A 52,756-nucleotide genomic window follows, 5' to 3' on the forward strand; every position below is an offset into this window, starting at 1 on the left:
CCTTTTATTAGCAATAGCAGTCTAAATACAATAAATAAAAATTATATAAACCAGTCTCTTATTATTTGTAAATTAAAAGTGGTTTTCTACAGTAACAAATACATAGTACGAAAGATGAAATTCACCTCTTAAAATTCTTCTATAACATTTAAATACTTTTGCAAATAATAAAAATATTATTTAAAAAGTTTTTCGTCCATAAGTTTAAGATCTGGTGATATTATTGGTTTGAAGTCCATTTGATCTAGTATATCCTTTTGAAGGTCTACTCCTGGTGCTATTTCTATTAATACTAATCCTTCTTTTTGAAGTTTAAATACAGCTCTTTCTGTTATATACAATACGTATTGATCAGTGTCTAAAGCATACTCTGCACTAAACGTAATTTGCTCAACTTTGTTTACAAACTTTTTAACAGATCCTTCATTTAGAATAGTTAACTTTCCATCTTCTACTTTTTCCTTTAATCCTCTAGTAGTGAAGGTTCCACAATATATAACCTTTTTAGAATTTTGAGTTATGTTTATAAATCCTCCACATCCTGCAATTTTTGTGTGGAACTTACTAACATTTATATCACCCTTTTCATCACATTGAGCAAGTCCTAAAAATGCTGCGTCTAATCCACCACCATCATAGAAATCAAATTGTGAAGGTTGATCTACTATACAGTCTGCATTAGTTGAGGCTCCAAAGCTAAGTCCTGCTGCAGGTATTCCTCCTATAGGACCTGCTTCTACGGTTAAATTAAGCCCTCCTATGCCTTCTTCATTAGCTACCATAGCAATCCCCTCTGGCATTCCTATACCAAGGTTTATGGCAGTGCCTGACTCTAATTCCTTGGCTGCCCTTCTACATATAACCTTTCTTTCATCTAAGTCCATTTTTGGCAATGCTTCCATTGGAACTTTAACTTCTCCTGAATAGGCTGGATTGTATTGTTCACCAAAGGTTTGCATGTGATTTTCTGGTGAAGAAATTACTATAGCATCTACTAGCATACCTGGTATCTTAACAAATCTAGGATCTAGTGTACCATTTTTAACTACTTTTTCTACCTGTAAAATTACCAATCCCCCACTATTCTTAGCCGCTTGAGCCATGGCAAGGCTTTCTAATGGAGCTACCTCTTTCTCTAAGGTTGCATTTCCATTTTCATCAGCATAGGTTGCCCTTATTAAAGCTACATCTATAGGGAAAGATTTATATAATAAATATTCTTTTCCGTTAATGTCTAGAAGTTGTACTAAATCTTCTTTTGATAATTCATTTAATTTACCACCTTGTATTCTTGGATCTATAAAAGTTTTTAATCCTACATGTGTTATAGTTCCAACTTTTCCAGCTGCTATATCCCTAAACAAATGACTTAGAACCCCTTGAGGAAGATTATAGCCTTCTGCTTTATTTTCTAAAACTAATTTTTGTAGTTTTGGTGCCAATCCCCAATGTCCCCCAATTATTCTCTTTAATAATCCCTCATGGCCTAAGTGATTAAGCCCTTTTTCTTTTCCATCTCCTTGTCCAGCTGAATAAACAAGTGTTAAATTTTTAGGATTCCCCTCTGCTAAAAATTTTTTCTCCAACTCTAATGTAATTTCTTCTGGATGTCCACTACCTACAAAGCCTTCTACAGCAATGGTATCCCCATCTTTAATCATATTTAATGCTTCTTCTATATTTTTTATCTTCCCCATATCATAACCCCCTTAGTCTATTAAACTTATTATGTATAACTAAATTTTAGAGCAATATCCATGCCACTTATACAATATTTAAAATTTTCTATAAATTTTTCCTTTATATAAATATTGATTCTAGGGCTATCTATCTTCATTAATTATTCATCAATAAACAGAACTCTAACCTTCAGATGGAATCTTTACTCCAACTGAAGGTTAGAGTTCGTTATCCAGGGACGTAGCTGCCGTTATCTCCCACTTTGTTAGAAGTGGGAGTTACGGCAGGTAGTCATCGGATAAATACAATTTTATATTTTTAACCTTATACTTTTACAAAATTTCAATTATATAACCAAATATCGACTATAAAGTGTATGATTTTTCATACACTTTATTATTTTTTTAATAAAATTGTATTTTAATTCGTACAGTTTTATTTTAGCAATGTTTTTAATGTATTATTTATACTACATATATAAACAAATCTCTAACCTTCAGATGGAGTTTTTACTCCAACTGAAGGTTAGAGATCGTTATCCAGGGACGTAGCTGCCGTTATCTCCCGCTTTGTTAGAAGTGGGAGTGTTACGGCAGGTAGTCATCGGATAAAAATTAGTATACAATTTTATTAGTTACAATTTTCAATTTAAAAGTAATTAATTCAACTTTCACAGTTATAAAATAATATATACTACAAAATTTTATATTTATCCATTTTTTCATATAAGGTAGATCTACTTATACCTAGAGCTTTGGCCGTAAGACTCTTATTTCCTTTATAAACCTTTAAAGCATTTATAATGGCTTTTCTTTCCGAATCCCATACACACTGTTCTAAAGTAATTATTTTTTCCTCTATATGGCCAGTTATTTCTTTAGGCAAATGTTTTGATTCTATTATTTGATTTTCTTCTAGAATATTAATAGCCCTTTCTATGGCATTTTCTAGCTCTCTCACATTCCCAGGCCAATAATAGCTTTTTAAGCTTTCCAGTGCTTCATTTGAAATGCCATTTATGCTCTTATTTAAATCATTGCATATTTTTTTAATTAGAAAATCGGTTAATTGTACTATATCTCCATCTCTTTCTCTTAGAGAAGGAATCTTTATGTTTACTACATTAAGTCTATAATATAAATCTGCTCTGAACTTACCTTCTTTAACATACTTTTCTAAATCTTGATTGGTGGCACATATTATCCTTATATCCACCTTTTTAGGACCCAATGCTCCTATTCTTTCCACTTCTTTTTCCTGTATCACTCTTAAAAGCTTCACCTGCATATGAAAGGGCATATCACCTATTTCATCTAAAAATATGCTTCCCCCATGAGCCATCTCAAATTTTCCTATTTTCCCCCCTCTGGCTGCCCCTGTAAATGCACCTTTTTCATAACCAAACAACTCCGATTCTAAAAGATCCATAGGAATAGCTGCACAATTAACCTTCACAAAAGGACCATATTTTCTATTACTTTCATTATGTATAGCATGCGCAAATAGTTCTTTTCCTGTACCACTTTCCCCTGATAGCAAAACGTTTGAATTAGTTTTGGCCACCCTGCTGCAAAGTAATTTTGTTTCATTTATTACTCCACTAGATCCTATTATGTCATGAAAATAATATACTGCATTGTTTAAAGAATTTAGTTTGCCTTTGTAGCTGCTTATCTCTTTTTCCATTTTATTTATTCTATTGTATATATCATTAAGTTCCTTTACATTTCTAAACAATACTTTACCTATGGCACCTTGAATTTCTCCATCTTTTATTATGGGAAATCTAGTTGCTACAATGTATCTGCCTTTTATTTCTTGCAGCTCACCAATTTCCTCTTTTCCAGATTTGGCCACCAAATGCAGTCTAGTATTTTCTATTACCTGAGTCACATGTCTGCCTACAACTTTTTTTAATCCTAAAAATTCTCTGTAGGCTTTGTTCATCATGGTAATATATCCTTCCTTGTCCACAACTACAATACCATCATAAGCTGCATCTAAAACTGTTTGTAATAACTGCTTATCATTTTTATCCATATGAATCACCTTCAATAGACTACTTTCTCTCTAAATAATATATTCTGTGAACCTATGTTTTCTCCTCTTTTATATATTCTATTATTATATATTCCATTATTATATTTTACAGGTTTATTTATTTAGTCTATAGATTAATGATTTTCTATCATCTTTTTGAATAATGAAATATACTAATTATTGTTGCAATATAGAACATTAAAAATTATAATAAAACTATGGATATAGTCCTTTCTGTTTAATCTGTTAATTGAAACTTAAGCCGTACATTTTGTACGGCTTATTTATTTGTATAATTTAACTAAAAAAATAAGCCCTAAGGCTTATTTCATAAGTTCAATCATAGTAAGTTCATCATTTTTATGAGCTTGATTAAGTATTGAGTTATAGATGCTTGTCCATTCCTCTGGTGAAGTTACCCCTTCCCTTTTGTCCTCTTCATTATGTTCATCATAATATTCTTTGGCTGCTGCCTTTTCACTTCTTATAACCTTTAAAATGCTTAACACTTCTTCTTTTTTTAAATTTAATTCCATAATACCCCTCTCCATTTCTCCCTATTTTTTTATATAAACAGAACTCTTAGCTTCAGATGGAGTTTTTACTCCAACTGAAGGTTAGAGATCGTTATCCAGGGACGTAGCTACCGTTATCTCCCACTTTGTTAGAAGTGGGAGTATTACGGCAGGTAGTCATCGGATAAAAGTTTTTTATAAAAGTTTTTTAACGTATATAACGTTATTATACGTATATAATAACAATAATTTACTTTTAATGCAAGATTTTTATTTATTTTTGTTGTCATTTTGCAGACGTTTTGAAAAATCATTAAAAAATCATTAAAAAATAAGGCTTTAAGAAATCTACTAAATCTCTTAAAGCCTTGATACAGGTGCCCTACGTTTTGCCTATGTATGGTGCGCTCAGGGGGAGTCGAACCCTCGACCGCCAGATTCGAAGTCTGTCACTCTATCCAACTGAGCTATGAGCGCAACAAATATCATATTCATTAATAATGCGCCTTTATAATTTAATAATAAATTAAAGGCGCATTTGGAGCGGGTGAAGGGAATCGAACCCTCGTGTCTAGCTTGGAAGGCTAGCGCTCTACCATTGAGCAACACCCGCATATTTAGTTGGAGCGGAAGACGGGACTCGAACCCGCGACATCCACCTTGGCAAGGTGGCGCTCTACCAACTGAGCCACTTCCGCTTATTGGTGCAGGTGAAGGGAGTCGAACCCCCACGCCGTTGGCGCTAGATCCTAAGTCTAGTGCGTCTGCCAATTCCGCCACACCTGCATCTTTTGGTGATCTACCGGGGAATCGAACCCCGGACACCATGATTAAAAGTCATGTGCTCTACCGACTGAGCTAGTAGATCATTTTTGGCTGGGATAGCAGGATTTGAACCTACGAATGCCAGAGTCAAAGTCTGGTGCCTTACCGCTTGGCGATATCCCAATATATGGGGTGAATGATGGGACTCGAACCCACGACACCCAGAGCCACAATCTGGTGCTCTACCAGCTGAACTACATTCACCATATTAAATAATTGGTGCGTCTTAAGGGAGTCGAACCCCTGGCACACGGCTTAGAAGGCCGTTGCTCTATCCAACTGAGCTAAAGACGCACATTTTGGAGCGGGTGAAGGGAATCGAACCCTCGTGTCTAGCTTGGAAGGCTAGCGCTCTACCATTGAGCAACACCCGCAAGTTTTGTGGTCGGGGTGACAGGGATTGAACCTGCGACCTCATGGTCCCAAACCACGCGCGCTCCCATCTGCGCCACACCCCGAAATTTAGTTTTTAAAAAAAGCTGGTGCGCCATCAGGGATTCGAACCCTGGGCACCCTGATTAAGAGTCAGGTGCTCTACCAACTGAGCTAATGGCACACTTTTGGTGCGTCTTAAGGGAGTCGAACCCCTGGCACACGGCTTAGAAGGCCGTTGCTCTATCCAACTGAGCTAAAGACGCATATTTTGGAGCGGGTGAAGGGAATCGAACCCTCGTGTCTAGCTTGGAAGGCTAGCGCTCTACCATTGAGCAACACCCGCATATTTAGTTGGAGCGGAAGACGGGACTCGAACCCGCGACATCCACCTTGGCAAGGTGGCGCTCTACCAACTGAGCCACTTCCGCTTATTGGTGCAGGTGAAGGGAGTCGAACCCCCACGCCGTTGGCGCTAGATCCTAAGTCTAGTGCGTCTGCCAATTCCGCCACACCTGCATCTTTTGGTGATCTACCGGGGAATCGAACCCCGGACACCATGATTAAAAGTCATGTGCTCTACCGACTGAGCTAGTAGATCATTTTTGGCTGGGATAGCAGGATTTGAACCTACGAATGCCAGAGTCAAAGTCTGGTGCCTTACCGCTTGGCGATATCCCAATATGGGGTGAATGATGGGACTCGAACCCACGACACCCAGAGCCACAATCTGGTGCTCTACCAGCTGAACTACATTCACCATATTAAAATAAATTGGTGCGCCATCAGGGATTCGAACCCTGGGCACCCTGATTAAGAGTCAGGTGCTCTACCAACTGAGCTAATGGCACACTTTTGGTGCGTCTTAAGGGAGTCGAACCCCTGGCACACGGCTTAGAAGGCCGTTGCTCTATCCTGCTGAGCTAAAGACGCACATCTGGAGCGGGTGAAGGGAATCGAACCCTCGTGTCTAGCTTGGAAGGCTAGCGCTCTACCATTGAGCAACACCCGCAAGTTTTGTGGTCGGGGTGACAGGGATTGAACCTGCGACCTCATGGTCCCAAACCACGCGCGCTCCCATCTGCGCCACACCCCGGAATCACTGTCCCGCGAACTTCATCTTGTTCTTTTCAGATGTTTTGTTCCCGACGACAATGATTATTCTACACTATACTGTCTATTTCGTCAATACCTTTTTATAATTTTTTTTGCGTTTTTTAGTTTATTCCCATTATGGATACATCTACCTGTTCTCCCTCAATCCTTATAATACCTACAGTTTTACTGGAATCCCTAGGCAAAGATGGGCTTCCTGGATTTACGTACCAAGTATTATCTATGTATTGATTCATGGAACAATGAGTATGTCCAAATAGAACTATGTCTGCTTGTAATTCCAATGCTCTATATCTTAATCTATCTATTCCCCATTTAACATCATATTTATGTCCGTGGGTTATGAGAAACCTTTTGCCACCTATTTCTTCTACTATTTCATCAGGCACTTTATTCGTAAAATCACAATTTCCTTTTACATTTATGAAAGGACATTTAAAATGACTAGACAATTCTTCCACATCTCTGACATTGTCACCTAAATGTATTATCATATCAATTTCTTTAAATACATCCTCTAATTTACTTATACAAGTTAAATCTCTATGAGTATCACTTATAATGCCTATTCTCACCTTTACTCCTCCATTATACTTCTTACGCTATCTTCAAGTGCTCTTAGAGCATTAGCTCTATGACTTATTTTATTCTTTATCCCTCCGTCCATTTGAGCAAAAGTCATATTATACTCTGGAACATAAAATAATGGGTCATAGCCAAATCCATTTTCTCCTGACTCTTTATCTATTATAACGCCCTTTACCTCGCCTTGAACTTTTATAGTTCTTTCCTCATCTAATATTAAAACCATTGCACACACAAATTTTGCTTTTCTATCTTCATAACTTATACCCTTTAACATCTCTAAAAGTTTTTCATTGTTTTTCTTGTAGTTTCCATGTTCCCCAGCAAAACGTGCTGAATACACCCCTGGAGCTCCACCTAATGCATCTACCATTAATCCTGAATCATCAGCTAAAACCATAGCATCTTCTACTATTTTATATATTTCACTTGCTTTAATATAAGCATTCTCCATAAATGTAGTGCCTGTTTCTTCTATATCTATATTTATTCCCACTTCTTTTAAGGATAAAACCTCTAAATCAAATTTAGAAAGTATGTTTTTTATTTCTTCTATTTTATGTTCATTATTACTAGCTACTACCAATTTTTTCACTTCGTACCTCACTCCTTAAATTTATTTAATCTTTTTTCTATAGACAAGCAATATTTAACCCCAACTCACATATATTCTTATAAGGATTAATTTTAGGTGGTGTATATATTTTGAAATATATTGGTCCTTTTTTAAGGATAAGCAGTATTAATAAAGATAGTATATTAAGTGAACTATTTCACCTTTCTAAGGAATCATTAAAACATATAGTTTTAAATTCAAAATGTGGAATTGCAATTCCTTTAGAAGATTTAAAGGACAACTCTTTTTCTAATAACGATATTAACATAATTAAAGAATTTTCTCCACTATTATGCTTATATAAAAAAGCAGATTCTAAGTTAATAGATGAATATGGCAACTTAGTTTGGAATGGAGAAAAATTTAAAAAAGAAGTAAATTCAACTTCTAACGCATTTATGACTCTAGCTCTTCTTGAATTACTAGATTACTACAATTCTTTTGAAACTATATGTAAAGACAAATACATGTATTATAAATTGTATATGTCTATGTGTAAAAACCAACTTTTATTTTATGCCTCCTATCTTAGAAATGCAGAAGGAGTTTTTGTAGATAAACTGGATACTACAGAAACCTTTTCTGAAAATATAGTTTTTGAGGATAAAAATAAAAAATTCAAGTTTTCAGACCAGGCCTTGTTCATGGCTGCATATTATAAATACTCCTGTTATGGCGATAAGTACAGTGAGGATTTTAAGAAATTTTCACTGGACATACTAAACATGTTTCTAGATTTTAAGGAGGATTTATATACTCTATCCCTAGAAGAATTAAATAAGATTTGTTTTGGCTTAAATGCATTTTATAACTATTCTAAGGATGAAAATGCTAAGCTACTGCTTTTAGACGTATGTGATCTACTAGTAAACAAATATCAAAATACAACTTTTGAAGAACTGAAAAAACCTATAGAAGATAAATCCCTTTTGTTTATAAATTTAACTTTTATAAATGGTTTTATGCCTGTTATAAAATTCCAAGAGTTAAGTGACAGGATATTTAGTGATTTAATAAAATTATATGATGAAAATTTAGGTATATTTTATTATTCATCAGATGATAAAAAGATTTCCTTCTCATCCTTTGACATCGTCTTATATTTAATGTGTCTATTAATACAGTGTACACTAAAAGATTCTAAAGATTATCAAGCTATGCTTTATAATATATTTAAGTATCAATTAGTGAACTCTGGTGTGATTTTGAGCTGGCCTGAAGCTCCAAATTTAGATGATGTGGAGAGATATAAAAATTTCTCACTTAAATCTGAAGATTTATTAGAAGAACAATATTTTATAATGCCAAATATATCAACGCCAGAAAATACTCAATATGCTCCTATTTTTGTTAAAAACATAGATTTTAATAAAAAGAAAGAATGTTTTAAGCAAAAGAAAGTTTCTTTTTATAGTGAAACAAATATGTGTATATTCTTTATGCTCCTTTACATCCACAAATTTGTAAAAGATAATGAAGATTAGATTTTTATTTTATAAGGATAATTTTTCTTCATTGCATTAGGAAAATTTTAGAATGTAAAAAAGATAGCTAACGTAATTTCACGTTGTGAAATTGTGTTAGCTATCTTTTGGGCTTAAATTAAATCTTTTATTGACCATATCCAGGCTAAATATATAAATAATAAATATCAAATATCAAATATCAATTAATGTGGATTTTCTTCATTTTATTCAGAAAATCTTAATTTGTAGGAGAGAAAAGGTAAGAAGTAGGTAAGAGGTAAAACTCAAGGAGTTTTTTATAATTAATTTGTGAATAAGTAAAAGATAATAGTTGTGGTAAAAATAGCTATGCTTTCACTTACCCCATAAAACATTAATAACCTTAATAGATAATTTCAAATTGCATTTTTATTTTAAGCTTTAACTAAAAGTAGATTATCCAACCACTTTATATAATAAGTATTTTATTATAAATCAGCGGGCTACGCCAAAAGAACTTTTTAAGTGCTCAACTTCTTACTTTTTACCTTATAGCTTGTTTTAATATTACATTTTATTTAATAAAGATTTTCCGTAACGCAGTGGAGGAAAATCTCCCTTAACTCTTACTTCTTACTTTCTACCTCTTACTTAATTCTTACTTCCCCCACAAATTCTAATTTAAGAAATTCCATAGGAATTTCAACATTAATTGATATTTGATATTTGATATTTGATATTTGATATTTAATATTTGATATTTAATATTTGATATTTAATATTTCTATATTCTCGCTGGCTACCGCCAATAAAAGATTTTTTAGGCCCTTAAAAGAAAAAGTATAACCACTTCATTTAATGAATCAGTTATACCTTTTGACACTATATCATTTCTTAATTTCTTCCTTCACTAATTTATTAACCATTTCAGGGTTTGCCTTTCCTCTTGAGGCTTTCATAACTTGACCAACTAAGAATCCAGTAACCTTAGTTTTACCCTTCTTGTAATCTTCTATGGACTTAGGATTGTCTTTTAAAACCTGTTTAACTATTTCTAAAATAGCTCCCTGGTCACTATTTTGAACTAATCCCTTTTCTTCTACTATTTCTTTAGGATTTTTTCCTGTTTTGTACATTTCCTCTAATACTGTTTTTCCTATGGCTTTAGATATAGTTTTAGCGTTTATAAGTTTTATAAGTTCCCCTAATTGTTTTGGATTAAACTTCAGATCAGTGGTCTGTAAAAAATCTTCATTAATAAGTCTTGATATATCACCCATTATCCAGTTGGATGCAGCTTTAGCATCGCCGCTCTCCTTTGCCGCTTCCTCAAAGAAATCACCCATATTCATGGATAAAACTATTACATCTACATCATATTTAGGTATTTCATATTGTTCTAAAAATCTCTCCACTTTTTCATGAGGAAGTTCTGGTATTTCAGATTTAACTTTTTCTATCCAACTATCATCTATATTTATCGTAACTAAATCTCCTTCTGGGAAATATCTATAGTCGTTAGCATTTTCTTTACTTCTCATAACCTCTGTTATGCCTTTAGTTTCATTCCATCTTCTTGTTTCTACTTCAAGCTTTTCTCCCTTTTCAATTGCATTTGTTTGTCTTTCAAATTCATAATTTAAGGCTTTTTCTAAAGCCTTAAAAGAGTTCATGTTCTTTATCTCTGTTCTTACCCCGAGCTTTTCTGTGCCTTTTTCCCTTACAGATATGTTGGCATCACATCTTAAAGAACCCTGCTCCATTTTACAATCAGATACACCTATAGCTTGTAAAATACTCTTTAATTTTTCAAGATATAATACAGCTTCCCTAGGACTTCTTAAATCTGGCTTTGAAACTATTTCAGCCAGTGGCACTCCAGCTCTATTGTAGTCCACAAGTGTTCCCGCATCTGTATGTATAAGCTTTCCTGCGTCTTCTTCTATATGAATTCTGTCTAATTCTATTCTTTTTTTATCTCCATTGTCTAATTCTATGTCTATATATCCATGGTAGCATAGAGGAATTTCATCTTGTGTTATTTGATAATTTTTAGGGCAGTCTGGATAAAAGTAGTTTTTTCTATCCATTCTATTTATTTTATTTATAGAACAGTTTAATGCAATTCCCGCCTTCATGGCGTATTCTACTACTTTTTTATTAAGCTGAGGAAGTGAACCTGGAAGCCCCATACATATAGGGCAAACATGCGTATTAGGTTTTCCTCCGAATTCTGTAGTACAACCACAGTATATTTTCGTATTTGTTGCAAGTTCCACATGAACTTCTAGTCCAATAACCGCTTCAAACTCCATGTTTTTCACCTTCCTTTATAACCTTGGCATTTCCTTATGATAGTTTGTTGACTGTTCATAGCTATATGCTAAATTGAATAATTTACCTTCTTGAAAGTAATTTCCCATAATCTGCATTCCCACTGGCATACCATCCACCATTCCACAAGGTACAGATATTGATGGTATTCCTGCCACATTAGCAGGCACTGTGTATATATCCGATAAGTACATTGAAAGTACATCCTTTGTTTTTTCACCTATTTTAAATGCTGTAGTAGGTGATGTTGGTGTTATTATTACATGGTAGTTTTTAAATACTTTATCAAATTCTTCTTTTATAAGCTTTCTTACTTTTAATGCCCTTTTGTAGTATGCATCGTAGTATCCTGCTGAAAGCACATATGTTCCAAGCATTATTCTTCTCTTTACTTCTTCTCCAAAACCTTCTGTTCTAGATTTAAAGTATATATCCACAGAATCTTTAAAGTCCTTAGCCCTGTGTCCATATCTAATGCCATCAAATCTAGCTAGATTTGATGAAGCTTCTGCACAGGCTATAATATAATAATCTGCTAAGGAATATTTAGCTAATGGAAGTGAAATTTCCTCAACTATAGCTCCATTTTCTTTTAATACTTCTATAGCTTCTTCTATTTTTGCTCTTATTTTATTATCTAGTCCTTGAAGAAACTCTGTAGGCACTCCTATTCTAGTTCCTTTTACATCCTTTGTAAGGAATTTTGTGTAGTCTGGTACCACTTCATCTACAGTAGTAAAATCACCTTTATCAATTCCTGCTATAGTTCCTGTTAAAAGTGCACAGTCCTTAACGTCTCTTCCAAAGGTTCCTACTTGATCAAGAGTAGAGGCAAAGGCTACTACTCCATTTCTTGAAATTCTTCCATAGGTTGGTTTTAAGCCAACTATTCCACAAAATGAAGCTGGTTGTCTTACTGATCCTCCTGTTTCTGTTCCAAGAGAAAGAGCTGCTTCACAGGCTGCTACTGAGGCTGCTGAACCACCAGAGGATCCCCCTGGAACTTTAGTTAAGTCCCATGGATTTCTAACAATTTTAAATGCACTATTTTCATTAGAAGATCCCATAGCAAATTCATCCATATTTGTTTTTCCTAATATTATAGCGTTATTTTTCTTTAATTTTTCTGTTACAAAAGCATCATAAGGCGACACATATCCTTCTAGCATTTTAGAAGCACACGTGTTTTGCATCCCCCTTACACTTATATTATCTTTTACCGCTATAGGTATACCTGCTAATTGTCCTAGGTCTTCTCCCATAGCTATCTTTTCATCTACTTCCTTGGCACTTTTTAAAGCTTCTTCTCTAGCTACATAAAGATACGCTCCTATTTTTTCATCTACTTTATCTATTCTATTTAAAAAAGCAGTTGTAACCTCTTCAGCCTTCACTTCTTTATCTTCAATTAATTTTTTTATTTCATGGGCTTTTAACCTATACAGTTCCATTTTTCCCCTCCTTTGTTTAAAATTATTCTTCCATTATCTTTGGAACCACTACATATTCCCCTAGCTTTTCTGGCGCATTTTCCAAAACCTTCTCAAGCTCCATAGATTCCACAACCTGATCCTCCCTAAATTTATTTTCCATATAGTAAGGATTTACCACTATATCTACAGCATCTGTATTTAATTCATTTAACTGTTTCATATAATTTAAAATATTATTTAAATCATTTATAAGAGACTCTTTTTCCTCTTCATTGAAACTTAATCTTGAGAGCTTAGCTATATATTCAACATCTTCTTTTGAAACTGACACATTATCCCTCATTTCTTTTTTGTATTAATTATAATTAATCTACTTATTATTTAAATTTTATCTGCTAAATTTAATCTACATGACATTTCTATTTTACTACAAAAATTCTATGATAATTATAGTTTGTAAAATAAACAAAATCCCCAGCCTTTAAGTATACATCACTAGTTTAATCTTAGATAAAACTAGCAATTTATACACAACGAGACTAGGGATAAAATTGCATATAAGTAAGAAGTAAAAAGTAAGAGTTAATGATAAAACTCAAAGAGTTTTTTTATAATTAATTTGTGAATAATTAATATCAGTTAATATTAGTTGTGCTAAGAATTCAGCCTTGCTGAATTCTTCCAAAAGTTCTTACTTGTTACCTATTAATTATTACTTATTACTTATTAACTACTAATACACTCCAACATATATAAAAAATATAGTTCCCATTGCCAAAAGCATGTACAATAAAGGATAAATTATATTGGAATGATCTGGCTTTTGAATGAACATCTTAATAGACCACGTAATTGCCGTAAAAAATATACACAATTGAATTATCCTGTAAGTATTAAAATGTCTTAGGTAAATAAATTGGTATGTTGTCAACAATGTGATTACAAGAACTACCACTGTTACAAAAACACATATCCACCCTAAAATATCAATTACCTTCCTCATTTTCTTCCTCCGCTTACATCATTACTTTTAATTAAAGTAAATTATACTAAACCCACATTAAATATTTTACTCATTAATTAACTTAATATAGATTCTCCACCACTTAAGCTGAAGTTTTGGGTTATTAATTAGCTTTAAGATATATGAAACTATATATGAAACTATATTGTCCAATTTATAATAACCGTTTATTTTCATTTTGTAAATAAGGTAATTTATTCATATTACGCTTTTTTATACTTTTTTGAGTTTTTAAGTGACTTTATACTAATTTTTCAAAATCTTCTTCCGTAATAATCTTAATCCCTAGTTCTACTGCCTTTTCATATTTAGATCCCGGTGCTTCTCCAACTAAAACATAATCTGTTTTTTTACTAACACTTGAAGAAACCTTAGCTCCAAGACTCTCCAATTTATTTTTTATTTCAGTCCTGCTATATTTTTGAAGACTTCCTGTTACTACTACAGTTTTATTATTAAAATTATTTTCTTCTATTTTTACTTCTTCAAATTGCGGTGTTATTCCTACTGTAAACAGCTCATCCACACTTTTATTTATCATATTGTCCTTGAAGAAATCTACAATACATTTAGCTACTGTTTCGCCTATGTCTTGAATTTCTATTAATTCTTCAAAGGAAGCATTCTTAAAATTTTCAAAGCTTTTAAATCTGTTAGCCAAATCTGTTGCTGTCTTTTTACCTACATTAGGTATTCCTAGTGCGTATATGAATGAAGCTAAATCTGGTTCCTTACTTTTTTCCACTGCGTCAATTAAATTTTGAGCTTTTTTCTCACCAAATCTTTCTAAGGTCAACAGTTCCTCTTTTTTTACATTGTAAAGATCGCTTATAGATTTAATGTTTAGATTTTCAAAAAGTTGCTCTGCTGTTTTTTCACTAAATCCTTCTATATTCATAGCTTCTCTTGAAGCAAAATGAACTATACTTTTAACTAATTGTGGCTTACAAGAAAGGGTATTTTCACAAAAATAATGTGCTCCATCTCTTACAATTTCACTACCACAATAAGGACATTTTTCTGGCGGCTTTATGTCTTCTGCTCCTTCTAAGCTCTCCTCTATTACACCAGTTATTTCAGGTATAACATCATTAGAACGTCTTAAAAATACCCTACAGCCCTTTTTTACACCTTTTTTTTCTATGTCATCCATATTGTTTAATGTAGCTCTTTTAACAGTTACACCTGCTATATCCACTGGCTCCAATATTGCCGTAGGACTTACCCTTCCACTTCTACCTACATTCCATTCTACATCCAAAAGAGTAGTAGTAGCTTCCTCTGCTTCAAATTTAAATGCTATAGCCCACTTAGGGAATTTTACAGTATAACCTAGTATTTCTCTAGTTTTTATATGGTCAATAGCTATAACTACTCCATCTATATCGTAGTTTAATTCTCCCCTGATTTTATCTATATATTCTATTTCCTTTTGTATATCCTCTATGGTTTCACATTCTCTTATGTAGTCATCTACTGGAAGTCCCATTGTCTTTGTAAAATTCATCATTTCACTATAGGTTTCAAAGGCCTTTCCTTCATTGTATCCTACATCATAGAAAAAGGCTGAAAGATTTCTCTTAGAAGTTTCTTTCAAGTTTAAATTTCTAAGGGCACCAGCAGCTCCATTTCTTAAATTTTTAAGAGGAACCTGGGCATTTTTATTATATTCTTCGAAAGCCTCTTTTGTCATTATAGCTTCACCGTGTATTTCTACCACTGAGTCATTATCTATCTTAAGAGGTATGGATTTTATAGTTTTTACCTGAGCTGTTACATCTTCTCCTACAGCTCCTGTTCCTCTAGTGGCTGCCTTAACTAATACTCCATTGTCATCATAGGTTAAATTTACCGTAAGTCCATCGAATTTTTTTGTAACTATATATTTTAGTTGCGGCAATTTATCTTCATGAGTTCTATTATATTCTTCTACAGCCTTTTTATTTCTATTATGCCACTGAATTATGCCATTTATATTTTGTGATTTATCTAAACTCCAAAGTTTAGCCCTATGGGTATACTTTTCAAATCCTGATAGTATACCATCCCCTATTCTCTGAGTTGGAGAATAGGGCAATATAAAGCCTGTTTCTTTTTCAAGTTTTACCAGCTGGTCATAAATTTCGTCATATTCCTTATCGGATATGGTTGGATTATCCAATACATAATATTCATATGAATGTTTATTTAGTACATGCACTAACTCTTTTATTTTTTCAATATTTTTATCCAAAAACTCTCACCTCACACCACTTACAGTACTTCTAGTATGGATTTATTGTACATTAAATTTTTTATACCATAGTTATCAAATACCACAGTGATTTTAATTCCGCTATCAGTAACTTTTTTACTTACTACTGTGCCTACTCCAAAAGTAGAGTGTCTAACTTTTCTTCCTTCTACTATTTCACTTTCACTAGCTTCTTTACCTGCATTACTATTATTATATCCATTGCTTTCTTCTTTAAATGAGTTGTTAGAAAATGGATTAAAAGAATTTCTAAGACTATGAGGATTATTTCTAATGCAATCATCTACGCTTCTTCTTGCCATAACTCTAGGATCGCTATTTTGAAGATTTACTCTCTCTCTAAGCCTTAAAGGTATCTCTGCTATAAAGTCAGATTCTTCGTAACATACAGTTCTTCCAAATACCCTTCTGCTTTCTGCAGAGGTCATGTAAAGTTGTTCCTTTGCCCTTGTTATTCCAACATAGCAAAGTCTTCTAGACTCCTCCATTTCATTGAAATCATTTAATGAGGCCATACCTGGGAACATTCCATTTTCCATGCCCACCATAAATACCACTGGGAATTCAAGTCCCTTAGCACTGTGTACTGTCATAAGTACCACTGAATCTGCTTCCTCATTAAAATTATCAATGTCTGAAACTAAAGTTACTTGTTCTAAGAATGCAAATAAACTTTTATCTTCTGAAGAATTTTCAAACTCCACCGCAGCAGAAACCAATTCCTTTAAGTTTTCTATTCTAGCCTTGTCTTCTATAGTATTGGTTTTTAGAAGAGAATCTAAATACCCTGTTTTATCTATTATTTCCTCTATAAGCTCTGAAACCATCATTTCATCCTTATTAGCTATAAAGCTATTTATAAGGCTTGTAAATTTATTTATAGATGTGATGTTTCTTGCGCTTAATCCTGGTACATTTTCTACATCTAATATTACACTATAAAGGCAATCTTCTATGGTATTAGCAAAATGCTGTATCTTTTCTACTGTGGTATCTCCAATAGCTCTTTTAGGTACATTTATTATTCTCTTTAAGCTTATATCATCCACAGGGTTGTTTATAAGTTTTAAGTAAGCCAATATGTCTTTTATTTCTTTTCTATCATAGAACTTCAATCCGCCTATTATTCTATATGGTATTGCATTTTTTATAAATACATCCTCAAAGATACGGGATTGAGCATTGGTTCTGTATAATATGGCAAAATCCTTGAAATTCTTATTTTTTTCTTTCATTAAATTCTTTATGGTTTTGCACACAAACATACCTTCATCTATGTCAGAATATGCTCTATATATATTTATTTTATCCCCATCTTCCATTTCTGTTCTAAGTACTTTGTTCTTTCTTTGGGCATTATTTCTTATGACTTCATTAGCAGCATTTAATATATTAGCTTTTGATCTATAATTTTGCTCAAGTTTTACCACTTTAGCCTCAGCATAGTCTTTTTCAAAGTCTAATATATTCCTTATATCTGCTCCCCTCCACTGGTAAATACAATTGTGCACCACTATATCATTACATATATACTGTCTAAATTCCGGAATACTTAAATCATATACATATCCCTTAAATTCTTCAAATTCAACCTTTTCTACAGTATCCTCAATTAATTTATCTTCTTTCCTTATTACTATTTTCATTCCTTCTTTTAAACTTCCAAAAGGAACAAACAAATAACTTCCTTCTTCTGTAAGCCTTGCTTTTCTTACAATTTCCATATGCTCATCTATACACGCTATACTCTTTGCATATTTCTCAGCTTCATCGTATATTCTTCTTTCTGTCTCTATTCTCCAAGTATTTCTGCTTCCTTTTCTAGCATTAAATCCTGCCTTAACTGCCTTTTCTCTCTCTTCATCTCCAGATGTTATAAGTGCTATTCTGTGTGAGTGGTATCCCTTTTCTTCGGATTTTTTACCGGAAAAATAATTTAAGTTAACTATCTTTCTAACAGTGTTTCCTCTTATTACAGCAGAGGCAAAATGATGAGGATATTCTTCATATAAAAAGCTATCCCTCATTAAATTTGCTGCTCCTTCATAGGTATTTATCTCCTTATAAATTCTATCAATTTGCTCTTGAGTCATTGAAATTCTTCGTCCTCTAACGTTAAAAACCACCGTTGGTATAGAATATTTTGTGGAATAATATTGTTCATAATAACTTGCTTCTTTTTTATCTTTACATACCTTTATAATCCACATTTTATCCCCTTGTTCACCATTTAACCTAAGGGCTAATCCAGTGGATTTGTATCCTTCTTTTCTGCTTCTTGAAGCTTTTGTTATACCTATTCTATATCCATATGCCTTTTTATACATTAAATAAACATAATAAATTCCCTCTTCAGGGTCTAATTTGAAAAAGGTTATATGATTTGGAGTTGCTTTAATTTCTCTGCCACTTTTAGTTGTAACTTTTACTAAAATATCATTATATTCCTTCTTCATTATTTTTTCTATTTGTCCTTTATGAATCTGTCCATTACCAGCTGCACATAATACTTCACTGCCTTCTTTTAAATTTTCTATAGCCACTTTTCCCCTAGGAGTGGATACCATACTGCCCTTTGGTAAACACTGGTCATCATCCCCCACCACACATATATTTCTATGGCCTGCTGCTAGTAATTTCACCAATTCGTATTGTGCTCTGTTGGTGTCTTGATATTCATCTACCATTATATATTTAAATTTTCTTTGGTAAAATTCCAAAACATCCTTATGTTTTTTTAGCAATTCTACAGTTTTAAAAATCAAATCATCAAAATCTAAGGCATTGTTGCTTTTTAACTTCTTTTGATATAAAAGATATACATCTGCTATTTTATTTAATTTATAGTTTCTTTCATTTTCCATTTTAAACTGTTCAGCGGAAATTAAATTATTCTTTTGATCAGATATTTTGCCCAAAATTTCTCTATCCGTTATATCCTTATCATTTATATTCAATTCCTTCATGCATTCTTTCATAAGTACCTTTTGATCTGATGTATCATATATGGCGAAATTTTTATTATAGCCTATTTTATCTATCTCTCTTCTCAAAATTCTAACGCAACTAGAGTGAAATGTGGAAACCCACATACTATCAACCACATCTCCTACTAAAGCCTTTATTCTTTCTTTCATTTCTCCTGCAGCTTTGTTGGTAAAGGTTATGGCTAATATGCTAGAAGGATATATGCCTAAATCCTCAATCATATGAGCTATTCTATAAGTTAATACTCTAGTTTTTCCAGAACCAGCCCCTGCAAGTATTAAAAGAGGACCCTCTATAGTACTAGCTGCTTCATACTGTTCTCTATTTAAAAGTTTTTTTAAATCCATCTGTTACCAAGCCTCCTAATTAAAAGAACTTTGTTTATTCCATGGCTACTTACAGTAATACTCCATCTAAAACTAAGAACTTTGTTTATATTATTATAATAGACATATTTATATTATATCAAACATTATTAATTTAAAATTTATAATGTAAAATAAGAATTTGTAAAGTAGGTAAGAACTATTACTTAACTGCAAATTTTATATTTTCATTTTATAGCTGCGAAAGTCCAGTTAATAACTAATAAAGGCACGATTTAATCCTAAAAAATCTTGGATATCCTCGTGCCTAACATACAGGTATTCCTATTTAGATCTTTTTAATTTTAAGGTTTCCAATTAAGCTTATCAAAGGCTAATTTGTAACCATTACTTCCATAGTTCAAAGATCTATTTACCCTGCTTATAGTAGCAGTACTTGCCCCTGTAGTTGCTGCAATATCTAAATAGGTCCTTCTCTCCATTAACATTTTTGCTACCTGCATTCTTTGTGCTAGGGCTTTTATTTCATTAATTGTACATACATCTTCAAAAAACCTATAGCACTCTTCTCTGTTTTTCAGCTCTAATATAGCGTCGAATAAAAAATCCATTTCTTCATTTTGTAATTTAGATATATATTCCCCATTCATATTGCTTACTCACTCCCTGTAATAATTCATATATATATTTTACCATTTTGCACAACTTTAATCTATTAAATTAATAAAAAATTCAAATCCTCTTAGAGAATTTGAATTTTTTGTCATTTTATATATTTTTATAAATTAATTACTATATTTATATATATGTTTCACAAAATTTGCACATTTAAAGGTTGTATTGCAAAACAAAAACAGCCCTTGGGGCCGGGCTGTTTTGATGATAAATAAAAAGGGGGCTATTTATCTTTTCATTTATCCTTGCAATATTATTATATTAAAATAAAAACAAAAAATCAATAGTGTTTGCAGATTTAATTGTAAACAATTTTAAAATTAAATTAAATCCTTCATTTTTTTACACAATCTATATAATGTTTTTACAACTTTTTAATAACTCTATCTCTTCTTCTGACAATTCCCTGTAGTCACCTTCTGACAAATTTTTATCTAAAGTTAAACTTCCAAAGGAAATTCTCTTTAAAAATACAACTTTTTTATCTCTAGCTTCAAACATTCTTTTTACTTGATGAAATTTTCCCTCTTGTATGGTTACATGACATTCCGCACCATCCTCACTGGAATTTATTATTTCCAGTTTAGCTGGCATGCACTTGTATCCATCATCTATTACTATACCCTTTTTAAAAGCCTCCACATCCTTTTCATCTAAAGGCTTATTTATCTCTGCATAATATTTTTTGTCCACATGGTATTTTGGAGATATAAGCTTATGATTTAATTCACCATCGTTAGTTAAAATAAGTAGTCCCACCGTGTCCTTATCCAATCTTCCTACAGGAAAAGGATTAAAAATTTGATATTCTGGATGAAGTAAATCTATAACAGTTTCATCATATTTATCGAAGGTTGCAGACACCACCCCATCTGGTTTATTCATCATAAGGTATATGTATTTTCTATAAAGTATCTCTTCACCATTGACAGAAATCTTACTTTTTTCAGGGTCTATTTTCATAGCATTATCCTTTGCAGCAATTCCATCTATTACAACAAAACCATTTTTTATAAGAGATTTTATTTCTTTTCTAGTTCCATATCCTAAGTTAGATAGGATCTTATCTAATCTTTCCAAATTCATCTCTCCTTTACTTTTTAGAAAAAAATAAAAGTCATAATTGTATTATGGCTTCTATTTTAACCTATATTCATATTAAGAAATTTTAGCATTAATTCCTTTATAATTCAACCCTATAGCAATAGTGTTCTAAAGATTTCCTCTGTAGTATTTCATGACCTTTGTAACATAATTTCTAGTTTCACTAGGCAATTTATGTATTTCTCCTGGAGATGTAACTCCTCTTCGCCTAACTCCATTAGGTCCTGCATTATATGCAGCTAAAGCCATTTCCTTGCAATTTCCAAAGGACTCCAACAGTCCTTTTAAATATTTTGTGCCTCCATCTACATTTTGATCTATATCATAAGCATTTGTAACACCTAAAGATGCCGCAGTGCCTGGCATAAGCTGCATAAGTCCCATAGCACCTGCAGAGGATTTAGACAAAGGGTTAAATGAGGATTCTTGTTTTATAACTGCTCTTATTAAGCTTTCTTCAACTCCATATTTAGCAGCAGCCTTTTTTATAGCACTTTCAATTTTAGAAGGTATTTCTTCCTTACTTATTCCGCTACTTATCTCATTGCTTATTTCCCTATTTATATTGCTACATATATTTTGTATATCTTTACTTAATATACTATTTCCTTCTGAACTATAAAGATTTTTAATTTCCCCACTGCTCTCCTGAGAAATAAAACTTTCTTTTTTAGTTAAGGCCTCAGTAATGCTTTCCAACATAACTGAAAATGCAGGGGAATTCTGTCCAACCTTGCTGCCTAAACCATCCATGAACATTTTTACAAATAATAAGTTTTGTGTATCTTCAACTCTCATTAAATCCACCTCTTGTAACTTATATCGTATAAAACTATATATACCTTTATAGGAAATTAAGTGAACCCTCTTCTTCATTCATATCCTCTACATTTTTACATTCTACATTTATGCATTTTTTCTCTTTACACTCTTCAACTAAAAATTTAAAAATGTCATAATCCTCATAGGCCTTATTTTTATATCTGCTCTTTGCCAATACTAGTATTTTGTATATTCCACTGGAGAAAGGAATAAAGCTATAGTATTCTTTTTTATTATAGTGCTGAACTCTCTTCCATTCACCTTTTTCCATCAAATAGAATTCATAAACAACATCTTTTCCGCCTTCACTAGTAACAGAAAAAGTTGCACATTCATTTACTTTAAAACATAACTTATTACTTTTTAGCTTTGTATTGGTTACAGGTAAACAATCATTTACATACACTCTAACAGATTTTTTACAGTCGTACTCTTCAGTGCTTTTAATATTCCTAGCATATATGTCTATTTGATATAAACCACTACATCTTGGCAGTATTTTGTATATTTTACTATATATAAAATCTGTTTCTTCTACAAGATGACCATTTATTTTTAATTTATACTTAACTAAAGTATCTTTCGTTTCTTGAGATATTACTTGAAAAGGTATTTCATCTCCAACCATATAAAATTCTTTAGGAGTTTTAAGCACATAGTCTATGTTAGCTGGCAAGTAGTTTCTAACCTCCATATGAATAATTTCATGGGTGTCGTACTGTCTTTTGGAATATTTATCCTTTACCAATAATTCCAATTCATAATTTCCACATTCTTCTGGGGTAAAATTAACCCAATTACAATTACCATAGCCTATTTTTTCAACTTCACTGCCATTTTTCCTGACTACAAAACTATATTTAAGCTCTATTCCACCTGAAGCCTCTACTTGTACATTAATAGCTTGATCCTTTACATAGGCGGTTCTTTTTTCGTAAATTACCTCTTCTATTTTAACATCCTCTGCATTTATTTCATCTATATTAAACTCTAAAGTTCCCTTAGCTTCATATTCACCTTCAAAGGATTTATCCTTTACATACAGTGTAATGGTATATTCCCCATTTTCTTCCGGCTTCCATATATATTTATTGCTTTCAATATATCCTGAATCTTTATTTTCCGCTCCCTCTATATTAAACCTGTATAATAAGTTTTCTCCACCTTTTGCTATAGCCTTTAATTCTATATCCGTGCCGCATATTTGAGGAGAACTTAAATCCGTTGTAAAAGCTTGCAGTTTAATTTTTTCATATTGCTTAACCTTGTAAAATATAACAGCCCTATCGTCAAATTCCTTTGTAGAATACATATCCTTAGCAAGACATAAAAGCTTAAATTCTCCGCCCTCTCCTTCAGTGTAAACTACATTTCTCTTGGTAGAATAATCTTGAATGCAGTGAGCATCCCCATTAGAATCTATCTTTATGAATTTATAAAGAATCATTCTGCTATCCTCATAAGATGCATTTACTTGAAATAGTATTTCTCTTCCTTTTAATAAATTTTTAGTTAAACACTTAAAATCAGTTATTTCAAGTTTTCTTATATCCCTTACATTAAAAGATACTGTTTGAAAATCATCACAACTATTATCTGAATCTAAATTTTTGCACTCCACTAATATCTGTTGTATACCTGGTGCTACCACAGTCCAATTTAGTGTATTTTCTGGAGAGTACTCCTTTATAAGCTCCCATTTATCTTCTTCCCTTACCCAATATCTATACATTAAAGGAATTTTAGTTCCTTCAACAGTAACAGTTATTTTATCTCCTAAATTCACTTCTTCCTTATCTATATATAATCCACTTATAAGTCTTTCCCTATCTTCACCTATAATATATTCTATCTTGCTTATATAGTCAAAACCACTTTTGCTATCCTGTTTTTTTACTTGAACCATTATTATATATTTACCATCCTCTTCTGGGTACCATAAAAGCTTATTTTCACTTTTAAAATCTCTTAAAGTTTTCCATGCACCATCTTTGCCTATAAGAAATTTGTAAAGTAAATTTTCTTCCTCTGCACCTTCTACTGTAAAAATTATTTCCTTTTGTCTATCCTGAGGACTTTCTAAACTACACTTTATATTAATTTCGTTCATAATCAATCCCCCACAATAACATTAAATTATTAAACATACCATTTAGAATTTTATCCCATATTATGTACATAGATACATTATACTATATACTTATAATTCATAACAATAAATTTAATAGTTTATATTATAATATTCAATTTATTTGTCATAAACCCTTTAAAAATTAGGACTATCATTGTATATTTTTTTAACAAAATTACCTTTTGTCCAGTGTTTTCCCGTTGTCTTTTAGAATAATGTTTTTATAATTGATAATACTATAATTAAATAAACCATTAGTTTATACAAAATGTAACTAATTGAACTTTTGCAGTTATAAAATAAAAATGTAAAATTAAAAATTTATAATAAAAAAACTCCTTTGGAGTTTTTCAAAATATGACTTAAAAAATTTCACAAAAATTTCAACCTTGATTTTAAATTTTAACCATTTATTCCTCTAAAGTAAAACTTTAAATTTATATATAAAATTTCAGTAAATAAATTAATATGGAGAGTGATACTATGATTAAGGATTTTGAAAACTATAATCCTGACTATACCTATAAAAAGAAAAACATTGACATTCAAATTTCTAAACTGGGTTATAATATCATGGAAAGAACCAATAACGCTTTACTATATCCAGAAGGCATAAAAGATGAAATAGATATGCCTGAATTTAAATAATAAAATAATGTCTAACACTTTTGTGCGAAATTCTCTCATCTTCTATAAGTGATGGTAACTCAAAAGCTTTGAAAAGACTAAAAAATGCACTTTAAATTATAAGGATGCACCTTTATATTATGAGAAATAAATTTAATAGGACTGTTGCCTAAGTATAAATATTACTATATATCATATGTAGATTACTTAATGTAACAGCCCTTATTTTATAATTAGTAAAGCCTTTGCAGACTATATTAATAGTAACTTTTATATCCTATCAAGCATCGCTGCTCCAATAATTCCTGCACTATTTCCTAAATTGGCTTTTCTTATGGTGCAAAAGGGTATATCCTTAAACAACTTAATCCTATTTATCTCATTTATTAGTTTGTCCATAAACAGATCACACCCTGCAGAAACTCCACCACCAATTACAATTGAATCCACATCCAAAATGCTTATTGCATTATTTATACCAATAGCTAAATATTTTACAAATCTATCTAAAACCTCTAAAGCCACTACATCATCTTTTCTGGCAGCATTAAAAACTATTTTTGCATCTATATCATTCAAATTTCCATTCACAATATCTGTTATAATAGTTTTTCGGCCTTCTTCAATTAATTTTATGGCATATTTAATTATGGCTGTGGCAGAGGTAAAAGTTTCTAAACATCCATTATTTCCACAGGAGCAATTATAGAAGTTTTCTCCAACAATAGTGTGGCCTATTTCCATAGCTGCCCCATTTATTCCCCTGTATATCTTTCCATTTAATACAGCTCCACCTCCTACACCAGTTCCCAAAGTTACCAAAAGAGTGCTATTAGCCTTTTTCGTACTTCCGAACAAGTACTCGGCGCCAGCAGCTACATTTGCATCATTGTCAATAAGCACCTTTACCCCAAATTCCTTTTCTAATATATTACCTAAATGGACATTTTCCCAATGCAAATTTACACATCTACCTACTATGCCATTTTTGTAGTCTACATTTCCTGGAACCCCTATGCCTATCAAATTCACTTGATTAATGGAAATATTTTTTTCTTCTATCAATTCCCTTATAATTTTTATTATGCCATTGCAAATTCTGTCTCCATTTTCATCTTTTCCTTTTACGGTTTTAAGACTCTTTTCTAATATTATGTTACCATCTTCATCTACTATACCGCCTTTAATACTAGTTCCACCTAAATCAATACCTATACGCATGTACTCATCCCCTTTTTTATATATACAAAATCACCTCAGTATTACGCTTCCTGAGGTGATTACTTTTATTATTTAAAATTTTAAAATCAATGCACTAATTAAAAATCCAATTAATCCAGTCCCACCTGCTATCAATATGAATTTCATGTCTTTTTCAGTGGCATCTAAATCTTCCTTAACTCTTTTAAGCTGATCCTGTGTACCAATAGTTCTAGCCTTTTGATGCCCCATATTATTTCTACCACCTATACTACCAGTTAAAGAAAATCCCCCTAATGCCATAATTACTCCAGATGTCCAAAATAAAATAGTACTATAATCCCCCGCATTTCTTTTACCCCAAAACCAACATATTAAAGCAGCCGTCAATAAATTAATAACTGTCAATATGCTAGTCCATTATATATATTTTTTAATCACATATGACATTTATGCAAGCCCCCAATCAAGTAAAATATACTTATAATAAGTATACCACTTTATACTATGAAAGGTAAATTACATATATCCTGTGAATAACTCCCTATTTTAAACAAACATAAAAAAACCACATCATATATAACTAATCTCTACAACAATACTAACCTACCGTTAAGTCTTCATGCTTTTGCTTACATACGGGAAGGTTTAAATTATACTTTACAGAAATCATTCGTACCATAAATGTTACAGTAAAACCAATATAAATTGAAGTTTCTTTAGATATATACTTATAGCATATATAGAAAGCTAAAGCTCCTATCATAGATGCAACAGCATATATTTCCTTTCTAAAAACTACCGGTATATGCTGAACACTTACATCTCTAAGTATTCCCCCGCCAATACCAGTAAACATTCCTGTGGAAACTATTATAAATGCCCCAGTTATGCCATGAGAAAATGCTGCACTAGCACCTACCACAGTAAATATACCAAGCCCAATAGCATCTGATATTAACACTACATTTTTAAGCTTGTTCATATCTTTATGCATCTGAAAAGTTATTACCGCAGTTGCTATGCTTATTAAGCAGTATTTTGGATTTTGAAAGGCTGCTGGAGGTATTGTGCCTATAATTATGTCCCTAAATATTCCTCCACCCACAGCTGTTACTACTGCTAAAAAAGATACTCCAAAAATATCAAGTTTTTTCTGAACCCCTAATAACGCTCCCGAAATAGCAAAAGCAATAGTACCTAATATTTCGAAAAAATTCATCAATATCATAATACTACTCCTTTAACGTATTAGTTTGTCAAAATGATTTTATCATATAATCCTAATGGTATCTAGAGTTTTTATAAATAAATTAGATGTAATCTATTGCAGATAGTGATTTCTCTATTAAAAACTTTAAATTTTCATAAAGCCTTTTGTCATCTTCGGCACTTCTCTTTTTAGCATTGCTAGTTTTTCCTCCAGCTCTTCTGACCTTAGATGAAATATGTCTCTCAAATAAAAGCTTATCTATGTTATCATCATTATATATGTAACCTTTAGGTCCAATGGCATAAGCCCTCTTAGATAATGCCATTGTTGCCACTCCAAAGTCCTGAGTCACAACTATATCTCCCTTTTGGGCTTCATTAGCTAATTTCATGTCAACACTTTGAAAACCACTATCCGCATATACAACCTTACTATAGCTACTCTTAATAACATGATTTAAATCACAAAACATTATTACTTCCACTTGGCTTTCTTTAGATGCCCTTTCTATAATATCTCTTCCTGGGCAAGCATCTGCATCTACTAATATCCTCATATTTATTACCTCGTTTTTTAAACTTATTATACACCCAATAGTAAAAAATTGCGACGCAATTTTATAATTGACAGTGGATAATGGACAATGGACAATTATTAGGTACTAGGTACTGGGTGCTAGGTACTAGGTACTAGGTACTAGGTGCTAGGTACTAGGAAAGGGGGAAAGGATATAACTGATTCATTTAATGCAATAGTTATACCTTTTCTTTTAAACGCTTTAAAAATCTTTTATTGGCGATAGCCAGTCTAAATACGTAAGTAGGATTAGGATTTATATATAAGAATGTATAACCATTCTTGATAAATTGGATTTTATACCTCTGATATATCTTTTATAATTATATCTACGGTTTCATCTACACTTAAATCTTTAGTTAAAATCTTTTCTTTAATAATTTCAATAAAATCCTTCTCATTCCACCATCGTTTCATATCATTTTCTCCAAACTCATTACAATTTGGTTTTGTTTTATGACGTACTATAGTTTCTTCAAAAGGAATATCATAGTAATAAGCAAATATTTTATCTTTAAATTGAAACTTTGCAAGTTCAAATAATGTTTGATACCAACTAGAATTTAAAATTCCTTCTAGTATAACAATATCACAATTATCTTTCCCATATAAAATGAGTTCTTTAATAAGTGGTAATGCTTTTGTATCAATACCATCATGTACACGTAGAATATCTCGGCGAATAACATCCTGTGAAATAAGCATAATATTATGACCTAATTTTTGTTGTAACGTTTTTGCCACCGTAGTTTTACCACTACCTGAATTTCCTCTAATAATAATTAATTTACACATAACAACCACCTATAAATTAGTATTTATACATTAAATTTTTTAGTAAATTCATTTTTGATATATCTGTCATTAATCTGTTAATTTTTTCATCACGGGTATACATAACAGTAAAAGGTTTATCAGTATCGATGGTAGTTCTTCATTCTAATTCAAATCTCCCCTACAAATTACTATTATTGAATCACTAGCAATCTTTGAATCCCAATATAAGAATATTACTCTGAAATTATCTCAATATTAGATATGGAATCAATTCTTAGAATTCTTATTTTAGCACATCCCTTTTTATCTATATAAGAAATTTTTATCCATTCATCATCAGCATCTAGCACTGAACAATTTACTTCTACATTTCCACTAAAAAGTATTGCCTCCTCTGTTTTTATTTTACATTCTTTCCCTATAAGTGAAGTTATTATATTTGACATCACACAACCCCCTCTCTGATTTCTTTCAAGTTTTTTTACTTTACTTTCAAGCTTTTTTATTTTCCCTGGATATGAAGAATAAAGTATAATACAAATAAAACAAATCCAAATCATCCACTCCAAAACTTCACCCCCTATTATTAGTAGCTAACTCCACGATATACAACAATTATGAATTAACTTATTTTTCAATTATATCATACTTTTAGGAGCAATTATCATAAAAGTGTTTGCTGCTTTATTGTTTAATATACACTTAAAGTTGAATTCTATATTTTGTTTTTCATGAGTCTTTTATTTTAATAAATATCATATAACTTTTCGAACGGCTCCGCCTAAAAAAGATTATGAGCGCTTCCTTTTTATAAATTAAAGATTTTCTAAAGAAAATGAATAAAATCCATATTAATTGATATTTGATATTTGATATCTGATATTTATTATTTATATATTTAACCTGGCTACCGCTAATAAAAGATTTAAGTTAAGTCCCAAAAATAGCTAACACAATTTCACAACGTGAAATTATGTTAGCTATCTTTTTTACATTCTAAAATTTTTCGTAATGAAATGAAGAAAAATTATCCTTTAGTAGGCTGTTTTCTCCCTGTGACGATATACGCATGACCTGAAAAATCTGCTTTTAATGGAGTGATAAATGTGAAATTTAGGACTATTGAACTAGCCTTAGAACTTCTTTATTTGTCCATTTAAAGCACCGTTAAGAAGTTTTCATTGCCTGAGCGAGGCACGAGTGAGTTTGAAAACTTTAGGGGCTTTAAATGGACAAATATTAGAAGTTCTTGGCGTACTGTTCACAGTCCAAAATTTCACATTTATCACGGAATTAAAAGCAGATTTTTCCTATGCCACTTCCGTCACAATTTTCTTATTTAAAGTCTTTTCTCAAGTTCTTCTTTCATGTCTTCGTAGCCTGGTTTTCCAAGAAGAGCAAACATATTTTTCTTGTATGCTTCAACACCTGGTTGATTAAATGGATTTACTCCTAATAAATATCCACTTATACCGCAAGCTTTTTCAAAGAAATATACCATATATCCAAAATAGTATGGTGTTAATTCTGGTACATTTAAAACTATATTAGGAACTCCGCCATCATTATGGGCAAGTAATGTTCCTCTAAATGCTTGCTTATTTACATAATCCATATCTTTTTCTGCAAGGAAGTTTAGTCCGTCTAAATCTTCTTCAATAGCTTTTATTTGAATATTTTTTCTTGGACTTTCTACATTTATAACAGTTTCAAATAGGTTTCTTAATCCATCTTGAATGTATTGTCCCATAGAGTGAAGGTCTGTTGAAAAATCTGCCGCTGCTGGGAATATTCCTTTTCCATCTTTTCCTTCACTTTCGCCGTATAATTGTTTCCACCACTCACCAAAATAATGAACTGATGGCTCGTAATTTATCATCATTTCTACTGTTTTTCCTTTGTTATATAATGCATTTCTTGCTGCTGCATATTTATAGCAATCATTATTATTTATATCATCATCACTGTATTTTTCTTTTGCATCTCTTGCTCCATTAAGCATCTCTTCTATATCTATTCCAGCTACCGCTATTGGTAAAAGTCCCACTGCTGTTAAAACAGAGAATCTTCCTCCTACATCATCAGGAACTACAAAAGTTTCATAACCTTCATTATCTGCTAAAGTTTTAAGTGCTCCTTTTTTCTTATCTGTAGTTGCAAATATTCTTTCTTTAGCTCCGGCTTTTCCATATTTCTTTTCTAAAAGCTCTTTAAATATTCTAAAGGCTATGGCTGGTTCTGTAGTGGTACCTGATTTTGATATTACATTAACTGATATGTCCATGTCTTCTACTGTTTCTAATAAATCTGCCATGTATGTAGAGCTTATATTATTTCCTACATAAAATATTAGAGGATTTTTTCTTTTTTCTTTAGCTAATGAATTATTAAATGTATGACTTAACATTTCTATAGCTGCTCTTGCACCTAAATATGATCCACCTATACCTATAACTATTAAGGCTTCTGAATTACTTCTTATTTTATCTGCAGCCTTTTTTATCCTTTGAAATTCATCTTTGTCATAGTTAACTGGCAACTCTACCCAGCCTAAAAAATCATTTCCCTCTCCTGTGCCCTTATGAAGCATTTGGTGAGCAGCTGTTACCATTGGCTGAAGATTCATTATTTCCTGTTCCTTTAAATAAGAACTTGTTTTACTTAAGTCTAATTTTAATCCCTTTACCATATTTTACCTCCTATAAAACTCTGTATATACAAAAATTTTAGTTTATATATAAAAATAAATCAAGCTATGTAAACCTTTGTATAATGTATTTTTAAATTATTTTTCCCATAAGTCAAAATTCAATACACATAGAACAAAAGGCCATGCATGAATTGGGGAATAAATCCCCTTATATGCATAGCCTTTTATTTATAAACAGATCTATAACCTTCAGATGGAGTTTTTACTCCAACTGAAGCTAAGAGATCGTTATCCAGGGACGTAGCTGCCGTTATCTTCCACTTTGTTAGAAGTGGGAGTGTTACGGCAGGTAGTCATCGGATAACTCTACTTTTTATAGCAATCTTTTTCTGGTGCATTTATATGAATTTTTATTTCATATTGACATGATTATCCCACAAAAAGCATTACATTGCTTGAATTATGAAATTTCTCTGTAATGAGTTGTATAAGAAGCTACGGAACTATTTAAATTTATTGCTCCTAGCTCTTATGCAAGTCATGGATGAGAAATTTCATAATTCCACTGCATTGTACCTTTTTGTGGGATAATCATTAACATAGCTTTTATTTAATGTGGAACAAGTTCTTTATCCAAGCTATGAATCCACCTTCTTCTTTTTTGTCTTCCTTTTTAACCTCTTCTTTTTTATCTGGAAGTTTTATTTCATCTGTTTTCATTACAAACTTAACTTTTCCTTCCATGTCTTCTGTAACTCCTGTAAAGCTTTCATATTCATCAGATAGCTTCACTATATTGTCCTTTATATCTATTAACTTTTCTATATCTGTTGTCTTTCCTTTTAATTCAGAATATATTTTATTTATACCCTCATCATTAAATTTCTTCATACCTGATGATAGAGTATCTAATCCATCATATAATTGATTAGAGCCCTCTGCCAATTGTTGTACTCCATTAGATAGCTGTGGTAGTGCATTTATTAAGCTTCTAGCCTGCTCTACATTTTTTTGTTCCAATGCACTTTGCATTACTTCTAATATTTTTTCACTATCATTTAAATCTCTTTGCATGCTCTTTATTTTACCACTTAATTGTGATAAGTTTTTCACATTATTTTTAGCTAAACCTTTTTCTATATTATTGGTTATACGTTCAGCTTTATTTATATCCTCTTCTAAAGTGTTTATTTTATTTAAAGTTCCATCCATTCCACCATTAGCATTTATTAAAGATTTAATGTTTGCTATATTTTTCTTATTAGCTTCCATAGATAATACAACTGGTTTCAATTCTTCAATGTACTTTAAATTTTCAGGCTTTAATGCCTTTTGAGCTGCTTCTATACCTTCTTTGTTTTTGTCTAACTCACCTTTAAAGCCTTTTAGCTGTGGCATTATAGCATCAATGTACTGAACACTACCCTCTACTCCTTTTAAATATGGACTAATACCATTCATTCCCTTGAATAATTCGTTAGCTTTTGGCATTACAGTAGAAGTTACATAATCCATGCTAGCTGGAAGTGCTGCTAATAATGGTGCCACTTCTTTTAAATTTGCCTGTAATCCTGATAATTTTTCTAAATTCTTTTTAGCTTCGTCAAGTTTTGGAGCTGAAGCAATTAATCCATTACGCATTTGACTAGAAGCACCTATAATTGTAATTAATTGTGTCTTTTCATCATCAGTTAAGGATGGATTCTCCTTTACTTTTGCAATTAATATTTGTCCCTTATCTTTTTCTAAAAACTTAGTAGCGTTTATAAATTCCATTGCTCCTGTATTTTGTGCCTCTAAGAACTGCTTCATATTATCCAAGTTTACTTTAGACAATTCTGAACTAGCATTTATTAATCCATTTGCTTTATCTTTATTATTTGCAAGTCCCATAATAGGTTTTAGCTGTTCAGCTTTCAAGTAGGTTCCTAACTCATTAGCATCCTTTGCCATTTTTAAAATAACATCTTTATTTTGAGCTAAATTTATAAGTGGATCTATCTTTTTAAGCTCTATTCCATTATAAAGTGTAGCTGCTTTATTTGCTAAACCTACTAAACTATCTGAGTACTTTAAAACACCCATTAAAGGTTGAAGTTTTCCCATACCTATATTTGATAATTTATCTGCATCATTCATAAGCTTAGTCATATTATTTAAGTTTTCTTTTTTCTTCAATTCCTTAACACTTGGAAGCTGCATTATAGATTTAATACCTAATTTTTTATAATCTGCTAATGACGCTTCAATAAATTGCTCTACATTTTCATCCTGAAACACTTTTCCTAAATCTTTTGCGAAAAAAGCATCTTCTATAAGTTTTCTTTCTTTTTCTACATTTTCTTGTGATTTTATAAGGGCAATTTTATCCTGCTCCTTATTCATCATGCCTTTAACGCCGCTTACCTTATTATTAGCCTCATTAAGACCATCTTTTAACTTCTGACTTCCATCTTTTAATTTAAAGCTGCCATCTTCTAATTGTGTGCTGGCATCTTTTAATTTATCTAATCCTTCAAAAAGTTCATCGAAATTTTTAGCATCCTTAAATTCCTTAACCTCTGGGATTTTAGGTGTTGCTGTCATCATAATAGGTCCCATTTCAAAATTCTTTACTTCTGCTGTTATCTCTAAGCTATCTTTTAAATCTATTAAGTCTTCTACATCTTTATTTATACTTAAACTTTCCTTTAATCCTGGTAATGCTATAAAAGTTATTGCTTGATTGTTTCCATCAGAAACAACCTCTCCACTATTAACTTTTACATTTGAAAACTTATCCATAGGTAAATTAACTATAGTGGCAGTAGTAAATGGAGTATATATTTTTCTTTCCTCGCCTTTTATATTTACAGTTTTATAGGACTTGTTTTCATAATTTACTTTTATTTTTATTTGTCCTGATTTACCTACTATATCTTTAGGATTAACTTCCTGTCCATCTAATTCATATTTTATAGAAACTTTTATTGGAAGTTCTTTTTCTGTTTTTCCTTGATAAAATATATCCTTTTTATCCGTATTCCAAGTAAGTTTTTCTCCATCTATATCAGGTTTTTCTTCACCTTTTACATTCTTTATATCCTTTAAGACTGTCTTATCTTCTATACTTCCCTTTGCATCATCTCTGTGTAGCCAATCACTTACTATCTTTTCTTTAACTTCTCCGTCTACACCTAAAGTTACATATACAGATTCATCCTTTTGAATTAATTCCTTTGCATAAACAGCATTAGAACTTAGTATTGTTCCCACCATAACTAAACTTATAACTTTTTTTGACATACTCTTTTTCAATGTAATCCCCTCTTTTCCTTTCTAATTAAGCTGTTTTTTCATCTAACTTTTGTTGTTGACCACTTTTCCACTTTATGGTTGTAGCGTTTATAAATTTCTCACAAACTATAAGTATTGATGGAAGGATAAACAATATTACTCCCATACTTATAAGTGCTCCTCTTGCAATCATTCCACATAATGTTTTTATTAAATCCATATTAGATACTATTCCAACACTTGCTGTAGCTGCAAAGAAGGTAAGTCCACTGGTTACTATAGATTTTGCCGTACCCTTAACAGTTATTGTTGCAGCTTCAAATCTATCATATCCGTTCCTTATTTCTTCTCTAAATCTAGTAGTCATTAATATTGCATAATCTACTGTAGCTCCAAGCTGTATACATCCTATTACAATAGATGCTATGAATGGTATTGTAGTTCCTGTATAGAATGGTATTCCCATGTTTATAAATATAGCTAATTCTATAGCTGAAACTAATAAAATAGGGATTGATATAGACTTAAATAATATTAATATTATGGCAAATATAGCTGCTATAGAAACCACACTTACATGTTTAAAATCCTTATCTGCAATTTCTATTAGATCCTTAGTAAGTGGTCCTTCACCTGCTACCATTGCACCTTTATCGTAGCTCTTAACTATTTTATTAACTTCATCTATTTGAGCATTTTCTTCATCTCTTGCTGCCTTATATTTTGAATTTGCAAGTATTAAATTATATCCACCTTGTTTGAATATATCTCTTATATCCTTTGGTATAAAGCTCTCTGGTATTGATGAACCTATAAACTTATCATAGGAAAGAACTTTTTCTATACCATCCACTTTTTCAAGTTTATCTACCATCTCTTTAACCTTATAACCTTCTAATTTATCATTTACTAATATAAAGTGAGTGGTTGTCATATTATATTCTTTCTTAAGTTTATTTGTAGCAACTATTGATTCCATGTCCTTTGGAAGAGATTCGTCTAAGTTGTAATAAACTTTTGTGTGATTATTTCCATACACTGCTGGTATGAACAATAAAAGAAATAGTGCTATAAAAGCTTTATATTTCTTTGTAACTAAATTAGCCACCTTGTTAAATTCAGGCAAAACAGTCTTATGACTAAATTTATGAATAGGTTTATCAAATATCAATATAAGCGCTGGTAAAACAGTAACTGTAGATATTACACCTAATACAACGCCTTTAGCCATTACAATTCCTATATCTTTACCTAAAGCCAAGGTCATAACGCATAGTGCTAAAAATCCTGCTATGGTTGTAAGAGAACTTCCTGTTATAGAAACTATAGTATTTGCTATAGCATCTGCCATGGCTTCATTTTTATCTTCTAGTTTTTCTCTTTCTTCATCATATCTGTGAAGTAAGAATATGGAGTAGTCCATAGTAACTCCAAGCTGCAATACCGCTGCTAGTGCTTTGGTAACATAAGATATTTGTCCAAAGAATATATTAGTTCCAAAATTATAAAGTATAGCTAATCCTATAGCTGCTAAAAATATAAATGGTATAATTACTGATTTCATGGTAAGACTAAGTACTATTACCGAAAATACAACTGCAAGTAAAACATAAAATGGAGTTTCTTTGTCTGCTAAATCCTTTGTATCCTTAACTATAGCTGACATACCACTTAAAAAGCACTGTTTATTAGTTAATTTTCTTATGTCCCTTATAGCTTGTTGCGTATTTTCTGAAGATGGTGATTCATTAAACTTAATAATAAGCATTGTAGAATTACCACTATAAAAAGACTTTCTAGCATCATCTGGTAGTATTTCCTTTGGGATAGTAGTATCTAAAACATCATCTATCCATATTACTTTATTTACCCCTTCTACCTTGGATACTTTTTCTTTAATCTTTACTATATCCTTAGGCTCCATGTCTTCAATTATTAGCATTGAAGTTGCCGCATCTGAGTACTTCTTATCTAATATTTCTTGTCCTTTCATGGAATCTAAGTTTTGAGGCAAATAAGTTAATAAATCATAATTTATCCTTGTGGATATCATTCCATAAAGAGCAGGAAACATAAGTAATATAGATATAATTACTACTAAAATCCTGTTTTTGGCTATAAACCTCCCAAACTTTTTCATTATTTCATCTCCCTTTTAAAATTTATCCGATAGCTCTCTACCGTAATACTTCTATCTTTTATTAAAGTGTGTAATGGATGAGTCATCTCCTTATAATTGCTTTAATAAATTTCACATAAAATAACTTAAATACTGATGAATCATCTCCCAACAATTATTTTAAATGCTATATATGACTTATAGTCATTTATTACACTTACTATTATATTCCTTAATGACCATTAGTCAATATATATAGTAAAAATTTTTTGTGAATATTTTATTTACAATTCATAAATTTTTAAAGGTTTAGTGTTATTAGATTAACTCCTTCATTATCAAGGCAATATAAGAGTTAATACTAATGTCTTGCTGGTATCAACTCACGTCCGCTAACTTTTCATTATCAATGCAATATAAAAATTAGTACCTATGACTCAACAGGTAAAAACTATATCCTGCATAATTCTCAACAGGATATAAAAGTTAATAATTTAATTTTGTGCATTTAGACGCAAAAAAGGAATCAGTTCATATATAAATAAAAACTGATTCCCTTTATCTGAATTTTATTTAATCCTATTTCTGTCTGCCAGATGTATAGGCATATTTAAGTTCTACACCATTACCAAATAATGGACTCATTAATTTTTTAACATATTTATATCTATAGGTATTTCTTCTTGAATAGATTGTTGGAGCTATAGCTACATCTTCAGCTAGTAATATTCTTTCTGCTTCTTTGTATGCTTCGGTTCTTTCTTTTACATCTAATGTGCTCATAGCTTTCTTTACAAGTTCATCATATTTTTTGCTTGACCATCCTGTCCTTGACATACCTGAACCTGTCATCCACATATCAAAGAATGTATTAGGATCATTATAGTCCCCTTGCCATCCCATTATTGCCATTTGATATTCCATTTCATCCGTTTTCTTCTGGAATATTGGCCATTCAACATATTCTGCCTTTATATTTACTCCTAAAGTCTTTTTATACATTTGCTGTACATATTCTGCCAATGTTCTATAATATTGATCTGTTCCTGATAATAGTATAGTAATAGTTACCTTTGATGGATCTTCATCCATTCCAAGTTCTTTTAAACCCTTAACAAGTAATGCTTTTGCATCTGGATTTTCCTTAGACATAGTTTTAACTGGTTCTTCTCCTACTGTTTCTCTAAAGTCTTTACCATTGATTTGAACTGTAGGTGGGCACCATCCATAAGCTGCTGCATGCCTACCATGAGTTATAACATCAGCATAATCCTCTCTGGTAAATCCAATTGAAAATGCCTTTCTTACATTTACATTACTAAATAATTTTTCCTTTTGGTTAAAACCCATATACCAAGCTATTGGTAAAAATCCTTTTATATTTTCGAATTTCCCTGTATCATCAAACTTCTTAATCCACTCTGGTTTTGATACTCCCATAGTATCTATTGCTCCAGTATAAAGTGAATTATATGAAGCATTTTCATCTTTTATAATCTTAAAATTAACCTTTTGAAGTTTAACTTTATCCTTATCCCAATATTTATCATTCTTTTCAAGAATCATTTGATTATTGTGCGTCCACTCTTTCAATATAAATGGTCCGCAATATACTTCTAATGTATTGCCCTCAGTACCATATTTATCTCCATGTTTCGTCACTATATCCTCTCTTTGAGGTAAAAACAATTTAAAGTATGTTAAATCTAGGAAATATGGACATGGTTGTTTTAAGGTAAATTCCAAAGTCTTGTCATCAACTGCTTTTACCCCTACAGCATCTTTTGAACCTTTACCTGCATTGTATTCATCCGCACCTTTAATTGGTGATAATAGAAATGCATAATTGGAACCTGTATTAGGATCTAATGTTCTCTTTATGGAATATTCAAAATCCTTTGCAGTAACCTTTTTACCATCAGACCAATTATAATCTCTTAAATGGAAAGTCCACATTGTTCCCTCTTCATTGTGATCCCATTTTTCTGCCCCAGCTGCCACTATAACATCTTTTCCTTCATCATTTTGCTCAACTCTAGTTAAGCCCTCATATACTTCTGAAAATATCTGTGATGAAATAGTATCACTAGATCTAGCCACATCTAATGATTTTGGTTCTGCCCCTAAATTTAAGTTCATGTACTGATCCTTGTCCATCTTTTCTTCTTTAGAACCAGCATTTTTGTCCCCAACTTTATCTTTATTACCGCAACCTACAGCCCCTGTAGAAAATACGATTGCTGCTCCTAAAGTTAATGCTAATAATTTTTTGTTTTCAATTTAAAGCCCCCTTTTAATTGAATAAACGAAAATTCTTCTAACATATTTTATATATTATTACATATATGTTAAATTAATTTTTCTTTTAAAGTTTATCACTATTTTTCTGAAAATTCAATCTATATTTATTGTTTTTTTACATTTTATTTAAAATAAGTGCTCTATTTGTATAAAATTCATTTAAAATCCAATATTATTTTACAATATATTACATTCCATAAAAACATATATATGATATTATATATTATAATATTATTTACAATTATTGGAATTAACTTTCATTTTAGCGATACTTATTTATTTGAATTTGATGCCATACAATAGTTTATTTGTTTTTATACTATATTCATGTAATTTGTAACACAAAAAAAGCCTTGGAATTTTTCCAAGACTTTTTCTGTATCATTAAAAATATTTTTTTTAAATCAAAAACAGCCCAGGCATCTCTCTGATAAAAAATTAAAATTTTCGTTCTTGAAGGCAAGCAAATTCACTAAAAAATGATTAATCTAATAATATTCACTATCAATACTTAATTCATTTTCTACTTTCCTTATAAAACTTCTAGCTCTATTACTTAAATTTAAAGCTTCTTCAACCAAGCTATTTATATTTACTAAAACTTCAAATGCCATATCAATCATGTCCTCACTATAAAATCTATTTTCACCATGGATTAAAATATGGGATAACCCACTTTTCGTGAAAACTTAAAATAAACAGACCTCTAACCTTCAGATGGAGTTTTTACTCCAAAACTGAAGGTTAGAGATCCTTATCTAGGGACGTAGCTGCCGTTATCTCCCACTTTGTTAGAAGTGGGAGTGTTACGGCAGGTAGTCATCGGATAAAAATAAAATTGGAAATTATTTATTAAGGTTTCATTGGGTAGGGGAAAGTGTAGCCATTTTTGCGATCTATCGGTCTATGGGCTTACCATCCCTTTAAGTAAGTGTAAAAAAATACAATTCCAGTGAAAATAAAATTTGAGATGATTTAGGTATTTGAAAGTTAATAGAATCATTTTAGAATCGCATATATTCATAAAAAGATTCTACAAACTCATCTATTGCTTGTAATTGCCCTGATTGAATAATATCTATTCCCACTTGTTTGCATAGATCAAGTAGAATACTGAACATATAAGTATCTCTAACTATTATTTGTTTTGGCTTTTCTCTTTCGAGGATATAATTTATTATAGTTCCAAATACAATATTAACTTCATCATCTTCTGGTGTTACCATAACTTGTGATAGTAGCATCCCACTTCTTTTATCTACTAAAATACATAATCTTGGAATAAGTGGTTTATCATAACTCCTGTCATTTATAGTTGAGTTTAAGTATGCTATATCCAATTCTAATATAGAATTATTTGATGATTGCTTTTTTAATCTCTTTATTAGTAATTGATCTTCTAATGATGGTACTGGATATTGAACTTTTGGCATAAATACAGGCATTTCGTAGTTTATCCATAAGTTACTTTGTTCATCAAATCTACGCATTAAAGTTTTTCCATTCTCAAAATCAATCTTTAGACCTTTATGCAATGCTTCTATTGCCATATATAAGTGCTTTAGAATATCTGTAAGTTCTAATACCTGATTTCTGTCTGGCATATATGGAGCATAGCCTGTTTCAAATACTCTAAAGTATATCCAATTATTTTTTCCTCTAAATTTTAACCCTAATTCTTTTATTATGTTTAGCTCTTTTTTTGTTAATTCGTCTCTATTACCAAAATTACACATGATATTATTCTGATAACGTATTAATTGATGTGATGGAACATCATGGCTATTTGCCATTACAAAAAAATTATGTATCGCATTAACACCTATATAAGCCCCTATTCCATAGCATTCTCCACCTCTGCCCATACTACTACATATACAAGGTTCTTCTTTTCCATATGGTAATATAGTTATTAAATCCATATCCCATAACTCTTCCCAAGGCTTCATTTCCTTAAGCCTTATGGAAATGTCATATAAATCTTTCCATTCTTCTAAAGTTGCTTCAATTCTCATAATAAATATCTCCAGTCTAAAATTATGTACTAGCATTAAATTAATCACTAGTACCTTCATATTTTTTATTCTATAATTCTAAAAGTATTATATAACATTATGATTTTGTGAATTACAATCCATTCTTTTAACAACTTCATCAAAATTATAAGGAGGCAATCTTCTTTTCCTACGCTTCATATCATTCCATATCGCATTACCTTCGGTAATTGTTATCTTTCCTTCCTTATAGTAACTATACAAAATGGTATCAGTCATTATATATGGAGGTTGCCCACCTTTAACATAAGGTAAAATATCTGCTAAATTATTGCTTGCCAATGTACCACCCAAAGACTTCGCCAATACTATAGCTGCTGCTTCTCCCTTTCCAATAGCTTGAGGATTATCCATTCGGGTGAGTTCAGCATAATCAATAGCCTCTGTGCTTAAAGCACTAATGGGTTGTAATATATATTCTCCACTATCTATCTTATGTTTTAAGTCATTGTATACATAATTAAATCTTGCACTTGACTCTAACATTTTCAATTCGTCAAGTACAACCTCAGGTATAATAATTTCACTTTTAGGGAATATAAACTCAATGATATCTAATCTTTTGATCCATAAAAAAGAGGATATGCAATCATTATCGAATACTACTGGCAACTTAAATTGCATAATGCTCCTCTTTTTCTCCTTCATCTATATCTCCAAAAAGTATCTCTTCATATCCCCCACGTAAAAGCAATTCCTCATACTTACCTACAGTTATTAGCTTAGCTTCTAATAGTTCTTCTGCAAGTTCTGCATAATTTGAATATATAACAAGACCTCTATCAGCCGTGTTTTTATATAATTTCGCATCATATCCTAATTTAGTAGCTTTAGATATAATTGAATATTTAAATTCTTCCTCTTCTCCTCTAGTTATATATCCCATTGATTTTAATCTATATAACATCAATGAATGACTTACCATAAAATAATTTTCCAGATAAATTAAGTCTCTTATATTTAACCTTCTATTACCATTGTCGGTTCTCTCATTTATATATATTCTTAGAGTATCGTCTGGCATCAAAAAATATGATGCAAAAATATTTGCTTCAATTTCATTTTCATAGCCTTCATCATATTTATTAATAGGGCATAACTTTGAATTCATACCTTTATCATACTTTAAGTGATAATATTCATGAGCTGCGGTAAAAAGCTGATGCCCATAGCTTCGGTTACTGTTAATTATTATTATACCAATATCATTCTTCCTCATAAAAAGTCCTGATATTTCTCCATCAAGAGGCGTCATAATAATTGATATATTTTCTCTATCCTTTAAAATTTTCAAGATATCTACTGCATCCATGCTTCCAATACCTAATTCATTACGGCTTTTCATTGCTCTAGTGACAGCAATATTCTCTAAAGACGAACTCATATTACCAATCACTTCCTTCCTCTTATTTGATTCATAAAGCATAAGTTTTCTAGAAATGCTTTACTCCAAGCAATTACTTCTAGATCCTTATCATTTAATTCTTCTCCTCTAAATGCAATTTCAGTATCTGGTTCTTTAAACTCTGAATCTTCCAAAAAGTAATTCAAACTATATCCATATAGTACAGATAACTTCTCTAAAAGAGTAATATTAATCTCTCTCTTACCAGTTTCAAAATAAGACAATTGGGACTTATTCACTCCAATTAAATTCTCAACTTGTGCTTGTGTAAGACCAGACTTTGTTCTTGCATCCTTGAGCTTTTCTCCTATTCTTTCAAGAGTTACTCTAGACACAATAATCCCTCCATTCAATATTAACTTATATGTTAATTTATATAATATATATATTCAAATTATAACACATTTGTTATTAACATATACGCTTTTAATCTAAATTTAACAAATTATTTTAAATAAAAAAAAGGAAAAGCTAAATCCCTTCCTTATAAATTAACTTTAATATACAAGAATTTAATTCTTCTTGTGTATAAATTTCTTTTATAACTTCTTGTTCTTTTACTGATGGAATTAAAAATCCTTCTAGGATATAACCTTTTTTTCATTCCAAACTTTATTATTGGACTAATATTACTTAGATAACTATTAATCGTTATACCATTCGTTATTTTTTTTACCTCTTTGATGTAAACAATATAGTTCTCTAAGGTAGTCAATGTTATTTCATCACAATAAATATCTTCTCCTAAAAATTCTGTGAAATATTTACTATGATAATGATAACTTGTTAAAGTTTGTTCATCTCTGACTTTTATTTCCAACTGTTGCACAAATTCATTGTATAATTCACTATATTTTTTTCTTTGATTATTAAGTTTTTTCCCGAATTGTCGAGTGCCTACGACTTCTCCACGCTTCATTTCTAAAACACCTTCTTTTTTAGCACAAAAAACATAAAAAAGTGCTTACAATTTACTCATTTTAAAAGTAAATCATAAACACTTTTTATATCATCTAAGTATTGATTTTACTGGGTTTCCGTTATTCCCATTCTATCGTTGCAGGTGGTTTTGAAGTTACATCATAAACAATTCTGTTTACTCCTTTAACTTCGTTAACTATCCTACGGGAAACTAGGTCTAAAATTTCATATGGGATTCTAGCCCAGTCTGAAGTCATAGCATCAGAGGAAGTTACTGCTCTTAGGGCTATAGTGTGGCAATAAGTTCTTTCGTCTCCCATAACTCCAACGGATTGGATGTTTGGAAGGCATGCAAAGTATTGCCATATAGCCTCATCTAAACCAGCATTAGCTATTTCTTCTCTGAAAATTGCATCTGCCTCTCTAACTATTTCTAGTTTATCCTCTGTAATCTCTCCTAAAACTCTTATAGCAAGACCTGGGCCTGGGAATGGCTGTCTCCATACTAATTTATGTGGAATGCCTAACTCTTCTCCTACGGCTCTTACTTCGTCTTTAAATAGCTCTCTTAAAGGTTCTATTAATTCAAATTGCATATCTTCTGGAAGTCCACCTACATTGTGATGGCTTTTTATTGTAGCAGAAGTTTTTGTTCCACTTTCTACTACGTCTGGGTAAATAGTTCCCTGTACTAGGAAATCTATTTCTCCAAGCTTATTAGCCTCTTCTTCAAATACTCTTATGAATTCTTCTCCTATTATTTTTCTCTTCTTTTCAGGATCAGAAACTCCTTTTAGTTTTCCTAGGAATCTATCTTGAGCATTTACACGAATTAAATTCATGTCAAATTGCTTTTTAAATATTGATTCTACTTGATCTCCCTCGTCTTTTCTAAGAAGACCGTGGTCTACAAATATACAAGTTAATTGCTTTCCTATAGCTTTATGCACAAGTACTGCTGCCACTGATGAATCTACGCCACCAGAAAGAGCACATATAACTTTTTTATCTCCAACTACTTCTTTTATTTTGCTTATTTGTTCTTCTGCAAAAGAAGACATAGACCAATCGCCTTTTAAATTACAAACGTTAAATAAGAAATTATGAAGCATTTGTTTTCCAAATAAAGTGTGTTCTACTTCTGGGTGGAACTGTACTCCATATAATTTTTTTTCTTCATTAGCCATAGCTGCACAAGGACATTCTTTTGTAGTAGCTATAACTTTGAAGCCTTGAGGTGTTTTAGAAATATAATCTGTGTGACTCATCCAGCATTGATCTTTTTCCTTTACACCCTGAAATAATAAATTATCATTTTCTATATCTAATTCTGTTTTTCCATATTCTCTCTTGTCAGGGCTTGTAACTTCTCCGCCTAAGCTGTAAGCCATAAGCTGATCACCATAGCATATGCCAAGTATTGGAACTGCTAATTGGAATATTTCTTTATCCACTCTAGGAGCACCCTCTGCATATACACTGTTTGGTCCACCTGTGAATATTATTCCCTTAGGGTCTTTTTCTTTTATCTTTTCTATAGAGTAATCATAAGGAATTATTTCACAATAAACTCCATTTTCTCTTACTCTTCTAGCTATTAATTGATTATATTGTCCGCCAAAATCTACAACTAATACTAATTCTCTCTTCATAAGTGACCTCCAATTATCTATTTACACTATAGTTTGGTGCTTCTTTTGTCATATTAATATCATGTGGATGACTTTCTCTTAAACCTGAAGATGTTTGAACTACAAATCTTGCAGTTTTATATAAATCTTCTAGAGTCTTAGCTCCCAGATATCCCATACCTGAACGAATTCCTCCAAGCATTTGGAATATAGTTTCAGATACATATCCTTTATATGGAACTCTTCCTTCTATTCCTTCTGGAACTAGCTTCTTGCTATCCTCTTGGAAATATCTATCTTTACTTCCACATTGCATTGCTGCCATGGAACCCATTCCTCTATAAACCTTATAACTTCTTCCTTGGTATATTTCAGTTTCTCCTGGAGATTCTTCACAACCTGCAAACATAGATCCCATCATACATATTTTAGCTCCTGCTGCAAGGGCTTTAACCACGTCTCCAGAGTATTTTAATCCACCATCGGCGATTATAGGTACATTGTACTTATTAGCTTCTTCTACACAGTCCATTACTGCTGTAAGTTGAGGAACTCCTACTCCAGCTACTACTCTTGTAGTACATATAGATCCTGGTCCTATACCAACTTTTATACAATCTGCTCCAGCTTCTATTAAATCTTTAACTGCTTCTGCTGTAGCCACATTACCAGCTATTATTTGTAGTTCTGGATATTTAGCTTTTATAGTTTTTACTGCCTCTAAAACTCCCTTAGAATGTCCATGAGCTGTATCTAAAGTTATAACATCTACACTAGCTTTAACTAGGGCATCTACTCTAACCATCATGTCTTTAGTAACTCCTACTGCAGCACCACATAAAAGTCTTCCTCTAGAATCCTTAGCTGCGTTAGGGAATTTTTTAACTTTTTCTATATCTTTAATAGTGATAAGTCCCACTAAATTATTTTCTTCATCTACTAATGGAAGTTTTTCTATCTTATGTTTTTTTAGTATATCTTTAGCTTCCTCTACTGTAGTTCCTTCTGGAGCTGTTATAAGATTTTCTTTAGTCATAACTTGTGATATTTTTTTAGAATAATCATTTTCAAATAGTATGTCCCTATTAGTTATTATTCCTTGAAGTTTTCCGTCAACTGTAATAGGCACTCCTGATATTCTATATTGACTCATTAAAGATAGGGCATCTTCTATAGTATTATCTGGTGATAAAGAGAATGGATCAGATATTACGCCATTTTCCTGTCTTTTTACTCTGTCCACTTCATATGCTTGTCTTTCTATGCTCATATTCTTATGTATTATTCCTATGCCACCTTCTCTTGCCATAGCAATAGCCATTTTAGATTCTGTAACAGTATCCATACCTGCACTCATAAGAGGAATATTTAGTTTTATAGTTTTTGTTAAATTTGTGTTTAAACTAACTTCCTTCGGTAAAACCTCAGATTTGTTTGGCATCAATAAAACGTCATCAAAAGTATATCCTGTCTTTAATATAATTGCCACTTTGCACACACCCTTTCATAATTTATATTCACTCATAATATTTAACAATTCATAAACAGAGCTCTTAGCTTCAGATGGAGTTATTACTCCAACTGAAGGTTAGAGATCTTTATCCAGGGACGTAGCTGCCGTTATCTCCCACTTTATTAGAAGTGGGAGTGTTACGGCAGATAGTCATCGGATAAAATTACGCTTACATTTATAATAGCCAAAATGATATAGTTTTATATGCCTATAATAAAAAAAAGCATACTACATCACTTTAAAAGGTACGAGTGAAAATAGTATGCTTTCGCCTACCATAATCACTCATAGTCGGGAATTTACGGCTCCCGGTAGAAACTCCTTACCATATTCAAGGGATATATGAGCGAGTATTTATCTTTTTTACACGATTCTTAAAAACTTATTATTAACATTCTATTTAAAAATAATCTATTTGTCAACAACTAATTAAAATAAAATTGCATGTTTTTATTTTTTTGCATGTAAAATTGCAAATTTGCAATGTTTTATGAAATATTAATATCAATTACAATACTAAAAATAAAAACTAGAGCATCCCCCCTGATGGAATGACTCTAGTTTTTATATTCAATAACTATGTTCAACTATGCAAACAAGTTAATTTTTTACCACAATTCTATGAAAGCTTTTCCCGAGCAAAGCGAAGAAAATCTTTCTCACCTAGCCCACTAGCCAACTGACCCTCTAGCACACTGTTTTGGCCCTCTAGCACACTATAGACATAAATTACTTGTAATTTATGCTATTAGTACATTCCGTCCATGCCCATTCCTGCTCCTGGCATTGCTGGTGCTGGATTCTTTTCTGGTATATCTGCTACTGCTGCTTCTGTTGTTAAGAATGTAGATGCTACTGAAGCGGCATTTTGAAGTGCTGATCTAGTAACCTTAGTTGGGTCAACTATACCTTTTTTCATCATATCTACATACTCACCATTTAAAGCATCAAATCCTATGTTTGCTTGGCTCTCTTTAACTTTTTCTATTATTACTGAACCTTCAACTCCAGCGTTAGTAGCTATTTGTCTTACTGGTTCCTCAAGAGCTCTTCTTATAATGTTAATACCAATTTGAATATCTTGTACTTTGTCTTCTAATTTAGACACTTCTGGTATTACATCAACATAAGCTGTTCCACCACCTGGAACTATACCTTCTTCTACAGCTGCTTTTGTAGCTGCTAGAGCATCTTCTATTCTTAATTTTCTTTCTTTTAATTCTGTTTCAGTAGCTGCACCAACTTTAATTACAGCAACTCCGCCTGCAAGTTTTGCAAGTCTTTCTTGAAGTTTTTCTCTGTCAAAGTCAGAAGTAGTTTCTTCTATTTGTCTTCTTATTTGTGCTACTCTTTCATGAATTTCTTCTTTATTTCCTCTTCCATTAACTACTGTAGTGTTTTCTTTAGTTATCTTAACACTTTCAGCTGTTCCAAGCATATCTAAAGTAACATCTTTTAGATCTCTTCCTAATTCTTCTGAAATAACTGTACCACCTGTTAGTATAGCTATATCTTGAAGCATTTCTTTTCTTCTATCTCCAAAACCTGGTGCTTTTACAGCAACACAAGTAAATGTTCCTCTTAATTTATTTACAACTAATGTAGCTAAAGCTTCACCTTCTACATCTTCAGCTATTATTAATAATTTTTTACCTTGTTGTACTATTTGCTCAAGTACTGGAAGTATTTCTTGTATGTTTGATATCTTCTTATCTGTAATTAAGATATATACATCATCTAATGCTGCTTCCATTTTTTCTGTGTCAGTTACCATGTATGGGCTTAAATATCCTCTATCAAATTGCATACCTTCAACTACATCTAATTCAGTAAGCATTGATTTAGATTCCTCTATAGTAATAACACCTTCATTGCCTACTTTTTCCATAGCATCTGCTATTAATTTTCCTATTTCTTCATCAGCTGCTGATATAGCTGCAACTCTAGCTATGTCTTCTTTTCCATCTATAGGTTTAGATATTTTCTTTATTTCTTCTACAGCTTTGTCTACAGCTATTCTTATACCGTTTCTTATAAGAATTGGATTAGCTCCAGCTGTTACATTTTTCAATCCTTCTCTTATGATTGCTTGTGCAAGAAGTGTAGCTGTAGTAGTTCCGTCTCCTGCTACATCATTAGTTTTAGTAGCAACTTCTTTAACAAGTTGAGCTCCCATATTTTCGTATGGATCTTCTAATTCTATTTCTCTTGCAATAGTAACACCATCATTTGTTATAAGTGGTGAACCAAATTTTTTATCTAATACAACATTTCTCCCCTTAGGTCCTAATGTAACTTTTACAGTGTTAGCTAATTTATCAACACCAGCTTGCATAGCTCTTCTAGCTTCTTCACCAAATGTAATACTCTTTGCCATTGTAATTCCCTCCTAATACGTTGTTTTATTTTTCTACCACATTAATGTTTACTATTCAACTACTGCTAATATATCTTCTTGTTTTAATATAGTGTACTCTTCTCCCTCGAATTTAACTTCGTTTCCTGAGTATTTTGAGAAGATTACCTTGTCTCCTACTTTTACTTCCATTTCAATTTTTTGTCCATCTTTATACATTCCTGGACCTACTGCCACAACTTCCGCCATTTGTGGTTTTTCTTGTGCTGAGCCTGGTAGCACTATTCCGCTTTTTGTAGTTTCTTCTGCTTCTAATCTTTTAATAACAACTCTGTCACCAAGTGGTCTAATATTCATTTAAACCCCTCCTTATTATATTTAAACATATTATTTATCTTTTTACTGTTAGCACTCGGTAATATTGAGTGCTAATACAATTATTATGATAGTTAATGAGGTTAATATTATCAAGTCTCGTAAACTTGGCAAAATTGGCATTTTATTGAGCATAAACGGTTTTATAGCTATATAATTATACTTTTCATATTTTTTCTTCTTATATCTCTTTTATACAATAATTAGTATTTTTTATACCTTACAATTATATGCAATTTTAGATTTTTAATGTACTTTAAGTATATTTTATTGTATTATTTAAATAATATAATATGAAATTGTATATAGTAGCTTATGGAGGTGACCTTATATTGAAAAATATTTATAAAATTATAGTTTCTATTTTAATGTGTGCTATTATAATTTTATGGTCTATATTATTCACCATAAAATTTAAACATATATATTATTTTTCTATTGATAAATTTAAAATTCATTCAGATTCTTCTTTAGAAAAATACGAAATAAAAAATAACTATAATTATCTAATAGATTATTTAACTTCTAATAATACTAGTGAATTTAAATTACCAACACTTTCCTCTTCTCCAGAAGGAACACATCATTTTATAGAAGTAAAAAATATATTTTATTTCATAAAGACTGCTTTTTATGTATGCTATTTCAGTTTCATATGTATATCTCTATTTTTATTATCAAAGGGCATAAGAATATTAAAGGAAGCCCTAAAGCTTTCTTCTATATTCCTTTTAAGCCTTATAGGAAGCATATGTTTTTCCTTTATAAATTTTCAAAAGAGCTTTGATATTTTCCACAATATTATGTTTAAAAACGATTATTGGATGTTTTATCCGGAGAAAGATCCAATTATCAACATACTTCCAGAAGGTTTCTTTGCTTTATGCTTTTTTTTCATATTACTATTGATATTCATAAATTCGATAATAATGCTTATTTTTAGCAGAAATTCTAACTAATTTTCCTTTTTTCTTGATATTCCTTTTAGTATACTTTTACCTTTAACAGTGCTTATAATAACTATTATCGCCACTAATACAGTTATGATTAAAATAGAACTTAATTCTCCCACTTCAATCCTATTGCCAAAATAAGTGGATAGAAATATTGCCGGAACTCTTCCAATGGTAGAAAATATTATAAAATCCTTAAATGACACATTTGCTATACCACAAATATAAGCAAGGGCATCTTTAGGAACCCCTGGTATTAGATACAAAAAAAATATAACCTTTACATGACTACTGGCATCTAACACCTTATGAAAAAGCTTAAATTTATCCTTTGATACCATCTTTTGCACCATGTCTCTGCCTAAATACCTAGATATATAGTATACCATAAAGCTTCCAATTAATATTCCTAATATGGAAAGCACACCACCTAGTGCAGTTCCGTATATGTACCCCCCTGCAATTTGTATTATTTCTCCCGGTATAAAGAAAACCACTACCTGAATTATTTGCAAAATCAAAAAAACTAATATGCTATAATTACCATAGCTGAGTATAGCTTTCTTTATTTTAATAGGATCCTTTAAAATATAAAAATACTTATAATATTCATAAGTTATATATGAGAATATAAATAGAAATACTAAGGATACCGTTATCTTCTTATATTTTATTAAGAAATCTAAAATTTTTTTAAAGTTTTTATTTATCTTTCTCATAGTATCTCCAACCTTCATAAAAACTATATATCTATTTTATTTTCCCTTGCGTAGTAAAATAAATATTGCTGAGCAAACCCAGAAAATTCTTGGAATTTTTCTCTTGCAAATTCTCTTATTTTTTTCAAGGATACATCTGGAGCTAAATAAAAATAGTGCATTGCCCTTTTTACCCAAACATCTACAGGAAATGCCGAATATTTTTGCATTGAAAATAACATTACACAATCCCCTACTTTAGGTCCTACACCAGAAAACTTTTGAATTTCCTCATGACACTTATCATCATTTAGTTTTTTTATTTCCTCTAAATTCATATCACCTTTATACAACTTTTCAACTGTATCTACAATATACTTTGCCCTAAAACCAACTCCACACTCTTCTAATTCTTCTATATTAGCTTCATGAAGTTTTTCTATGGTAGGAAAAGTATAATACTTTTCTCCCTTGTACTCTATTTTTTCTCCATATTTTTTGCTTATATTATTTATTGCTCTCTTAATCATAGGTATTCTATTATTAGCAGATATTATAAAAGAAATAAGTATTTCGAAAGGCTCTTGCTTTAATATTCTAATACCTTCTCCAAATTCTACCGCTTTTTCTAAAGTTGGATCCTTTTTTAGAATATCTTTTATAGTTCCATAATCCCTATACAAATCAAAGTACTCTGCCCAAATATCTTTAAATTCCCTCTCATCAGTATTATATATTATAATATCTTCTCCATTTTTTTCTATCTCAATTACCTTGCCCATGGCCACTCCTATATAGTTTCCATTTTCCTGCTGGCTCCATCTAAAACACTGTCCGCAATCAAAAACATCAGCAAGTTCAAAATTTCTAACATTTTTTATAATTATTTTATCATTTAATTCTTCTACATATTGAAAATCCATCTCTCCACCCCTTTATACCTTCTTAAATCAACTTTCTCATATAATTTTTAATTTTCACATTAAATTAAGTAACTGTTTAATTTTACATTTTAATAGTTATTTAAAGAGTTTTATCATTAATTGATCAACATAATTATATATATTTATTATACCAATTTAAGCTTACTTCATGCAAATTCTATACCATAAATACAGAGATTTAGCACCTAAATTCCAGTAAAAATTTTATTTTTACTGGAATTGTATCTTTTTACACTTACTTAAAGGGCTGGTAAGCCCGCAGACCGTTAGGTCGCAAAAATAATTACACTATCCCCTACCCCAAGAAATCTTTAAAATCAATTTCCAGTTTTATATTTGATTAAGTTTTTACAAATAGTGGGTTATGCCAACCATTTTCTATAATAAATCTTTCATCTCTTATATCTTCAATAACATCTATTTGGAGCATATATTTCTTTCTAAAATTTCTTATACACCTAAAAAAATATAATTGCATTAGATTAAATGCTATTATTATAAACATTAATACTGTTTCTATGCCCGTAGGGCTATGAAGAAAACAATGATTCAAATGCCATTCTGTTTTTAACTGATGAAAAGCATTATTTTCAATGTCCCACCTTTTATGCATTATTTCCCATAAAGTTTCTACCGACGTTAATTTATCCGTCGTTATAATCCATGACTCTTTAATTTCCATTTTATCTCCATTATATATTTCTTCTATAAACTTTATAAACCTTACTTTTATTTCTGAATCAGCCATTTCAAAATTATCTTCATCCCAAGCTTTTATCTTTAAATAATTTTTATTTTTTTTATTAACTATCCATTCTTTATCTGCCTCACGGCACTTAAATAAAGCTAGTGCATCTTTTACAATATGAAGTCGTTCATCTT

The 52,756-nt window shown here is 31.2% G+C and carries 40 protein-coding genes, 22 tRNA genes and 1 riboswitch; of the genes, 3 read left to right on the forward strand and 59 right to left on the reverse strand.

The window, feature by feature from the left end:
* Nucleotides 1–176 precede the first annotated feature (176 nt).
* The 27 genes from FGK85_RS03505 to FGK85_RS03635 form a co-directional block, all read right to left on the reverse strand.
* Nucleotides 177–1,697 carry an acyl CoA:acetate/3-ketoacid CoA transferase gene (locus FGK85_RS03505; protein WP_138203804.1) on the reverse strand — a complete coding sequence of 507 codons (1,521 nt, stop codon included), beginning with the start codon at nt 1,695–1,697 and terminating at the stop codon, nt 177–179.
* A gap of 676 nt (nt 1,698–2,373) precedes the next feature.
* Nucleotides 2,374–3,720, reverse strand: a complete 1,347-nt coding sequence (locus FGK85_RS03510) for a sigma-54 interaction domain-containing protein (RefSeq protein WP_138203806.1) — start codon at nt 3,718–3,720, stop codon at nt 2,374–2,376.
* Between the two features lie 323 nt (nt 3,721–4,043).
* Nucleotides 4,044–4,256 carry a hypothetical protein gene (locus tag FGK85_RS03515; RefSeq protein WP_138203808.1) on the reverse strand — a complete coding sequence of 71 codons (213 nt, stop codon included), beginning with the start codon at nt 4,254–4,256 and terminating at the stop codon, nt 4,044–4,046.
* 379 nt (nt 4,257–4,635) lie between these two features.
* A tRNA-Arg gene (locus tag FGK85_RS03520) sits at nt 4,636–4,712 on the reverse strand.
* Between the two features lie 62 nt (nt 4,713–4,774).
* Nucleotides 4,775–4,848: transfer RNA gene (locus tag FGK85_RS03525), tRNA-Gly, on the reverse strand.
* 9 nt (nt 4,849–4,857) lie between these two features.
* A tRNA-Gly gene (locus FGK85_RS03530) sits at nt 4,858–4,933 on the reverse strand.
* A gap of 4 nt (nt 4,934–4,937) precedes the next feature.
* Nucleotides 4,938–5,021, reverse strand: a tRNA-Leu gene (locus FGK85_RS03535).
* 6 nt (nt 5,022–5,027) lie between these two features.
* A tRNA-Lys gene (locus tag FGK85_RS03540) sits at nt 5,028–5,103 on the reverse strand.
* A gap of 5 nt (nt 5,104–5,108) precedes the next feature.
* Nucleotides 5,109–5,183, reverse strand: a tRNA-Gln gene (locus FGK85_RS03545).
* 5 nt (nt 5,184–5,188) lie between these two features.
* Nucleotides 5,189–5,264: transfer RNA gene (locus FGK85_RS03550), tRNA-His, on the reverse strand.
* Between the two features lie 13 nt (nt 5,265–5,277).
* Nucleotides 5,278–5,354, reverse strand: a tRNA-Arg gene (locus FGK85_RS03555).
* A 6-nt stretch (nt 5,355–5,360) separates the two neighbouring features.
* Nucleotides 5,361–5,434, reverse strand: a tRNA-Gly gene (locus tag FGK85_RS03560).
* Nucleotides 5,435–5,442: 8 nt separating this feature from the next.
* Nucleotides 5,443–5,518: transfer RNA gene (locus FGK85_RS03565), tRNA-Pro, on the reverse strand.
* A gap of 22 nt (nt 5,519–5,540) precedes the next feature.
* Nucleotides 5,541–5,616, reverse strand: a tRNA-Lys gene (locus FGK85_RS03570).
* A 5-nt stretch (nt 5,617–5,621) separates the two neighbouring features.
* A tRNA-Arg gene (locus tag FGK85_RS03575) sits at nt 5,622–5,698 on the reverse strand.
* Between the two features lie 6 nt (nt 5,699–5,704).
* A tRNA-Gly gene (locus FGK85_RS03580) sits at nt 5,705–5,778 on the reverse strand.
* Nucleotides 5,779–5,787: 9 nt separating this feature from the next.
* A tRNA-Gly gene (locus FGK85_RS03585) sits at nt 5,788–5,863 on the reverse strand.
* A 4-nt stretch (nt 5,864–5,867) separates the two neighbouring features.
* Nucleotides 5,868–5,951, reverse strand: a tRNA-Leu gene (locus FGK85_RS03590).
* A 6-nt stretch (nt 5,952–5,957) separates the two neighbouring features.
* A tRNA-Lys gene (locus FGK85_RS03595) sits at nt 5,958–6,033 on the reverse strand.
* Between the two features lie 5 nt (nt 6,034–6,038).
* Nucleotides 6,039–6,113: transfer RNA gene (locus FGK85_RS03600), tRNA-Gln, on the reverse strand.
* Nucleotides 6,114–6,116: 3 nt separating this feature from the next.
* A tRNA-His gene (locus FGK85_RS03605) sits at nt 6,117–6,192 on the reverse strand.
* A gap of 15 nt (nt 6,193–6,207) precedes the next feature.
* Nucleotides 6,208–6,283: transfer RNA gene (locus tag FGK85_RS03610), tRNA-Lys, on the reverse strand.
* A 5-nt stretch (nt 6,284–6,288) separates the two neighbouring features.
* A tRNA-Arg gene (locus tag FGK85_RS03615) sits at nt 6,289–6,365 on the reverse strand.
* A 5-nt stretch (nt 6,366–6,370) separates the two neighbouring features.
* A tRNA-Gly gene (locus FGK85_RS03620) sits at nt 6,371–6,444 on the reverse strand.
* 8 nt (nt 6,445–6,452) lie between these two features.
* Nucleotides 6,453–6,528: transfer RNA gene (locus FGK85_RS03625), tRNA-Pro, on the reverse strand.
* Nucleotides 6,529–6,649: 121 nt separating this feature from the next.
* Nucleotides 6,650–7,123 (reverse strand): metallophosphoesterase, encoded by a 474-nt coding sequence (locus FGK85_RS03630; protein WP_138203810.1) that lies wholly within the window; start codon nt 7,121–7,123, stop codon nt 6,650–6,652.
* A 2-nt stretch (nt 7,124–7,125) separates the two neighbouring features.
* A complete protein-coding gene (locus tag FGK85_RS03635; protein WP_138203812.1) occupies nt 7,126–7,728 on the reverse strand; it encodes an XTP/dITP diphosphatase in 603 nt (200 codons plus the stop codon).
* A gap of 110 nt (nt 7,729–7,838) precedes the next feature.
* Here FGK85_RS03635 and FGK85_RS03640 point away from each other — a divergent pair, with 110 nt between their 5' ends.
* Entirely contained in the window at nt 7,839–9,233 is a 1,395-nt protein-coding gene (locus tag FGK85_RS03640; RefSeq protein WP_138203814.1) for a hypothetical protein, read from the forward strand.
* Nucleotides 9,234–10,081: 848 nt separating this feature from the next.
* Here FGK85_RS03640 and gatB read toward each other — a convergent pair.
* From gatB to FGK85_RS03690, 9 genes are all read right to left on the reverse strand, one after another.
* The gene (gene gatB, locus FGK85_RS03645) at nt 10,082–11,509 is read right to left on the reverse strand and encodes an Asp-tRNA(Asn)/Glu-tRNA(Gln) amidotransferase subunit GatB (protein ID WP_138203816.1); all 1,428 of its coding nucleotides are present in this window, start codon (nt 11,507–11,509) and stop codon (nt 10,082–10,084) included.
* Nucleotides 11,510–11,524: 15 nt separating this feature from the next.
* The gene (gene gatA, locus FGK85_RS03650; RefSeq protein ID WP_138203818.1) at nt 11,525–12,979 is read right to left on the reverse strand and encodes an Asp-tRNA(Asn)/Glu-tRNA(Gln) amidotransferase subunit GatA; all 1,455 of its coding nucleotides are present in this window, start codon (nt 12,977–12,979) and stop codon (nt 11,525–11,527) included.
* Nucleotides 12,980–13,001: 22 nt separating this feature from the next.
* The gene (gatC, locus tag FGK85_RS03655) at nt 13,002–13,292 is read right to left on the reverse strand and encodes an Asp-tRNA(Asn)/Glu-tRNA(Gln) amidotransferase subunit GatC (protein ID WP_138203820.1); all 291 of its coding nucleotides are present in this window, start codon (nt 13,290–13,292) and stop codon (nt 13,002–13,004) included.
* Nucleotides 13,293–14,226: 934 nt separating this feature from the next.
* Nucleotides 14,227–16,218, reverse strand: a complete 1,992-nt coding sequence (gene ligA / locus FGK85_RS03665; protein ID WP_138203824.1) for an NAD-dependent DNA ligase LigA — start codon at nt 16,216–16,218, stop codon at nt 14,227–14,229.
* Between the two features lie 20 nt (nt 16,219–16,238).
* On the reverse strand, nt 16,239–19,574 hold the full coding sequence (locus FGK85_RS03670; protein ID WP_138203826.1) for a UvrD-helicase domain-containing protein: 3,336 nt from the start codon (nt 19,572–19,574) through the stop codon (nt 16,239–16,241).
* Between the two features lie 323 nt (nt 19,575–19,897).
* Nucleotides 19,898–20,203: a YerC/YecD family TrpR-related protein gene (locus FGK85_RS03675; protein WP_138203828.1), complete on the reverse strand. Its 306-nt coding sequence runs from the start codon at nt 20,201–20,203 to the stop codon at nt 19,898–19,900.
* Between the two features lie 376 nt (nt 20,204–20,579).
* Nucleotides 20,580–21,308: a pseudouridine synthase gene (locus FGK85_RS03680; protein ID WP_138203830.1), complete on the reverse strand. Its 729-nt coding sequence runs from the start codon at nt 21,306–21,308 to the stop codon at nt 20,580–20,582.
* Nucleotides 21,309–21,440: 132 nt separating this feature from the next.
* A complete protein-coding gene (locus FGK85_RS15700) occupies nt 21,441–22,130 on the reverse strand; it encodes a lytic transglycosylase domain-containing protein (RefSeq protein ID WP_279232898.1) in 690 nt (229 codons plus the stop codon).
* A 46-nt stretch (nt 22,131–22,176) separates the two neighbouring features.
* Nucleotides 22,177–24,264 (reverse strand): triple tyrosine motif-containing protein, encoded by a 2,088-nt coding sequence (locus FGK85_RS03690; RefSeq protein WP_138203832.1) that lies wholly within the window; start codon nt 24,262–24,264, stop codon nt 22,177–22,179.
* A gap of 504 nt (nt 24,265–24,768) precedes the next feature.
* Between FGK85_RS03690 and FGK85_RS15255 the strand changes: the two genes are divergently transcribed.
* Nucleotides 24,769–24,933: a hypothetical protein gene (locus FGK85_RS15255; protein ID WP_171011318.1), complete on the forward strand. Its 165-nt coding sequence runs from the start codon at nt 24,769–24,771 to the stop codon at nt 24,931–24,933.
* A gap of 249 nt (nt 24,934–25,182) precedes the next feature.
* Here FGK85_RS15255 and FGK85_RS03695 read toward each other — a convergent pair whose 3' ends face one another.
* The 20 genes from FGK85_RS03695 to groES all read right to left on the reverse strand — a co-directional run bounded on the left by FGK85_RS03695 (nt 25,183) and on the right by groES (nt 49,261).
* Nucleotides 25,183–26,133, reverse strand: a complete 951-nt coding sequence (locus FGK85_RS03695; RefSeq protein ID WP_138203834.1) for an ROK family protein — start codon at nt 26,131–26,133, stop codon at nt 25,183–25,185.
* Nucleotides 26,134–26,205: 72 nt separating this feature from the next.
* Nucleotides 26,206–26,520 carry a hypothetical protein gene (locus FGK85_RS03700; protein WP_171011319.1) on the reverse strand — a complete coding sequence of 105 codons (315 nt, stop codon included), beginning with the start codon at nt 26,518–26,520 and terminating at the stop codon, nt 26,206–26,208.
* A 193-nt stretch (nt 26,521–26,713) separates the two neighbouring features.
* Nucleotides 26,714–27,343 (reverse strand): trimeric intracellular cation channel family protein, encoded by a 630-nt coding sequence (locus FGK85_RS03705; RefSeq protein ID WP_138203838.1) that lies wholly within the window; start codon nt 27,341–27,343, stop codon nt 26,714–26,716.
* 82 nt (nt 27,344–27,425) lie between these two features.
* Nucleotides 27,426–27,881, reverse strand: coding sequence for a YaiI/YqxD family protein (locus tag FGK85_RS03710; protein ID WP_138203840.1), 456 nt, complete (start codon nt 27,879–27,881; stop codon nt 27,426–27,428).
* 317 nt (nt 27,882–28,198) lie between these two features.
* Nucleotides 28,199–28,696, reverse strand: coding sequence for a kinase (locus tag FGK85_RS03715; RefSeq protein WP_138203842.1), 498 nt, complete (start codon nt 28,694–28,696; stop codon nt 28,199–28,201).
* A gap of 215 nt (nt 28,697–28,911) precedes the next feature.
* Nucleotides 28,912–29,124, reverse strand: coding sequence for a hypothetical protein (locus tag FGK85_RS03725; RefSeq protein ID WP_138203844.1), 213 nt, complete (start codon nt 29,122–29,124; stop codon nt 28,912–28,914).
* 893 nt (nt 29,125–30,017) lie between these two features.
* Nucleotides 30,018–31,367, reverse strand: coding sequence for a glucose-6-phosphate isomerase (locus FGK85_RS03730; protein WP_138203846.1), 1,350 nt, complete (start codon nt 31,365–31,367; stop codon nt 30,018–30,020).
* A gap of 567 nt (nt 31,368–31,934) precedes the next feature.
* Nucleotides 31,935–34,625 carry a hypothetical protein gene (locus FGK85_RS03735; RefSeq protein WP_138203848.1) on the reverse strand — a complete coding sequence of 897 codons (2,691 nt, stop codon included), beginning with the start codon at nt 34,623–34,625 and terminating at the stop codon, nt 31,935–31,937.
* Between the two features lie 25 nt (nt 34,626–34,650).
* On the reverse strand, nt 34,651–36,744 hold the full coding sequence (locus tag FGK85_RS03740; protein WP_138203850.1) for an efflux RND transporter permease subunit: 2,094 nt from the start codon (nt 36,742–36,744) through the stop codon (nt 34,651–34,653).
* A gap of 558 nt (nt 36,745–37,302) precedes the next feature.
* Nucleotides 37,303–39,003, reverse strand: a complete 1,701-nt coding sequence (locus FGK85_RS03745) for a peptide ABC transporter substrate-binding protein (RefSeq protein ID WP_138203852.1) — start codon at nt 39,001–39,003, stop codon at nt 37,303–37,305.
* Between the two features lie 509 nt (nt 39,004–39,512).
* Nucleotides 39,513–39,638: a hypothetical protein gene (locus tag FGK85_RS15705; RefSeq protein ID WP_279232899.1), complete on the reverse strand. Its 126-nt coding sequence runs from the start codon at nt 39,636–39,638 to the stop codon at nt 39,513–39,515.
* 390 nt (nt 39,639–40,028) lie between these two features.
* Complete coding sequence (locus tag FGK85_RS03750) at nt 40,029–41,039, reverse strand: DUF7309 domain-containing protein (protein ID WP_138203854.1); 1,011 nt, start codon at nt 41,037–41,039, stop codon at nt 40,029–40,031.
* 87 nt (nt 41,040–41,126) lie between these two features.
* On the reverse strand, nt 41,127–41,702 hold the full coding sequence (locus tag FGK85_RS03755; RefSeq protein ID WP_138203856.1) for a hypothetical protein: 576 nt from the start codon (nt 41,700–41,702) through the stop codon (nt 41,127–41,129).
* Complete coding sequence (locus FGK85_RS03760) at nt 41,692–42,474, reverse strand: ImmA/IrrE family metallo-endopeptidase (RefSeq protein WP_207670515.1); 783 nt, start codon at nt 42,472–42,474, stop codon at nt 41,692–41,694. The genes FGK85_RS03755 and FGK85_RS03760 overlap by 11 nt, the downstream gene beginning before the upstream one ends.
* The gene (locus tag FGK85_RS03765) at nt 42,471–42,818 is read right to left on the reverse strand and encodes a helix-turn-helix domain-containing protein (protein WP_138203858.1); all 348 of its coding nucleotides are present in this window, start codon (nt 42,816–42,818) and stop codon (nt 42,471–42,473) included. Before FGK85_RS03765 ends, FGK85_RS03760 begins: the two co-directional genes overlap by 4 nt.
* 149 nt (nt 42,819–42,967) lie before the next feature.
* Nucleotides 42,968–43,402: a phage integrase SAM-like domain-containing protein gene (locus FGK85_RS03770; RefSeq protein WP_138203860.1), complete on the reverse strand. Its 435-nt coding sequence runs from the start codon at nt 43,400–43,402 to the stop codon at nt 42,968–42,970.
* 121 nt (nt 43,403–43,523) lie between these two features.
* Complete coding sequence (guaA, locus tag FGK85_RS03775) at nt 43,524–45,056, reverse strand: glutamine-hydrolyzing GMP synthase (RefSeq protein WP_138203862.1); 1,533 nt, start codon at nt 45,054–45,056, stop codon at nt 43,524–43,526.
* Between the two features lie 13 nt (nt 45,057–45,069).
* Nucleotides 45,070–46,524, reverse strand: coding sequence for an IMP dehydrogenase (gene guaB, locus FGK85_RS03780; RefSeq protein WP_138203864.1), 1,455 nt, complete (start codon nt 46,522–46,524; stop codon nt 45,070–45,072).
* Nucleotides 46,525–46,816: 292 nt separating this feature from the next.
* A riboswitch (purine riboswitch) is annotated at nt 46,817–46,914 on the reverse strand.
* A gap of 382 nt (nt 46,915–47,296) precedes the next feature.
* Nucleotides 47,297–48,925: a chaperonin GroEL gene (groL, locus tag FGK85_RS03785; protein WP_138203866.1), complete on the reverse strand. Its 1,629-nt coding sequence runs from the start codon at nt 48,923–48,925 to the stop codon at nt 47,297–47,299.
* 51 nt (nt 48,926–48,976) lie between these two features.
* On the reverse strand, nt 48,977–49,261 hold the full coding sequence (gene groES, locus FGK85_RS03790; protein WP_138203868.1) for a co-chaperone GroES: 285 nt from the start codon (nt 49,259–49,261) through the stop codon (nt 48,977–48,979).
* Between the two features lie 350 nt (nt 49,262–49,611).
* Here groES and FGK85_RS03795 point away from each other — a divergent pair, with 350 nt between their 5' ends.
* Nucleotides 49,612–50,238, forward strand: coding sequence for a TIGR01906 family membrane protein (locus FGK85_RS03795; RefSeq protein ID WP_171011320.1), 627 nt, complete (start codon nt 49,612–49,614; stop codon nt 50,236–50,238).
* Here FGK85_RS03795 and FGK85_RS03800 read toward each other — a convergent pair.
* The 3 genes from FGK85_RS03800 to FGK85_RS03810 form a co-directional block, all read right to left on the reverse strand.
* Nucleotides 50,235–50,951, reverse strand: coding sequence for a TVP38/TMEM64 family protein (locus FGK85_RS03800; RefSeq protein ID WP_243122795.1), 717 nt, complete (start codon nt 50,949–50,951; stop codon nt 50,235–50,237). The genes FGK85_RS03795 and FGK85_RS03800 overlap by 4 nt on opposite strands.
* 23 nt (nt 50,952–50,974) lie before the next feature.
* Nucleotides 50,975–51,853 carry a DNA-3-methyladenine glycosylase family protein gene (locus tag FGK85_RS03805; protein ID WP_138203874.1) on the reverse strand — a complete coding sequence of 293 codons (879 nt, stop codon included), beginning with the start codon at nt 51,851–51,853 and terminating at the stop codon, nt 50,975–50,977.
* A gap of 361 nt (nt 51,854–52,214) precedes the next feature.
* Nucleotides 52,215–52,756: transposase (locus FGK85_RS03810; RefSeq protein ID WP_243122785.1), on the reverse strand; the 542-nt coding region annotated here is incomplete at its 5' end.

The organism is Haloimpatiens lingqiaonensis (genome assembly GCF_901447495.1).
Taxonomy (GTDB): Bacteria; Bacillota; Clostridia; order Clostridiales; family Clostridiaceae; genus Haloimpatiens; species Haloimpatiens lingqiaonensis.

Bases quoted from the DNA above. Each gene is read 5' to 3' on its own strand.
- FGK85_RS03505 (WP_138203804.1), bottom strand. From the start codon at position 1,697: ATGGGGAAGATAAAAAATATAGAAGAAGCATTAAATATGATTAAAGAT.
- FGK85_RS03510 (WP_138203806.1), bottom strand. From the start codon at position 3,720: ATGGATAAAAATGATAAGCAGTTATTACAAACAGTTTTAGATGCAGCT.
- FGK85_RS03515 (WP_138203808.1), bottom strand. From the start codon at position 4,256: ATGGAATTAAATTTAAAAAAAGAAGAAGTGTTAAGCATTTTAAAGGTT.
- gatB (WP_138203816.1), bottom strand. From the start codon at position 11,509: ATGGAGTTTGAAGCGGTTATTGGACTAGAAGTTCATGTGGAACTTGCA.
- gatA (WP_138203818.1), bottom strand. From the start codon at position 12,979: ATGGAACTGTATAGGTTAAAAGCCCATGAAATAAAAAAATTAATTGAA.
- FGK85_RS03670 (WP_138203826.1), bottom strand. From the start codon at position 19,574: ATGGATTTAAAAAAACTTTTAAATAGAGAACAGTATGAAGCAGCTAGT.
- FGK85_RS03675 (WP_138203828.1), bottom strand. From the start codon at position 20,203: ATGAATGGGGAATATATATCTAAATTACAAAATGAAGAAATGGATTTT.
- FGK85_RS15700 (WP_279232898.1), bottom strand. From the start codon at position 22,130: ATGAGAGTTGAAGATACACAAAACTTATTATTTGTAAAAATGTTCATG.
- FGK85_RS03690 (WP_138203832.1), bottom strand. From the start codon at position 24,264: ATGAACGAAATTAATATAAAGTGTAGTTTAGAAAGTCCTCAGGATAGA.
- FGK85_RS15255 (WP_171011318.1), top strand. From the start codon at position 24,769: ATGATTAAGGATTTTGAAAACTATAATCCTGACTATACCTATAAAAAG.
- FGK85_RS03695 (WP_138203834.1), bottom strand. From the start codon at position 26,133: ATGCGTATAGGTATTGATTTAGGTGGAACTAGTATTAAAGGCGGTATA.
- FGK85_RS03705 (WP_138203838.1), bottom strand. From the start codon at position 27,343: ATGATATTGATGAATTTTTTCGAAATATTAGGTACTATTGCTTTTGCT.
- FGK85_RS03710 (WP_138203840.1), bottom strand. From the start codon at position 27,881: ATGAGGATATTAGTAGATGCAGATGCTTGCCCAGGAAGAGATATTATA.
- FGK85_RS03715 (WP_138203842.1), bottom strand. From the start codon at position 28,696: ATGTGTAAATTAATTATTATTAGAGGAAATTCAGGTAGTGGTAAAACT.
- FGK85_RS03725 (WP_138203844.1), bottom strand. From the start codon at position 29,124: ATGTCAAATATAATAACTTCACTTATAGGGAAAGAATGTAAAATAAAA.
- FGK85_RS03730 (WP_138203846.1), bottom strand. From the start codon at position 31,367: ATGGTAAAGGGATTAAAATTAGACTTAAGTAAAACAAGTTCTTATTTA.
- FGK85_RS03740 (WP_138203850.1), bottom strand. From the start codon at position 36,744: ATGAAAAAGTTTGGGAGGTTTATAGCCAAAAACAGGATTTTAGTAGTA.
- FGK85_RS15705 (WP_279232899.1), bottom strand. From the start codon at position 39,638: ATGGCATTTGAAGTTTTAGTAAATATAAATAGCTTGGTTGAAGAAGCT.
- FGK85_RS03750 (WP_138203854.1), bottom strand. From the start codon at position 41,039: ATGAGAATTGAAGCAACTTTAGAAGAATGGAAAGATTTATATGACATT.
- FGK85_RS03755 (WP_138203856.1), bottom strand. From the start codon at position 41,702: ATGCAATTTAAGTTGCCAGTAGTATTCGATAATGATTGCATATCCTCT.
- FGK85_RS03770 (WP_138203860.1), bottom strand. From the start codon at position 43,402: ATGAAGCGTGGAGAAGTCGTAGGCACTCGACAATTCGGGAAAAAACTT.
- guaA (WP_138203862.1), bottom strand. From the start codon at position 45,056: ATGAAGAGAGAATTAGTATTAGTTGTAGATTTTGGCGGACAATATAAT.
- groL (WP_138203866.1), bottom strand. From the start codon at position 48,925: ATGGCAAAGAGTATTACATTTGGTGAAGAAGCTAGAAGAGCTATGCAA.
- groES (WP_138203868.1), bottom strand. From the start codon at position 49,261: ATGAATATTAGACCACTTGGTGACAGAGTTGTTATTAAAAGATTAGAA.
- FGK85_RS03800 (WP_243122795.1), bottom strand. From the start codon at position 50,951: ATGAGAAAGATAAATAAAAACTTTAAAAAAATTTTAGATTTCTTAATA.
- FGK85_RS03805 (WP_138203874.1), bottom strand. From the start codon at position 51,853: ATGGATTTTCAATATGTAGAAGAATTAAATGATAAAATAATTATAAAA.